This is a genomic window from Achromobacter sp. GD03932 (assembly GCF_029839485.1).
Classification (GTDB): domain Bacteria; phylum Pseudomonadota; class Gammaproteobacteria; order Burkholderiales; family Burkholderiaceae_B; genus Achromobacter; species Achromobacter bronchisepticus_A.
The window spans coordinates 1-54,729 of sequence record NZ_JAOCAT010000007.1 but is presented as its reverse complement, the minus strand read 5'-3'; the positions used below and the strand labels follow the sequence as shown (position 1 = coordinate 54,729).

General features: G+C 64.5%; 59 protein-coding genes, 1 tRNA gene and 2 pseudogenes (1 of these 62 only partly in view). 40 read left to right on the top strand and 22 right to left on the bottom strand.

Annotation, left to right across the window (positions count from 1 at the left end):
- A protein-coding gene (locus N5C88_RS08550; protein WP_118933216.1) for a cupin domain-containing protein crosses the window boundary here: on the top strand, positions 1 to 15 show its 3' end. The gene continues 474 nt to the left of window position 1, outside the view; the window shows 15 of its 489 coding nt (coding positions 475-489); its start codon lies beyond the left edge, outside the window; its stop codon occupies positions 13 to 15.
- Here the strand turns inward: N5C88_RS08550 and N5C88_RS08545 are convergent.
- Positions 12 to 896: a DMT family transporter gene (locus N5C88_RS08545; RefSeq protein WP_280015221.1), complete on the bottom strand. Its 885-nt coding sequence runs from the start codon at positions 894 to 896 to the stop codon at positions 12 to 14. The two genes, N5C88_RS08550 and N5C88_RS08545, sit on opposite strands and share 4 nt — an antisense overlap.
- Before the next feature lie 271 nt (positions 897 to 1,167).
- Between N5C88_RS08545 and N5C88_RS08540 the strand changes: the two genes are divergently transcribed.
- Positions 1,168 to 2,430, top strand: a complete 1,263-nt coding sequence (locus tag N5C88_RS08540; RefSeq protein ID WP_280015150.1) for an MFS transporter — start codon at positions 1,168 to 1,170, stop codon at positions 2,428 to 2,430.
- A gap of 83 nt (positions 2,431 to 2,513) precedes the next feature.
- Here the strand turns inward: N5C88_RS08540 and N5C88_RS08535 are convergent, their stop codons facing one another.
- Positions 2,514 to 3,386, bottom strand: a complete 873-nt coding sequence (locus tag N5C88_RS08535; RefSeq protein ID WP_059371871.1) for an NAD(P)-dependent oxidoreductase — start codon at positions 3,384 to 3,386, stop codon at positions 2,514 to 2,516.
- Between the two features lie 159 nt (positions 3,387 to 3,545).
- Between N5C88_RS08535 and N5C88_RS08530 the strand changes: the two genes are divergently transcribed.
- Entirely contained in the window at positions 3,546 to 3,974 is a 429-nt protein-coding gene (locus N5C88_RS08530) for a PaaI family thioesterase (RefSeq protein ID WP_059371872.1), read from the top strand.
- Between the two features lie 13 nt (positions 3,975 to 3,987).
- Here N5C88_RS08530 and cls read toward each other — a convergent pair whose 3' ends face one another.
- Complete coding sequence (gene cls, locus N5C88_RS08525) at positions 3,988 to 5,445, bottom strand: cardiolipin synthase (protein ID WP_175161679.1); 1,458 nt, start codon at positions 5,443 to 5,445, stop codon at positions 3,988 to 3,990.
- A gap of 184 nt (positions 5,446 to 5,629) precedes the next feature.
- Between cls and N5C88_RS08520 the strand changes: the two genes are divergently transcribed.
- Both N5C88_RS08520 and N5C88_RS08515 read left to right on the top strand, forming a co-directional pair.
- Positions 5,630 to 5,705, top strand: a tRNA-His gene (locus N5C88_RS08520).
- A gap of 724 nt (positions 5,706 to 6,429) precedes the next feature.
- Entirely contained in the window at positions 6,430 to 7,116 is a 687-nt protein-coding gene (locus N5C88_RS08515; protein ID WP_280015149.1) for a hypothetical protein, read from the top strand.
- A 73-nt stretch (positions 7,117 to 7,189) separates the two neighbouring features.
- Here N5C88_RS08515 and N5C88_RS08510 read toward each other — a convergent pair.
- Positions 7,190 to 8,271, bottom strand: a pseudogene (locus N5C88_RS08510) (IS3 family transposase).
- Between the two features lie 435 nt (positions 8,272 to 8,706).
- Here N5C88_RS08510 and N5C88_RS08505 point away from each other — a divergent pair.
- Positions 8,707 to 9,735: a sensor domain-containing diguanylate cyclase gene (locus N5C88_RS08505; protein ID WP_280015148.1), complete on the top strand. Its 1,029-nt coding sequence runs from the start codon at positions 8,707 to 8,709 to the stop codon at positions 9,733 to 9,735.
- Positions 9,736 to 9,967: 232 nt separating this feature from the next.
- Positions 9,968 to 10,090: pseudogene (locus N5C88_RS08500) on the top strand (type II toxin-antitoxin system prevent-host-death family antitoxin); the annotation flags it as partial.
- A 44-nt stretch (positions 10,091 to 10,134) separates the two neighbouring features.
- Here the strand turns inward: N5C88_RS08500 and N5C88_RS08495 are convergent.
- Entirely contained in the window at positions 10,135 to 11,103 is a 969-nt protein-coding gene (locus N5C88_RS08495; RefSeq protein ID WP_280015147.1) for a LysR family transcriptional regulator, read from the bottom strand.
- 170 nt (positions 11,104 to 11,273) lie between these two features.
- Here N5C88_RS08495 and N5C88_RS08490 point away from each other — a divergent pair, with 170 nt between their 5' ends.
- Genes N5C88_RS08490 through N5C88_RS08480 form a run of 3 tightly spaced genes read left to right on the top strand, consistent with a single transcriptional unit; the run spans position 11,274 to position 14,283 of the window.
- Entirely contained in the window at positions 11,274 to 12,260 is a 987-nt protein-coding gene (locus tag N5C88_RS08490; RefSeq protein ID WP_280015146.1) for a tripartite tricarboxylate transporter substrate binding protein, read from the top strand.
- A gap of 14 nt (positions 12,261 to 12,274) precedes the next feature.
- On the top strand, positions 12,275 to 13,666 hold the full coding sequence (locus tag N5C88_RS08485; protein WP_059371879.1) for an arylsulfatase: 1,392 nt from the start codon (positions 12,275 to 12,277) through the stop codon (positions 13,664 to 13,666).
- Positions 13,666 to 14,283 (top strand): LamB/YcsF family protein, encoded by a 618-nt coding sequence (locus tag N5C88_RS08480; protein ID WP_280015220.1) that lies wholly within the window; start codon positions 13,666 to 13,668, stop codon positions 14,281 to 14,283. Before N5C88_RS08485 ends, N5C88_RS08480 begins: the two co-directional genes overlap by 1 nt.
- A gap of 51 nt (positions 14,284 to 14,334) precedes the next feature.
- Here N5C88_RS08480 and N5C88_RS08475 read toward each other — a convergent pair whose 3' ends face one another.
- Positions 14,335 to 15,426 (bottom strand): S24 family peptidase, encoded by a 1,092-nt coding sequence (locus N5C88_RS08475; RefSeq protein WP_280015145.1) that lies wholly within the window; start codon positions 15,424 to 15,426, stop codon positions 14,335 to 14,337.
- Positions 15,427 to 15,535: 109 nt separating this feature from the next.
- Here N5C88_RS08475 and N5C88_RS08470 point away from each other — a divergent pair, with 109 nt between their 5' ends.
- The 21 genes from N5C88_RS08470 to N5C88_RS08370 all read left to right on the top strand — a co-directional run bounded on the left by N5C88_RS08470 (position 15,536) and on the right by N5C88_RS08370 (position 30,116).
- Complete coding sequence (locus tag N5C88_RS08470) at positions 15,536 to 16,366, top strand: YdaU family protein (protein WP_280015144.1); 831 nt, start codon at positions 15,536 to 15,538, stop codon at positions 16,364 to 16,366.
- The gene (locus N5C88_RS08465) at positions 16,353 to 17,096 is read left to right on the top strand and encodes a hypothetical protein (RefSeq protein WP_280015143.1); all 744 of its coding nucleotides are present in this window, start codon (positions 16,353 to 16,355) and stop codon (positions 17,094 to 17,096) included. Before N5C88_RS08470 ends, N5C88_RS08465 begins: the two co-directional genes overlap by 14 nt.
- A complete protein-coding gene (locus N5C88_RS08460) occupies positions 17,089 to 17,445 on the top strand; it encodes a hypothetical protein (RefSeq protein ID WP_059371882.1) in 357 nt (118 codons plus the stop codon). Before N5C88_RS08465 ends, N5C88_RS08460 begins: the two co-directional genes overlap by 8 nt.
- Positions 17,442 to 17,702, top strand: a complete 261-nt coding sequence (locus tag N5C88_RS08455; protein WP_059371883.1) for a hypothetical protein — start codon at positions 17,442 to 17,444, stop codon at positions 17,700 to 17,702. Before N5C88_RS08460 ends, N5C88_RS08455 begins: the two co-directional genes overlap by 4 nt.
- 317 nt (positions 17,703 to 18,019) lie before the next feature.
- Positions 18,020 to 18,553, top strand: coding sequence for a hypothetical protein (locus N5C88_RS08450; protein ID WP_118933199.1), 534 nt, complete (start codon positions 18,020 to 18,022; stop codon positions 18,551 to 18,553).
- A 4-nt stretch (positions 18,554 to 18,557) separates the two neighbouring features.
- The gene (locus N5C88_RS08445; RefSeq protein ID WP_280015142.1) at positions 18,558 to 20,036 is read left to right on the top strand and encodes a DUF3383 domain-containing protein; all 1,479 of its coding nucleotides are present in this window, start codon (positions 18,558 to 18,560) and stop codon (positions 20,034 to 20,036) included.
- A 9-nt stretch (positions 20,037 to 20,045) separates the two neighbouring features.
- The gene (locus N5C88_RS08440; protein ID WP_280015141.1) at positions 20,046 to 20,477 is read left to right on the top strand and encodes a hypothetical protein; all 432 of its coding nucleotides are present in this window, start codon (positions 20,046 to 20,048) and stop codon (positions 20,475 to 20,477) included.
- A 1-nt stretch (position 20,478) separates the two neighbouring features.
- Entirely contained in the window at positions 20,479 to 20,913 is a 435-nt protein-coding gene (locus N5C88_RS08435) for a hypothetical protein (protein WP_280015140.1), read from the top strand.
- Positions 20,914 to 21,081: 168 nt separating this feature from the next.
- Positions 21,082 to 22,749, top strand: a complete 1,668-nt coding sequence (locus tag N5C88_RS08430; protein ID WP_280015138.1) for a phage tail tip lysozyme — start codon at positions 21,082 to 21,084, stop codon at positions 22,747 to 22,749.
- Positions 22,749 to 23,393 carry a phage baseplate protein gene (locus tag N5C88_RS08425; protein WP_118933195.1) on the top strand — a complete coding sequence of 215 codons (645 nt, stop codon included), beginning with the start codon at positions 22,749 to 22,751 and terminating at the stop codon, positions 23,391 to 23,393. Before N5C88_RS08430 ends, N5C88_RS08425 begins: the two co-directional genes overlap by 1 nt.
- A complete protein-coding gene (locus tag N5C88_RS08420) occupies positions 23,390 to 23,689 on the top strand; it encodes a hypothetical protein (protein ID WP_118933194.1) in 300 nt (99 codons plus the stop codon). Before N5C88_RS08425 ends, N5C88_RS08420 begins: the two co-directional genes overlap by 4 nt.
- Entirely contained in the window at positions 23,686 to 24,567 is an 882-nt protein-coding gene (locus N5C88_RS08415; RefSeq protein WP_280015137.1) for a hypothetical protein, read from the top strand. Before N5C88_RS08420 ends, N5C88_RS08415 begins: the two co-directional genes overlap by 4 nt.
- Positions 24,560 to 25,291, top strand: coding sequence for a hypothetical protein (locus N5C88_RS08410; protein WP_059371893.1), 732 nt, complete (start codon positions 24,560 to 24,562; stop codon positions 25,289 to 25,291). The genes N5C88_RS08415 and N5C88_RS08410 overlap by 8 nt, the downstream gene beginning before the upstream one ends.
- Positions 25,288 to 25,638 carry a hypothetical protein gene (locus tag N5C88_RS08405; protein WP_280015136.1) on the top strand — a complete coding sequence of 117 codons (351 nt, stop codon included), beginning with the start codon at positions 25,288 to 25,290 and terminating at the stop codon, positions 25,636 to 25,638. The genes N5C88_RS08410 and N5C88_RS08405 overlap by 4 nt, the downstream gene beginning before the upstream one ends.
- A 7-nt stretch (positions 25,639 to 25,645) precedes the next feature.
- A complete protein-coding gene (locus N5C88_RS08400; RefSeq protein ID WP_280015135.1) occupies positions 25,646 to 26,857 on the top strand; it encodes a baseplate J/gp47 family protein in 1,212 nt (403 codons plus the stop codon).
- Positions 26,854 to 27,528 (top strand): DUF2612 domain-containing protein, encoded by a 675-nt coding sequence (locus tag N5C88_RS08395; protein WP_251882113.1) that lies wholly within the window; start codon positions 26,854 to 26,856, stop codon positions 27,526 to 27,528. Before N5C88_RS08400 ends, N5C88_RS08395 begins: the two co-directional genes overlap by 4 nt.
- Complete coding sequence (locus tag N5C88_RS08390; protein WP_280015134.1) at positions 27,518 to 28,438, top strand: hypothetical protein; 921 nt, start codon at positions 27,518 to 27,520, stop codon at positions 28,436 to 28,438. The genes N5C88_RS08395 and N5C88_RS08390 overlap by 11 nt, the downstream gene beginning before the upstream one ends.
- 52 nt (positions 28,439 to 28,490) lie before the next feature.
- The gene (locus N5C88_RS08385) at positions 28,491 to 28,799 is read left to right on the top strand and encodes a hypothetical protein (protein ID WP_059371904.1); all 309 of its coding nucleotides are present in this window, start codon (positions 28,491 to 28,493) and stop codon (positions 28,797 to 28,799) included.
- 34 nt (positions 28,800 to 28,833) lie between these two features.
- Positions 28,834 to 29,244 (top strand): M15 family metallopeptidase, encoded by a 411-nt coding sequence (locus N5C88_RS08380; protein ID WP_118933187.1) that lies wholly within the window; start codon positions 28,834 to 28,836, stop codon positions 29,242 to 29,244.
- Complete coding sequence (locus N5C88_RS08375) at positions 29,241 to 29,642, top strand: hypothetical protein (protein WP_280015133.1); 402 nt, start codon at positions 29,241 to 29,243, stop codon at positions 29,640 to 29,642. Before N5C88_RS08380 ends, N5C88_RS08375 begins: the two co-directional genes overlap by 4 nt.
- Before the next feature lie 189 nt (positions 29,643 to 29,831).
- Complete coding sequence (locus N5C88_RS08370; protein ID WP_280015132.1) at positions 29,832 to 30,116, top strand: hypothetical protein; 285 nt, start codon at positions 29,832 to 29,834, stop codon at positions 30,114 to 30,116.
- Positions 30,117 to 30,661: 545 nt separating this feature from the next.
- Here the strand turns inward: N5C88_RS08370 and N5C88_RS08365 are convergent.
- The 7 genes from N5C88_RS08365 to N5C88_RS08335 all read right to left on the bottom strand — a co-directional run bounded on the left by N5C88_RS08365 (position 30,662) and on the right by N5C88_RS08335 (position 37,901).
- Positions 30,662 to 31,624, bottom strand: a complete 963-nt coding sequence (locus N5C88_RS08365) for a tripartite tricarboxylate transporter substrate binding protein (protein WP_280015131.1) — start codon at positions 31,622 to 31,624, stop codon at positions 30,662 to 30,664.
- A gap of 123 nt (positions 31,625 to 31,747) precedes the next feature.
- Positions 31,748 to 32,926, bottom strand: coding sequence for a CoA transferase (locus tag N5C88_RS08360; protein ID WP_251882104.1), 1,179 nt, complete (start codon positions 32,924 to 32,926; stop codon positions 31,748 to 31,750).
- A gap of 53 nt (positions 32,927 to 32,979) precedes the next feature.
- A complete protein-coding gene (locus tag N5C88_RS08355; RefSeq protein WP_118933182.1) occupies positions 32,980 to 33,918 on the bottom strand; it encodes a hydroxymethylglutaryl-CoA lyase in 939 nt (312 codons plus the stop codon).
- A gap of 189 nt (positions 33,919 to 34,107) precedes the next feature.
- Positions 34,108 to 35,010: a LysR family transcriptional regulator gene (locus N5C88_RS08350; protein WP_059371919.1), complete on the bottom strand. Its 903-nt coding sequence runs from the start codon at positions 35,008 to 35,010 to the stop codon at positions 34,108 to 34,110.
- A gap of 69 nt (positions 35,011 to 35,079) precedes the next feature.
- The gene (locus N5C88_RS08345) at positions 35,080 to 36,723 is read right to left on the bottom strand and encodes a hypothetical protein (RefSeq protein ID WP_280015130.1); all 1,644 of its coding nucleotides are present in this window, start codon (positions 36,721 to 36,723) and stop codon (positions 35,080 to 35,082) included.
- A gap of 105 nt (positions 36,724 to 36,828) precedes the next feature.
- Positions 36,829 to 36,996 carry a hypothetical protein gene (locus tag N5C88_RS08340; RefSeq protein ID WP_165867876.1) on the bottom strand — a complete coding sequence of 56 codons (168 nt, stop codon included), beginning with the start codon at positions 36,994 to 36,996 and terminating at the stop codon, positions 36,829 to 36,831.
- A 209-nt stretch (positions 36,997 to 37,205) separates the two neighbouring features.
- Positions 37,206 to 37,901 (bottom strand): DUF3313 domain-containing protein, encoded by a 696-nt coding sequence (locus N5C88_RS08335; protein ID WP_059371924.1) that lies wholly within the window; start codon positions 37,899 to 37,901, stop codon positions 37,206 to 37,208.
- 271 nt (positions 37,902 to 38,172) lie between these two features.
- Between N5C88_RS08335 and N5C88_RS08330 the strand changes: the two genes are divergently transcribed.
- The 3 genes from N5C88_RS08330 (at position 38,173) to N5C88_RS08320 (ending at position 39,637) form a co-directional block, all read left to right on the top strand.
- A complete protein-coding gene (locus tag N5C88_RS08330) occupies positions 38,173 to 38,367 on the top strand; it encodes a hypothetical protein (protein WP_054453278.1) in 195 nt (64 codons plus the stop codon).
- A 52-nt stretch (positions 38,368 to 38,419) separates the two neighbouring features.
- A complete protein-coding gene (locus tag N5C88_RS08325) occupies positions 38,420 to 38,908 on the top strand; it encodes a GNAT family N-acetyltransferase (RefSeq protein WP_280015129.1) in 489 nt (162 codons plus the stop codon).
- Between the two features lie 96 nt (positions 38,909 to 39,004).
- Positions 39,005 to 39,637, top strand: coding sequence for an FMN-binding negative transcriptional regulator (locus tag N5C88_RS08320; RefSeq protein ID WP_280015219.1), 633 nt, complete (start codon positions 39,005 to 39,007; stop codon positions 39,635 to 39,637).
- On the opposite strand, the gene N5C88_RS08315 is transcribed toward N5C88_RS08320, so the two are convergent.
- Entirely contained in the window at positions 39,597 to 40,865 is a 1,269-nt protein-coding gene (locus tag N5C88_RS08315; RefSeq protein WP_280015128.1) for an MFS transporter, read from the bottom strand. The two genes, N5C88_RS08320 and N5C88_RS08315, sit on opposite strands and share 41 nt — an antisense overlap.
- Before the next feature lie 88 nt (positions 40,866 to 40,953).
- Between N5C88_RS08315 and N5C88_RS08310 the strand changes: the two genes are divergently transcribed.
- Together N5C88_RS08310 and N5C88_RS08305 are read left to right on the top strand one after the other, a co-directional pair.
- Complete coding sequence (locus N5C88_RS08310) at positions 40,954 to 41,691, top strand: helix-turn-helix transcriptional regulator (protein WP_280015127.1); 738 nt, start codon at positions 40,954 to 40,956, stop codon at positions 41,689 to 41,691.
- Between the two features lie 271 nt (positions 41,692 to 41,962).
- Positions 41,963 to 42,235 (top strand): hypothetical protein, encoded by a 273-nt coding sequence (locus N5C88_RS08305; protein ID WP_054453716.1) that lies wholly within the window; start codon positions 41,963 to 41,965, stop codon positions 42,233 to 42,235.
- 7 nt (positions 42,236 to 42,242) lie between these two features.
- Here N5C88_RS08305 and N5C88_RS08300 read toward each other — a convergent pair whose 3' ends face one another.
- The 3 genes from N5C88_RS08300 to N5C88_RS08290 form a co-directional block, all read right to left on the bottom strand.
- Positions 42,243 to 43,007 (bottom strand): DUF1828 domain-containing protein, encoded by a 765-nt coding sequence (locus tag N5C88_RS08300; RefSeq protein WP_059371932.1) that lies wholly within the window; start codon positions 43,005 to 43,007, stop codon positions 42,243 to 42,245.
- Positions 43,004 to 43,540 (bottom strand): hypothetical protein, encoded by a 537-nt coding sequence (locus N5C88_RS08295; protein ID WP_054453268.1) that lies wholly within the window; start codon positions 43,538 to 43,540, stop codon positions 43,004 to 43,006. Before N5C88_RS08295 ends, N5C88_RS08300 begins: the two co-directional genes overlap by 4 nt.
- Positions 43,541 to 43,723: 183 nt before the next feature.
- A complete protein-coding gene (locus tag N5C88_RS08290) occupies positions 43,724 to 44,578 on the bottom strand; it encodes a neutral zinc metallopeptidase (protein WP_059371933.1) in 855 nt (284 codons plus the stop codon).
- An 86-nt stretch (positions 44,579 to 44,664) separates the two neighbouring features.
- Between N5C88_RS08290 and N5C88_RS08285 the strand changes: the two genes are divergently transcribed.
- From N5C88_RS08285 to bamC, 4 genes are all read left to right on the top strand, one after another.
- Complete coding sequence (locus N5C88_RS08285) at positions 44,665 to 45,291, top strand: L-threonylcarbamoyladenylate synthase (protein ID WP_059371935.1); 627 nt, start codon at positions 44,665 to 44,667, stop codon at positions 45,289 to 45,291.
- Positions 45,292 to 45,360: 69 nt separating this feature from the next.
- Positions 45,361 to 46,008, top strand: coding sequence for a site-2 protease family protein (locus N5C88_RS08280; protein WP_059371937.1), 648 nt, complete (start codon positions 45,361 to 45,363; stop codon positions 46,006 to 46,008).
- A gap of 87 nt (positions 46,009 to 46,095) precedes the next feature.
- Positions 46,096 to 47,001, top strand: a complete 906-nt coding sequence (gene dapA / locus N5C88_RS08275) for a 4-hydroxy-tetrahydrodipicolinate synthase (RefSeq protein ID WP_059371940.1) — start codon at positions 46,096 to 46,098, stop codon at positions 46,999 to 47,001.
- Positions 47,002 to 47,018: 17 nt separating this feature from the next.
- Positions 47,019 to 48,143 carry an outer membrane protein assembly factor BamC gene (gene bamC, locus N5C88_RS08270; RefSeq protein WP_280015126.1) on the top strand — a complete coding sequence of 375 codons (1,125 nt, stop codon included), beginning with the start codon at positions 47,019 to 47,021 and terminating at the stop codon, positions 48,141 to 48,143.
- Between the two features lie 239 nt (positions 48,144 to 48,382).
- Here bamC and N5C88_RS08265 read toward each other — a convergent pair whose 3' ends face one another.
- The 5 genes from N5C88_RS08265 to fahA all read right to left on the bottom strand — a co-directional run.
- Positions 48,383 to 48,610, bottom strand: a complete 228-nt coding sequence (locus N5C88_RS08265) for an endopeptidase (RefSeq protein WP_118933176.1) — start codon at positions 48,608 to 48,610, stop codon at positions 48,383 to 48,385.
- A 217-nt stretch (positions 48,611 to 48,827) separates the two neighbouring features.
- Positions 48,828 to 50,021, bottom strand: coding sequence for a cupin domain-containing protein (locus tag N5C88_RS08260; RefSeq protein WP_280015125.1), 1,194 nt, complete (start codon positions 50,019 to 50,021; stop codon positions 48,828 to 48,830).
- Positions 50,018 to 52,687 carry a DNA mismatch repair protein MutS gene (gene mutS / locus N5C88_RS08255; protein WP_347881386.1) on the bottom strand — a complete coding sequence of 890 codons (2,670 nt, stop codon included), beginning with the start codon at positions 52,685 to 52,687 and terminating at the stop codon, positions 50,018 to 50,020. Before mutS ends, N5C88_RS08260 begins: the two co-directional genes overlap by 4 nt.
- 65 nt (positions 52,688 to 52,752) lie before the next feature.
- Positions 52,753 to 53,712, bottom strand: a complete 960-nt coding sequence (locus N5C88_RS08250; RefSeq protein ID WP_280015124.1) for a tripartite tricarboxylate transporter substrate binding protein — start codon at positions 53,710 to 53,712, stop codon at positions 52,753 to 52,755.
- A 71-nt stretch (positions 53,713 to 53,783) separates the two neighbouring features.
- A partial coding sequence (gene fahA / locus N5C88_RS08245; RefSeq protein WP_280015123.1) for a fumarylacetoacetase occupies positions 53,784 to 54,729 on the bottom strand: 946 nt, incomplete at its 5' end.

The window sequence follows — 54,729 nt, the reverse complement described above, 5'->3', positions numbered from 1 at the left end:
CGCCTGGCCCGCTAATCGGCGCCCTGCGCTTGCGGCTTTTTCCTGCGGGTGAACTTGGCCTCGCTCGCCAGCACGCCCGCCACGATCAGGCCGGCGCCCACCAGCGCCAGCGCCGGCAGCCGGTCGCCGGCCAGGCGTCCGACTATGCCGCCCCATACGGGCTCGCCCGCATAGATCACGGTGGCGCGGGTGGGCGATACGGATTTTTGCGCCCAGTTCATGGTCAGCTGGATGATGGCGCTGGCCAGTCCCAGGCCGATCGCCGCGCCGGCCCACAGCCACGAGAATTCCGGCACAGCTTCGCCCATCGCCGGCATCAGTGCGAACGACACCAGGCCGGCCGCCAAGAGCTGCACGAAGGTGACGCGGCGGCTGTCGACCTTCTTGGCATAGTGGCCGATCAGGATGATCTCCGCGGCAATCGCCGCGGCCCCGGCCAGCGTCGCCGCTTCGCCCACGCTGAAATTCAGCGCGCCCGCTTGCGGACCCGCCAGCAGGATCAGGCCCGCGAAGGCCAGCGCCACGCCCACCCAGCTCATCAGGCCCGGCGGCTTCTTCAGCACGGCCCATTGCAGCAGCGGCACGATGGGTACGTACATCGCCGTGATGAAGGCGGACTGGCTACTGGTAATGGTCTGCAAGCCGTAGGTCTGCAGGAAATAGCCCAGGAACAGGGCGCAGCCGATGGCGATGCCGGCGCCTACCTCCTGGCGGGTGATCGCCGCCATGTGCTTGCGGAACATCAGCAGCGCCATCAGGCCGGCGATCGTGAAACGCACGCCCACGAAGAACAGCGGTCCGCTGTGCTGCATGGCAATGTGGATGATGAGGAAGGTGCTGCCCCACAGCATGGTGACCAGCACCAGCGCGATTTCCTGGCGGGACAGGGCGAACATCGAGGTCTTGGACTTCACGGTCTGCTTCGGGCGCTACGAAATGGCGAGCACTATACAGCGCTTCGGTGACCGCTCACCGAACAGATTCCGGGATTCCGGGCGGAGCAGGCATATAGCCAGGAGTAATATGACGCGTCCGGCGTCGTCAGGCCGCTGGTAACGACAAGCCGGTACACGCCTCGTTCTTCTCGCTCCCGCCGCGCCTTTTGGGCGGCGACGGCGAACCTGGGCGCGCATAGCGGCCACAAGAAGATATCGAGGAGAAGCGCAAGTGGAGAAGCAAGAGTCGGGCGGCTGGTATTTTGGCTGGAACATCGTAGGCGCCGCCACGGTACTCACCCTGTTGACGGTCGGCCTGCGCATGGGGGTTGGGCCGTTCTTCCTGCCCATCGCGGACACCCTGGGCTTTACGCGCAGCACGCTCTCCAGCATCGTCGCGCTCGGCATGCTCTGCTACGGGCTGGCCATGCCGCTGGCGGGGTATCTGGTCGGAACGCGCGGCACCCGCTTCGTGCTGCTTACCGGCACCGCCATCGTCGTGTTGTCGATCATCTGGACGGTCTACGCGCGCGGGCCCATCGAGTTCCTGCTGTCCTTCGGCGTGGCGCTGTCCATCGGCCTGGGCTTCACCAGCCCGGTGGCGTTGACGCCGGTGATCAGCCGCTGGTTCACGCGCCAGCGCGGCATGGCGCTGTTCTTCCTGTCCACTGGCTCCATGGCCGGCATCGCGCTGATGACGCCGACACTGACCTTTGCGATCTCCGCCGTGGGCTGGCGGGAAACCCTGCTGGGCTTCGCCGCGCTGTTCGCGCTGCTGACCGTGCCGATGGCGCTCTTCGTCATGCGCGATGAAGCGCCCGAGCACACCGATCTGCTACCGCACCAGATCATCGACAAGGCCGGGCCGGCCAAAACCGCGGCGAAGCAGCCGGCGCCCAATGTGCGCGCGGCGCTGAACTCGCTGCCGTTCTGGCAGGTGGCGCTGGGCCTGTTCGCCTGTGGTTTCAGCATGAACCTTCTGGGCACGCATGGCGTGCCCATGCTGATGGACCATGGCTTTGACGCCACCACCAGTTCGCTGGGCATAGGCCTGATCGGCCTGGTCGCCATCTTCAGCACCCTGGTCCTGGGGCGTATGTCCGACCTGGTCGAACGGCGCGCCATCCTGGCCGCGATCTACCTGGTGCGCGGGCTGGGTTTCTTCGCGCTGGTCATGGTGGGGGCGCATTGGGAGCTGTACGCCGCGGCTACCCTGGGCGGCATCGCGTGGGCCGGCAGCATCGCCTTGTCGTCGGCCATTCTTGCGGACGTCTACGGCGTGCGGCTGGTGGGCGTGCTCTACGGACTGGTCTACCTGGGCCATCAGGTCGGCGGCATGATCAGCTCATGGCTGGGCGGCTGGGCCTACGAAACCTTCGGCACGCATTGGGTGGCCTTTGGCTCGTCGGGGACGCTGCTGCTGGCGGCCGCCTTGATTTCCCTGCGCCTGCCGGCGCGGGGCTTGCCGCGCGGGGTGGCGGTGGCGGGGCGTTGAGCCCCGCGGACTGCAGGCCGATGCTGCCCGCAGCGTCTGCCATCGCGTCCGTGACGCCGGACGCGATGGCCTCTGAGGCCGTCCTAGCGGTCCTTCAGCAAGGACACCAGTTCCGGCACGTAGCGGTCGCCGCCGCCTTGCGTGACGGCCTGATCGAACGTGTGCTGCACGGCCGCGCCGATTTCCCGCACCGCGCCCGTTTCCGCGGCCATGGTGTTGTAGTAGGAAAGATCCTTCTGCGCATTCGACATGAAGAACCGCAGCGAGGACGGGTCCTGCTCCAGCAGGTAGGGCTTGATGCGTTCCAGCGCCACGCCGCCGCCGCCGCCCTTGGCCAACACTTCGGCAAACACCGCCGGGTCAATATCCGCGCGCAGCGCGCAGGCCGCGGCCTCCGACAGCAGCGCGACCACGCCCAGCGACACGTAGTTGTGCAGCAGCTTCATGCGATGGCCGGCGCCGATGGGGCCGGCGTGCGTGATGTTTTCGGCGAAGCAGGCCAGCAGCGGCTTGCATTCCTCGAACAGCGCGGCGTCGCCGCCCACCAGCAGGTTGAGCCGGCCTTCGGCGGCTTCCTTGGGGGTGCGCGTCATCGGCGCATCGAGGAAGCGGCCGCCGGATTCCGTCACGGCCTGCGCCACCTTGACGGTGGAAGAGGGGATCGCCGTCGAGCAATCGATGATGACCGTGCCCGGACGCAGGCCCGCCAGCACGCCGCCCTCGGACAGCAACACGGCTTCGACCTGCGGGCTGCCGGTAACGCAGAGGATGATCACGTCAGACTGGGCCGCCAGCGTGGCGCCATCGGTCACGCTGGTCGCGCCCGCTGCCTTCAACGCGTCCAGGGGCTGGTTGCCCGGATGTTCCAGCACGGTCAGCGCATGACCATGCTTGACCAGATTGCTTGCAATGCCATGGCCCATGAGGCCGATACCAACCATGCCGACTTTCGCCATCTTCCACTGCTCCTGCCATGTAGGGGTTTGTTATGGCGTAAATCTTACTCTGACTTGCGGATCGTCCGCGCCGCGATCACAGGTTTTCGGGTAGCGGTGCCGGCCGCGGTCTTCTTTGCGATACTTGAGGTATTCCGCGTGAAAAAACCAGGCTTGAGCATGACAGACTCCATTCCTTCCGGTTTCGCGCCATGGCGCCCCAGCAGCCCCTTCATGGAGCACTTGGCGGAGCTCGGCGCGCTCTACAAGCGCGACGCCGATTGCGTCCTGGCGCTGCGCGTAGGGCAGGCGCACACCAACATGCACGCCATCGCCCATGGCGGCCTGCTGGCCACGCTGGCCGACAGCGCGCTGGGCCACACCATCGCCGAGCAGGCGCAGGCCTCGGTAGTCACGGTGCAGATGTCGGTGGAATATTTGAACCCGGTCAAGCCCGGGGATTGGCTCGAAGCCCATGTCCGCATCGACAAGCAAGGCCGCCGGCTGATCTACGCCACCTGCCTGCTGCAGGTTGAAGGCCGCGTCATGCTCAAGGCCAACGCGGTCTTCGCGGTGCGCGCCGCGCCCGCGCCGGCTTCCGACGGTTGAGCTTCTTGGGGGGCTACAAGTAAGGCGTAGCCAGCCAGATCACCTTGTTGCGCAGGCGCTTGGCGAACGGCGCGCGCAGCAGGTTCTCCAGCGTCTCGCGCTGGCCCTGCGCGATCAGGCCGTCGACCCGCGCGCCGATCCAGCGCGCCACGCCGGGATCGTAGATCTCGGTGTCCAGTTCGAAGTTCAGCCGCAGGCTGCGCGGATCCAGGTTGGACGAACCCACATAGGCCCAGGCGTCGTCCACCGTCATCAGCTTGGAGTGGTCGAACGCGCCATGCGAGCGCCAGACCCGGCAGCCCGTGCGCACCACCTGATCCAGCTGGGCCGTCATCGCGTAGTCCACCAGCCGCAGGTTGTTCTTGCCCGGAATCACGATGTCCACCACCACGCCGCGCCGCGCGGCCGTGGCCAGCGCGCCGATCAGCGTCTGGTCGGGCAGGAAGTAGGGCGACTGGATGCGCACATGGCGTTGCGCCACCGCCAGCGCGCCCAGCAGCATATTGTGCGTGCTGCCCAGCGCGCGGTCCGGACCGGACGGCACGCAACGCATCGGCACGTCGCCCGTCGGCGGCAAGGCCTCGGGATCGAACCAGGGTCTGGCCGGCAAAGACTCGTGCGTCGTGAAGTTCCAGTCGTGCGCAAACACCGACATCAGCTGCGTCACGATCGGTCCTTCCACCCGGAAGTGCGTATCGCGGTTGGTGCCATCGCCCGCCAGCGCGCTGACGAAGGCCGCGCGCACGTTCATGCCGCCGGTAAAGCCCAGACGTCCGTCCACCACCAGCACCTTGCGGTGGCTGCGCAGATTGGCATAGGGCATGCGCAGCACGCCCAGCGGATTGGTCATGAAGCGCGCCACCGGCACCCCGCCGCGCGACAGCATGCGCACGATGGGCGGGCGCGAATACTTGGATCCGATGGCGTCGATCAGCACCCGCACCTCGACCCCGCGCTCGCGCGCCTCGATCAGCGCCTGCGCCATCTCCCGCCCGATCGCGTCGTTGTCGAAGATATAACTCTGCATCGCCACCGCGTGGCGCGCTTCGCGGATCGCCTGCAGCATCGCCGGATAGGCCTCGTCGCCACCCGCCAGCGGCCGCACCGCGTTGCCGCCCAGCAGGCGGAAACGGCTGACGCGGTCGCCCAGCACCTTCAGCGACGCGAACTGCTGGCCCGAGATCGGCGCCACATCCACCGGCGCGGTCTCGACCTGCTCCGCATCCACCACCATCGCCTCGTCGCGTTGTTGCGACAGCCGCGTCTTGCGGATCCGGTTGATGCCCGCCACGAAATAGAACAGCGCGCCGAACAGCGGCGAAAACAGCGCCACCCCCACCCAGCCTATGGCCGCCCGCACGTCCTGTTTGGTCATCGCGGCATGCACCGCCGCGCCCGTCCCGGCCACGATGCTGATGGCAAATACCAGATGGGGCCAATAATCGATCAAGATTGCGTGTATGCGGTCCATGGCGATGGCGTAAGCGCGGCCTCCGTAGATGATCAATGGCGAAGGATAGCAAGGTGGCCCGCGCTGGCAAGAGGGGCGGCGGGGCTGGTTTCACACGGATTAAAAAAACGTGCTAGAATTCGGCCTCTTCGTTGTTGAGCAGCTTTCGAAAGCAGCGCGGCAAGGAAGAAAAGCAGTATCAGAGGTGGCTGTAGCTCAGTTGGTAGAGTCCCGGATTGTGATTCCGGTTGTCGTGGGTTCGAGCCCCATCAGCCACCCCAAAATTTCCTTGGAAAATAGCCGCTTAAAGCGGCTATTTTCTTTTGTGCCGCCTACTCTTTGGGGGCAAGAACTCGGGGTGGCGGCAGGGCGCGGCGTAGGACTGTCCGTCCCGGTTGATGAAGACGATCATTGATTCCGGGATTGCCGACTTTCCGTCTCGCGCTTTGCGGTCCAGATTCGCTATGGCATAGCCGTGTTCAATGCCGAATTGGAACGCGATTGCCAGTAGGGCGATTTCCCCGTGCGCGCGTACCGGCGCCTTGGCACATCTCCTGTCGGGTCTCCTCACATCCTACTCGCTGCGCACTAGCGGCCACGTTTTTCCCGCCTGTACCTAGGAATTCCGGACACGGCATAGTGCATCTGCTTTCGATGTTGATGCCGCTGCGTTTCGTGCAGCGGACGGCCGAACTGTTTCACGGCGCGAGGGCGATTCAGTCGCCGTAGGCGATTGAGCGAAGCTTGCCGTCTCCGAACTGTTCGAAGCGAGCGCCAAAGGCGCGTCCACTAAGGCGCATAAGAAGCGTCCCAATGGCACGAACAGTTCTCGAAATCCTGAACCCGATAACGTCTGCCGCTGAGGCGTCCTAGCGGTTCGGCTCCATGTGACCGGCTATTGCCAAAAAAAGCCCGCTCGAGGCGGGCAACTGACCTGCAGCGATTCGGATACAGATCGTTGGAGATTGTTAAAGTGAGAAGGCTTGCCCCCAATTGCACGCACAAGTGGGCGTCGACATCGCATATGGAGAAAAAATGTCGAGAGTAAAAAATGCCGCCTTGTTAGCCTTTGCCACGGCTTTGATCGCTGGCTGCAAAACAACGGTTGAGACTGAGGTCAGCCTATCCGACCTGCTTACCTCTCCGACCAAGCAACTCGCAGGCAATCTACTGGTGGAGGTTCCAGCCTGCGAAAGTCTTGAGGATTCGCGCCAGCCCTCGGAGGTCTTGCTGGACGTGCAGCAAGCCGTTCCAGGCATTTTTTCCGATGCCAAGTACGCGGAGTGTTACCGGAAGGGGTTCAATTCATTCGCACGATTCTCATTGCCGATTTTTCTCGACAAAGACAGGGACGGAAAGCTCGCGTCGGATTCGCACATCAACTTGGGATCCAATGAGGAGGGGCTACTGTCGGTCGGCGTTCCTCAGAAAATCAAGGCCAAGATTGTTGCCGCTCAAAAAAATTCTCCGATCGGCGCCCAGGACTTGAAGTTCACCATCAAGGTCAGGAATGACACGGATAAAGACTTCACGTTTTCCGCCCTTGCGGTCTTCATTGATCAAGCGCCGCATGTGTTCAGTACGTTGACCTCCAAGGCGGGAGGGGCGTTCGTCGTGACGCTATCAGACGTTTCGGCGAAAGCCGCCGTTGACAATGGGGGCGCATTGGTTTTGCTGCACAAGTCGGAATAGTGCTCCTCTCTGTTTTTGCGCAAGCGGTGTTGGTAATCCCCCCCATTTTTAGCGATTGCCAGAAGTAGGAACGCTACGCGGCCATGGCCGACCGCTGTTTTGGGGTAAATCCACCCAGAGCCATATTTGGGCGCTCGTGATTGTAGGACCACATCCACTGCGTGGCGACGCGCTGTACGTGGTCCAGATTGTCCCAGTGATATTGGGACAGCCATTCGTAGCGCACGGTCCTGTTGAACCGTTCGACGTAGGCGTTCTGTTGTGGCTTGCCCGGCTGGATATATTCGAGCTTTATGCCCTATGCCCCGGCCCACTCGACAATTGCCGCGCTCAAGTATTCGGGTCCGTTATCGCACCGAATGGTTAAGGGCCCTCCAGCCGATGATCTGCTTTAGCGTGCGGATCACGCGCTCGGACGGCAGCGAGAAGTCAACCTCAATGCCCAGTGCCTCGCGATTGAAATCGTCGATCACGTTGAACACCCGGATGCTGCGCCCATCGGCAAGCTGGTCATGCATGAAGTCCATCGACCATACCTGGTTCACGTTGGTCGGCACGGTCAGTGGCTCAGGCGTTTGCCGAATCAGCCGTTTGCACGGCTTGATCCGCAGGTTCAGTTCGAGTTCGCGATAGATCCGGTACACACGCTTATGGTTCCAGCCAAAGCCTCGTACATTGCGCAGATACAGGAAGCACAGACCAAAGCCCCAGTTGCGGTGGTTGTCGGTCAGACGCAGCAGCCAGTTGGAGATCTCCTCGTTCTCAGCGTCCGCCTTGGCGACGTACCGATACAAGTCTGGCTGACCCTGAACGCCTCGCAGGCCATCCGGATAGATGCGCCGCGATTCTGCACGGCGCGTAGGGCCATCTCGCGGCGGCGAGACGGCCTCAGCACTTTTTTTCTAGCGCCTCCGTCACGACCTCGGCCTTGAGCTTCTCCTCGACGTACATTTTGCGCAGCCGGGCGTTCTCGGCCTCCAGCTCCGTCATGCGCGCCATCAGCGATACATCCATGCCGCCATGCTTGGAACGCCACTTGTAGACCGTAGCCGAGCTGATGCCCTGCTCTCGGCACAGCTCAGGAACGGCAAGACCAGCCTCCACGCGCTTGATGGCTTCAATGATCCGGCTATCCGTAAATCCCGATTTCTTCATGCGGTAGAACTCCTCAACGAGAAAATTCTGCTTCTGACCTCATCGCTTTTGCGGGGGGATTACCAGGTGACGAGTGATAGCTGGGACGAGCTTGCGCGCAGCTATACGGCACTGACCCTGCAATATGCCGGGTGTGCCGCCAGGCATCGCGCTACGGTTGATGCATGGTCAAGATAGCTTCAGATGTAGTGGGCTTGAGACACGCACAGGGAAGAGTCGGCATGCTAGCGGACACACGATGTGTTACATGAGGAGGGAAGCATTGCGTTAGTTTCGCCACACTGAGTAGATTTTTCTTTGTGCATAGATCGTGCAAGGGTAATCTTGACTCGGAAAAAAGGGGGGTGACCAATGAGGCGAGTCTTCCCCCGCGCATTGAACTTCGGAGTTCCAAGAAATGGAAGCGACTGGGAACATGAAGTGGCGGGAAATTTGATGGCACCTAAGAAAAAGCACTTGTCACTTCAATTGCCAGTCGAGTTTATTGATGATCTAGGCAAAACAGAATCTCTTCAAGAGATCCTTGTTGTCGTGGCAAAGTGGTTCAAAGAGATGTTCGAGGCGGATCGTGCATCTATCACTTTGCCGAAAGACAATTCTCAACTTCGCGTGGTGGCGCTCGATGGCAATCGAGCTATCGACTTAGATATGACTGTTCCGATTGGCGGAACTATGGTCGGCCGCGTCTTCAGTCGAGCACAAGCGGAAATTTGCGATGACCTTGCTGCGTCAGCCGATTTGGATTGTCTAATCCTTGCGTCTAAGGGCCTAGGCTCTTGCCTTGACGCTCCATTGCGTTGTGGTCCGCACTGCTATGGAACGATCAACGTCGGCCGTATAGGTCGGAATGCGTTTACTCATGCCGATCGTCGCAAGCTCGAAGCCTTGGCGATTTGGATTGCGGCGTTAGTCCGAGTGCATCTGCAAGTGGAAGAGCTGACCTATCTTTCCCAAACCGACCCTCTCACGCAGATCATGAATCGGAGGGCATTCACTGAGCACTTCCAAGCCAGCCGGGCAAAAGGGCGCCGTCGTGCTGTTGGGCCTGGATTCGGATTTGGATTCGCCGTGGTCGATATCGATCATTTTAAGCAGATCAACGATTCACACGGCCATGATGCGGGAGATGTCGTTCTGGCATTCGTCGGAAAAATGATGAAAGACTTTTTCCGTGGAGACGACTTTGTCGCCAGGTTCGGGGGCGAGGAATTTTGTATTTTGATGCAGGATGTTGACGAGGCGGGAATGCGAGGTGCGCTTGAACGATTTCGTATTGCCTTAGGCAAATCTGTTGTCAACCATCTCAGTGGGCAGGTATCTGTCACGGCTAGCATTGGCGCAGTGTTAGTACTGGCCCCGGATGCCGGGATGGATCGAGCTTACAAAAGTGCAGCTGTAGCCTTGTACGAGGCGAAGGCCAATGGGCGGAATCGTGTTCAGCTGGCCTCCGCAATCAATGGCTAGCATGCGTCGAGAGCGTGCGACGAGGTAGTGCTTCTTGCTGCAATTGCATGCTCTGTTACCCATATCGCGCTCTGTGTTCAGTCCGTCCGCCTTGGTCAGAACGTGACCCTAACCCAGTTTTTTAGTACCGATCTAAATTAGAGAAAAACGGTGTCTGACTACAATTTAGCGAGCGAGTTGTAGTCTGACACCTTTATTTTCAAGGCACCTGGTGCAGGCGCAGCAGGGCGTTATGCACCGCCAGCAAGTGTCGAAATCCGAGTTCAAAGCGCGGGCGCTTGAACTGTTTCGGCAGGTCGAAGCCAGGTGCGAGCCTATCGTCGTGACCGACCACGGTAAGCCCGCGCTGCGGGTACCTGATATCGGCCGGTGCGATTGCCGTCATGGCAAAAGTCCTGTTCATGCCCGATCCACCGCCTCCCTTGTCGTTCGCGTGGCCGCCTCTTCGAAGGCCGCGCGGAAGCGCACGATCTGGGGGTGCTGTTCCGCGCTCTTGCGCACGATTAGGCAGACCTGCATCGGCGCAACGCGCAGCGCCAGATCCAGCACCCGCGCGCGGCCCGTGTCCGCATACGCCATAGCGGTTCGCCTGGGCGCGGCCGTCAGCAGCTTCGCCGATGCCACGATGTCCAGGGCCTGGATATAGGTGGGCGTCTCCACCACGGGATGCGGCAATACCAGGCCCTGGCGCAGGAACGCCTCGGTAAGCGCGCGCCGAACGCTTGAACTGGGGCGCTGCAATACCCAGTCGCACTGCGCCAGGCTGGCATACCCGGGTTTCTTCAAGCGGGTCGCCGGATGATCCGGCCCGCAGACTACGCACACGTCGTCCTCGTAGAGGTTGATGAAGGATAGCGACGCCGCGTCGCGCCCCTGCGCGGCCATGTCCGGCGGCAGACGGCCCAACACGCAGTCCAGATCCCCCGCGAGCAGGCGCTCCAGCAGGTCCTGCGCGCTGCCCTCGCTGGTACGCAGATAGCAGCCGCCCGCCTGGCGGAAACGCTCGACGGCAGGGGGCAGAAGCACCGTGAACGCCTGCGGCACGACTCCCACCCGCAGCACCTCGTTCTCGCCGGTGTCGAGCCGGTCCAGCATCGCGCCCAGCTCGTCAAAGTCGTTCAGCAGGACGCGCAAACGCGGGGCCAGCGCCAGGGTCTGCGGCGTCGGCGCCACGCCCTGGCGGTCACGCGTGAACAACTTCACTCCCAACAAGGTCTCGACGTCGTTAAGCATGGCGGTGGCAGCCGGCTGGCTGATGCTCAGGCGCCGCGCCGCCTTGCGCAGGGTACCGTCCTGCAGCAGATACTCGATCAGGGCGAGGTGGCGGAATTTCAAGTGCGAGAGGGCTGCGCGCGAGCGTTGGGTCATCAGGAGTGCGCCATGGAAGCGTGGAGGAGGCCGAAGCAAGGGCCCCAAGTCGTCCCATGTGAAAACCAATACCTATCACATAAGAGGAATTATTGAATTTTAACTTTTAACGCAGCTCACTACACTTTTCCCCACAGGTTCAAGAAACCGACCAACACACGGGGAACGTCATGAATTCACGCTCGCGCGCCGCCAGGCGCACTTTGCTCGCCGCCATCCTGCTCGGCACGGGATTGGATGGCGCCGGCGCCGTCCACGCGGCGTGGCCCGAGGACCAGGCCATCAAGGTCATCGTGCCTCAGGCCGCCGGCGGCACCAACGACACCGTCGCCCGGCTGATCGGCGTCGAACTCGGCAAGGCCCTGGGTCAAAGCGTGGTGGTGGAAAACCAGCCCGGCGCGTCCGGCGCCATCGGCATGCAAGCCGCGGCGCGCTCGCCGGCCAATGGCTACACCCTGGCGATTGCTTCCGACACGGCGGCCGTCCTCAGTGCCACGCGCAAGATGGGTTGGCGGCTGGACCGCGACATGATGGGCGTGGCCCTGGTCGGTGAACAGCCCATGGCCGTGGCCGTCTCCGCCCGGTCCGAATACCGCAGCCTGGCGCAGTTGATCTCGGCAGCCAAGGACAAGCCCGACACCGTCGCCTTCGGTACATCTGGCCTGGGTACCTCGCAGCACATCATTGGCGAATGGCTGGCGCACCTGGCCGGCGTGCAGATGATCCACGTGCCCTACAAGGGGGGCGGCCAGGCCGTCACTGACCTGGTGGCGGGCAACACGCCCGCCGCCGTGCTGGGATTCGCGCCGCTGCTGGCGCAGGCGCGCAACCACGCCGTGCGCATCGTCGCGATCACCACCGCAGAGCGCAATCCCGCCACGCCCGAGGTGCCGACGCTCAAGGAGCTTGGCTACTCCGATATCACCCGTTCCCAGTGGGTGGGCGTAGTGACGCCGCGCGGCACGCCGCCCGCCATCGTGAAGCGCCTCTCTGACGCAATCGGCGACATCGTTCGCCAGCCGGCCATCCAGGCCAAGCTGATGGAGATTGGCGTCACTCCCAACCCCATGGACGGCGCCACGTTCGATGGCTTCATCCACAAAGAAGTGGCCGACTATGGAAGTCTGGTCACCCAACTGCATATCAAGCTCGACTGATCCGGAGACAGTACATGCCGCAAGCGAAACAACAGCCCAATGTGGTCCTGATTCTGGCCGACAATCTCGGCTGGGGAGAGTTGGGCTGCTACGGCGGCGGCGCCATCCGCGGCGCGCCGACGCCGCGCATAGACGCCCTGGCCGCGCAAGGCACCCAACTGCTCAACTTCAACGTTGAAAGCGACTGCGTGCCCACGCGCTCGGCTTTGATGACCGGTCGCCATCCGGTGCGCACGGGCGCCATGCAGTCGGTGCCCGCGGGGCTTCCCCAAGGCCTCATTCCCTGGGAACGCACGCTGGCGGAGGCCTTCTCGGCGCAAGGATACGCCACTGCCATGTATGGCAAGTGGCATCTTGGCGACAAGGAGGGACGCTATCCCAAGGACAAGGGCTTCGACGAGTGGTACGGCATTCCCCGCACGACCAACGAAAGCATGTTTCTAGACGCCGTGGGCTTTGATCCTGAAGAGGTCGAAGTGCCGTACGTCATGGAAGGGCGCAAGGGCCAGCGCGCCGAAAAGCGCGAACTATACGACTTGGAAATGCGCCGCCGCATCGACGAGGAACTGACTCGACGCAGCTGCGAGTTCATCGGCCGCCACGCCGGCAATACCCCCTTCTTCCTTTACGTGCCGCTGACCCAGCTGCACTTCCCGACCATTCCTCACCGCGGCTTCGAAGGCCGTACCGGGAAGGGCGATTTCGCCGATTCGCTGGTGGAGATGGACGCCCGCGTCGGGCAGATTCTCGACGCCGTGCGGGATGGCGGCATAGAGGATGACACCGTGTTCATCTTCGCTAGCGACAACGGCCCGGAGTACCGGCGCCCTTGGCGCGGAAGCGCCGGCATGTGGACAGGAACGTACCATACCTCGATGGAGGGCTCGCTGCGCGTGCCACTGATCGTGCGCTGGCCCGGCCAGGTGCCAGCCGGCCGCCAGACCAATGAGATTGTGCACGTCGTGGACCTGTTTCCCACCCTGGCCCGCATCGCCGGCCTGGAAGTCCCCTCGGACCGACCCATCGACGGCGTTGACCAATCCGGCTTTCTGCTGGGCAAGCAGGAAAAATCGGCGCGCGAGGGCTTCGTCTACTACATCAAGACCGAGCTGCGCGCCGCCAAATGGCGCGACTGGAAGATGCACTTTGTTTGGGAGGTCGAACCCAACGCCGGCCCCAATCACCTGGAGACGCCCTACGTGTTCAACCTGGTGCAGGATCCGAAGGAAGAGACCGACGTCAACAGCACGCAAGGCTGGGTGCGCGGACCCATCCGCCGCATGATCAATGCCTTCCAGGACTCGCTCAAGACGCACGCGCCCATACCGCCGGGCGCGCCGGATGACTACGTGCCTTCGTATGGCATGACGCCCGCGAATCAGGAAAATGCCGGCGGTGCGTCTTGATGACACGCGAGGCGCAAGCCGCCTGCCATATCGACCCGGCCATTCTCGCTGCCGGGGATACGGCCGGTGACGCGACCGCCGGGTTGGCGAAGGTATTTCCGAGTTTCGATGTCATCTATCTCGTCGACACCGACCCCGCGGTCCTCGAAGCCTGCATGCGAGCGATGCGTGGCGTGCAGGCCATGCTGGGCATTAGCCTGGATTATCCGGACGGCTTGGATCCGCGCCGGTCAGGCGCGGCGCCGGCGGATGTGCTGCTGCGGGAAGCGTTGCTGTTCCGGCTGACTGCCTTCGCCACCATAGCTGCGCGCCAGGGCCTGAAGCTGTCCACGGTAGGCTGCCATGGCGCGCTCGCGCTGGATGTGGCTGACGACGAGCGCACGACGCAGGTGGTGGCGCGCTCGGTGCAGCATTTCGACGCCGCGCTTTCCCTGGCAGTCGCCGCGGGAAGTCGCGGCATTGCGGTTGCGCATCACTGCGGCGTGCGTGCGGTTCGCGAAGCCTGGCATGACGAGGTCGTCGCTCCTTCGTACCGCTGCGAGGGCGTTGCGATAGCGTCTCGCGTCGACCGCTACCGCGTGCGGTATTGCGCGCCGCTTGCCCTCACCCCGGCGTGATGGTTTGGGCGGGCTACATCGCGATGTGCTGAGCGAGGCTCCGAGGGGCCATCACTCAACCCGCCACCGCCCCGCCTCATCATCCCGCAACCTTGCACCGGCCCACACAACCCGCCCCAACACCCGCACCGATGCCCCGTTCTCCAGCGGTATGTCATCGTGCAAGGAATTGAACGACCGGGCCACCCATTGTCCGGTAAGCCGTTCCCTGGCCACCGTCTTCACGATCATCTTGCCGTCGTAGTTGATGGCATAGACGCCGCCGGCGGCGATGTCCTGCAGCGTCAGGCTTTCGTTGGGGACCACCAGCAAGGCAGCGCCGTCCCGAATGATGGGCTCCATGCTGTCGCCCTTCGCATACACCACGCGGCCCCGGCCGTTGTCCGCGCCTACCGATCTGAGGAAAGACTTGCGGAACTGGATCATGCCGGTCTGCTCTTCAGCATGGTTTTCGATGGGGTCGCCCGCCGCCAGGCGCACGTCGGCCAGTTCCGGGACCTTCTCGAATCTGTCGTTGGCAGCGGGCGGTTCGCCCACGCCTACATTGGCGACCACGCCTGTCTGGGTGCTGATCCGGACCCGGCCTTCACGTTCTGTCTGGCGCGTGGTCTTGCCGCCTTCCCAGGGCGCTGCGGGCAGGCCATCGACGCGCATGGGGAACTCGTCGCGGGACAAATAGGTGTCCACCAGCGAGTCGCTGCGCAGGACCGTCGGCATTTGCGGTGCGGCGGCGGCAGGGGCGACGTCGATCCCCAGCTTCAACTGCGCGATCGCCAACGCAATCGCTCCCTGCAATTTGTTCAGCTGATCCGGGGGCAATGCCCGCACCTGTTCTTCCGGGATGCCCGGGAAGGGCCACGGAGGGGGCGCCAGCACCGCTGCGGCCAGGGCTCCATCGCGCGCAGGCAGTTTCGGGGCGGTGCCGTCATACAGCCATTGCGCGTTCACGCGCAGCAGCGGGGCGACCTTGATGCAGGTCGCCATGTCCATGCCGTTGGACCCATTGAACCAATGCGTCGCCGCGCCGGAAGAGGCGCCGGCTGCCTTCCATAGGTCTGTCTTGGTAAGGCGTGGTTCGGCCGCGTCCGCTCGGCGGGCCGCTTCCTCGTTGAACGCCTGTGTGATTCGCTTCTGAAAGGTCATCTTAGGATGCTAAACAAAAACAATCTTAGTTGGCTTGCATTTAGAATCTTAGCATTCTAAGATTTAAAAATGATAGCGAGGTAAGACTGTCGGGGATGCAAAAACACGCATGAACTACTACAGCCACAACATCGGTGACTACGCGCAGGCCACGGCGCATCTGAGCCTGCTTGAGGATGCCATCTACAGCCGCCTGCTGCGCCGGTACTACGCCGAAGAGCAGCCCATCGTGGACAACCTGCAGCAGGTATTCCGGTGGGTGGGGGCCCGTAGCGAAGAAGAAAGAGAGGCGGCCGCGCAGGTGCTGGCCGAGTTCTTTGTCTTGCGCGACGGCCACTGGCACAACAAGCGGGCCGACGTGGAGATTGCCGCGTATCACGTCAAGGCCGAGACCGCCAAGGCCAACGGCAGGCGAGGCGGCCGGCCCAGGCTGGGAGAGCGCAATCCGGAACAACCCAGCGGGTTTTCCATGGGTTTCGACGAGCAACCCGGCGCTGGCCCGCCAGTAGCCGGATCGGAAGCTAACCAAGAACCAGGAACCAAGAACCAGGAATCAAAAGAACACGCCTCCCGCAAGCGGGGAAGCGGATTCGATGCTTCCGTGATCGAACTGCCGGACTGGCTGGACCGCGAGGACTGGGTCAGCTGGATTGCCGACCGCAAGGCCCGCAAAAAGCCGGTGACGCAGGAGGGCGCCAGGCGCCAGCTGCAACAGCTTGCCGCCTATCTGGCCGCAGGGCATCAGCCAGGCGCCGTGATCGCGAACAGCATCGCGGGCGGGTATCAGGGCCTCTTCCCTCCGCGCACACCTGCTACGGCCGGCCAGCCAACAGGCAGAGCGCAACGCCTGGCCGACTGGACCGAGGAGCTGCGGGAAGTGCTGGCCGCCGACCGCCGGCCGCGCGAGCGGTTCATGGGGACGATCGATGCCACCCGCTGACATCCCTTCCGCCGCCATGGGTGCGCTGGTGGTGAACGAAATGCTGCTGATGTATGGCGCCAAGTTCGCGCAGCAATGGCAGGGCCTGACCGCCCGCGAGTTGAAGGATTCATGGAACCAGAAGCTGGCGGGCCTGGACGAGGTGCAGGTGCGCCGCGGCCTGGTCGCCTGCCTGACTCAGGAATGGCCGCCGACGCTGCCGCAGTTCATCAAACTATGTTGCCCGTGGATGGTCCCTGAAGTGGCGTATCACGAGGCCGTGCGCGGCCTGTCCGCGCGCAGGCGCGGCGAGCGCGGCGCCTGGTCGCATCCGGCGGTGTACTGGGCTGCGGTGGGCGTGAGCACGGTGGATCTGCTGGGCTGCACCTACGGGGCCATCAAGGCGCGCTGGGAGAAGACGCTGAACGAGGAACTGGCGAAGGGCGTGTGGGCGGATATCCCGCTGCCTCGCCCAGCGCTGCCCGCGCCCGGCCAGACGCTGGCCACGCGCGCCGAGGCCGAGGCGGCGCTCAAGAAAATGGGCGCGCAGAAGGTTCTGAGGGACCGTGGATGTCCGCCCCGGAGCTGGATCGAAAAGTGGGAGGCGCGCATCGCGCGCGGCGACCACCCGAGCAAGGGCATCGCCGACATGCTCAAGCGCGCCAAGGGCGAAAGCCAGGATACGGAGGGCCGTCTGAAGAACGGTTCCAACGGCAAGACAGGTAAACAATGCGAGGTGGCTGATGAGTAAATTGACGGGTGACGATCTGATCTGGAACTGGGCCCGATGGACCTGGTCCGGCGCTACGGTGGGAAACATGGAGGTGTATCTCTCCGAAGAGGAGGACTACCGGCCCATCAACCATCACCACGCCATGGAGGTCGAGGCGATGCACGCCGCGCTGCCTTGGCATGAGCGCATGATCATCATTGCCGAATATCCGCAGAAGAACGTGATGTTCGGCCAGCTGGACGGCAGGGCGCGCCGCGCGAAGGCGCTGGACTGGATTGCCGATACGACCGGCGTGGCCCTGACCGAAACCGAATACAAGTTGTACCTGGGCCTTTTTCGCGGCCTGGTGGAAAGGAGGCTGGCGTGAAGTACGCGCACGAGGTGATGGATCTGATGGCCTGCTATCCCGGCCGCTCATTCCGTTTGATGGAGCTGGTCCGTCATGTGTCACGCGGCCGGTGTCTGTCTGCTCCTGAAAAGACACGCCTGCAAAGAGGCATCCAGCGCGCCATGGATGCGCTGCAGGATACCGGCAGCGTGCTGATTCAAGAGCCCCAGCAAGGCGGGCACGGACGTACCTATGCATGGCGTGTGACGGTTCCGTCACAAGACCCCGCCCCATAGGTCACGCAATCGGTCACAATTTGTCCGGGGCATTGCGCCCCAAGCAAATGCAGCCCTGGCCACGTGCCGGGGCTTTTTGTTTTCGGCGCATGGCTTCGGTTTTTATGGGCGGGGCAGGGGGCGAACTTCTTTGCACAGCGTGTGACGATTCCGTCACAAGACCTCGCCCCATCGGTCACGCAATCGATCACAATTGGTCCGGGGCATTGCGCCCCTGACAAATGCAACCCCGAAATACAGCCCCGGCCACGTGCCGGGGCTTTTGCATTTGGGCGCGATGTTTCGGCGCCTGTCTTCTTCAGCAGGAATCCAACTCCATGAGCGTTCAGATCAGCATCACTGAAAACCAGCTGGTAGAGGACCTCGCCGCATTCTTCAAGACCTTGGTCGACTGCGACGTTGTCCGCGGTTTGCCTGGCTGGGTTCCCGCGCCACCGCGCGAGTGCGTCGCCATTACTCCGCTGGCGGCGCAGGGCCTTTCCGTGCCGGTGATGACCTATGCCGATCCGTCGCCTGCGGCGGGGAAACGAATCATGACCCAGGCCACGCACTGGTCTGCCCGGGTGGATGGCTACGGGGCGCGGGCCCTGGACCTGGCGCTCACGTTGTCGATTGCCTTGCGCAGCCAGTACGGGTGCGAGTTCCTGGGAAAGCTGGGAAGAACTCAACCGCTATACGCGGGCGAGCTCAAGCAATTGCCCTTCGAGAGCGGAGAAAGCCAGACCTTCGAGCGGTGGTCGTTCGACGCCGTCCTGCAGTTCAACCCTTCCATCAGCGTGCCGCAGCAGTTTGCGGACCACCTTCACGTGGGCCTCATCGAGGCCGACACCACCTACCCTACGGGAGCTTAATCCTATGTCCATTCCCGCCAGTGAAATCGTCCAGGTCGTGCCTGGCGTGATCGCCGCCGGCGGATCGGCGCTCGATTTGAACGGCCTGATCCTGACCCACGATACTGCCGTCCCCATCGGCACCGTCCAGAGCTTCGCGACTGCGCGCGACGTCCAGCGCTTCTTCGGTCCCACCTCGACCGAAGCCGCCCTGGCCGACGTCTACTTCAACGGCTTCGACAACTCGACCCGCAAGCCGGGCAATCTGCTGTATGCCCAATATCCGGCGGCAGCGGTTTCCGCCTATTTGCGTGGCGGCTCGATGGCCGCCGTGACGCTGGCCCAGCTGCAGGCGCTGTCCGGCATCCTGACGGTCAGCGTGGATGGCGTGGCCAAGACGTCCTCCAGCATCGACCTGTCGACGGCAACGAGCTTCTCGAACGCCGCCTCGATCATCGAAGCGGCGTTCACCGCCATGGGCGCGACCTGCGCTTATGACGCGCAGCGCGCCGCTTTCGTGATCACCTCGGCCACCGACGGCGCCGCCAGCACGGTCTCCTATGGCAGCGGCACCCTCGCATCGGGCTTGAAGCTGACGCAGGCCGCAGGCGCCCTGGTGTCGCATGGGGCCGCGGCCGGCGTCCCGGCGGTGGACATGGGCCGGATTACCGACCTGACCCAGAACTGGGCGGCGTTCATGACGACCTTCGAGCCCGATACGGCCGGCAAGGTGGCGTTTTCGGCGTGGACCAATGCCCAGGGCGACCGCTACGCCTACGTCGGCTGGGACACCGATGTCACCGCCACGCAGCAGGGCAATACGTCCAACTGGGCTGCTGTCGTAAGCGCCAACGAGTACTCGGGTTCCGTGCCTGTCTACAAGGACAGCCTGCATGCAGCCTTTGTCCTGGGCGCGGTGGCGTCGCTGGACTTCGAACGCACCAACGGCCGCGCCACGCTGGCGTTCAAAGGCCAGTCGGGCCTGGCGTTCTCGGTGACCGACGCCACGACCGCTCAGACGCTGATCGACAACGGCTACAACTTCTATGGCGACTACGCCACCAGCAACGACCGCTTCCGCTTCCTCTACCCGGGCCAGATCAGCGGCAACTGGAAATGGGTCGACACCTACGTCAACCAGATCTGGCTGAACGCGGCGTTCCAGCAGGCGCTGATGAGCTTGCTGACCCAGGTGAACGCCATTCCCTACAACATCGACGGCTACACGCTGATCGATGCTGCCTGCCTGGACCCGATCAACGCCGCGGTCAACTTCGGCGCCATCCGCGCCGGCGTGACGCTGTCGAGCCAGCAGAAGGCGCAGATCAACAGCCAGGCCGGCGTGGATATCTCCGACACGCTCCAGACCCGCGGCTGGTATCTGCAGATCAAGGACGCGACGCCGCAGGTGCGAGAGGCCCGCGGCACCCCGCCCATGACGTTCTGGTACCTGGACGGCGGTTCCGTCCAGCAGATCACCCTGGCCTCGCTGGCCATTCTTTAAGGATTCAACATGGCGACTTTGACCAGTGCCAACTCGGTTCTGATGCTTACGGTGGGCGGCGTTTTTCCGGTGCCGCAGAAAATCGAGGGCTACGCTTCCGACAGCGCCTTCACCTTCGACGCTGCCAAGCCTGCGCAGGTAACCATGGGCGTGGACGGCCGCATGTCGGCCGGCTACGTGCCGGTCCCCTGCGTGCAGACAATCATGATCCAGCCCGACTCCCCGTCCATGCGCATCTTCGAGATCTGGATGGCGGCCAGCGAAACGGCCCGGGAAGTGTTCTATGCAAACGGCACCCTCAACATCCCGTCGATCGACCGCAAGTACACGCTGACCCGCGGCGTGCTGACGCAGATTCCGCCGGCGCCGGATGCCAAGGCGATGCTCCAACCCATGGCGTTCCAGATCACCTGGCAGAACGTCTCTCCGGCGCTGGTGTGACATGGCCAGAAAGCAGATAACCCTGACCATCGACGCGGAAGGGCGCGACAAGGGCAAGGTGTTCATCCTGACGGAGCTTTCTGCCTACGACGCCGAGGAATGGGCCGGCCGGGCGCTGTTTTCGTTGATGAACGCCGGGGTGGAAATTCCGGAAAACATCGCCGAGGCAGGGCTGGCCGGCGTGGCCGCCATGGGCATGAAGGCTCTCGCCAAGCTGCCTTTCGACAGCGCCAAGCCCTTGCTGGACAAGATGATGGATTGCGTGCAGATCCAGCCCAGCCCAAGTGTGACGCGCGAGCTCATGTCCGGCGATGTCGAGGAGGTGGCGACCCTGTTCGCGCTGCGCAAGAAAGTCCTGGGCTTGCACCTGGATTTTTTTACGGCCGCCGTCCCATCAACTTCGGGCTCCAAGTCCACAACGGCGGCACGCGCCTGATTCGCTACGCCAATATTCCCCGGATTATTGGCGTGGTGATTTCCCGGCACCCGGGCCTGCTGCACGACCTGCAGACGGTCTACGGCGCCGAAGACCTGTACAACCTGCTTGAGGTGATTGCGGTGGACGCACACAACAGGCGCGTCCTAGCTGAACCGAGGTAATTGCATGGCCACCATCACCGATGCCTTGCTCGTCACTGCGGGTTTCGATCCGAAGCGTTTCGCGGCGGATACCATCACCGGCGCGGCCGGCCTGGGGCAAATGGCCGAGAACCTGGGCATGAGCACGGAGCGGCTGTCTGCCTGGCAGATGGCGGCCGAGCGGGCTGGCGGAACCGCGGAAGCCATTTCCGCCCAATTGAGGGAATCCTCGGGCGAGGTAGCCAGATTCAACCGCGGATCCGCCGCGGACTCGCTACCCGCGTTCTTCCGCAACGGCGGCAATGTCGGCGACCTCAAGGATGGGAACACCTACCTGCTGGCCAGGTCGAGGATCATTGCCGATCTTTACCAGAAGGACAGGGCTCAGGCCGCGCTGGCCGCCCAGGACATGGGCATCGGCGAGGGCCTGTTCAATCTGTTCAAGCGCGGGCCCGACGAGCTCGAACGGATGCTTCAGGTCCAGGAGAAACGTGCAGCCATCTCCGGCAACGATGCGCAAGCGGCCGCGCAGCTGCGTGACCGCTACCTGGACCTGCGCGATACCTTTGAATCGGTGAGCGTCAAGGTGCTGCTGGCGCTCATGCCGGCGTTCGAGCGGCTTATCTCGCTAGCCCAGGGCTGGGGCGATTATCTGCTTGAGAACCGCGACGAGATCGTCGAGTGGGTCGACGCAGCGGCGCAGGCCATCGTGAAGTTCGTCGATGCAGTCGATTCGGCGGCGCAGGCGGTGGGAGGATGGCAAAACGTCCTGCTGGCGTTGGGGACGCTCAAGATTCTGTCCTGGGCGAATTCGCTGCTGAGCCTGGCATCTGCCTTGGGGGCCGTGGCTACGGCTCTCGGAACACTTGGTGGCGCCGGTGCGGCGCGTGGACTGGGTGCGTTGAGAGGCTTGGGTCCTGCGGCGTTGAAGTTGGCTGGGCGTGCGGCGGCTGGCGCTGCGCTGTTCTTGTTTAGCAAAGATCTGAATGGGGGCGAGCAAGAAGACCTGGCCGCGATGAGAAACCCCGCGCTGAAGCGCAAGGAGGTTCTCGATGCGGTCAGGTACTTCGAGTCCAAGAGGGGCTACACCCGGGAGGCGGCCGTGGGGCTGGTGGCCAACCTGCAGGCCCAAAGCAACCTGGACCCCAGGGCCGTGGGCGCTGATGGCGCTTCCGCCGGCATCGGACTATGGAATCCGCGACGCCAGGCCGAGTTCAAGCGCATATATGGCATGGACCTGCGCGAGTCCACGGTTGAACAACAGCTGGATTTCGTCGCCAGCGAGTTGGAGAGCACCAGGCGTAGGGCGGGAGTACATCTGGCCGCCGCCACCACCCCGGCCCAGGCCAGCGTGGCCGTGTACCGCCACTTTGGATTGAACAAGTCCGAAGGGGCCAGCTCAAGCGAAGAGCGCAAGCTCGCCGCCGCTGCCGGGGCAATCTATGGGACGCTTTTCCTCGAAGATCAGGAACGAGGCGCCGCGGCTGCGGCTACGACGGTCGCGGCAGCCCAAGCCAGCGCTGCCGCCATCCCGAGCAGCACGGCAACCACCAGCAATACGTCCGAAACTCATATCCACGGCCCCATTACGGTTATGACGCAAGCGACGGATGGCGAGGGAGTCGCCCGCGATTTGGGACGTGTGGGGCGCTCCCAGAATCTCGTCCAACAAGGCAATACGGGGATGTTCTGATGCCGTTTATTCCTTTTCCCGATGTCCCGAGCGGTCCGGGCGTCCCCGCGGTCTTCCGCGCGGCGACGCTTCCTTCGGTCTTCGAACCGGCAAGCTTCGAACTTGCGGCGCTGACCGATAGGATCTTCGGTCCTCCTCGCTGGGGGCTGTATGGCGTCGATGGGCGGCAGATGCTGGTCTTCGAGACGTTCCTCAGCATTGCTTTCAATCAGGGCAGCCAGATATCCAGCTATCCCTCGGAGCAGGGCGGATTCTCGTCCTTCAACAAGGTCGATGCGCCATTCGAGGCGACCATCAAGCTGGCGCATGGCGGTGATCCGGCGTCGCGCAACATCATGTTGTCCGTGCTGGAGCGCATTGTCGGCAGCACGGAACTGTACTCAGTGGTGACGCCCGAGATCGTCTATCCGTCGGCCAACCTGGTGAAGTACTCGTACACCCGCGCAGACAAGAACGGCTCCAGCCTCCTGATCGTCGATCTGACACTGCAGGAAGTCCGGCAGACGGCCGTCCAGCTATCGCCGGCCACGCAGGACCCCAGCGGCGCGTATGAAGTGAGCAATGGCCAGGTGCAGGCGTTCGAGATTGATGCCTATCCCCGGCGCGACCAGAACAAGGTGGCGGATCTGGAGCCCATCCAATGAAGAGAATTCCCCTAAGACCCGTGCCGGCGCAAACGCTCAGCGTCGTGCTGTCCGGGCAGAACTGCCAGATCGCCGTCTACCAGAAGTCGACCGGGCTTTATCTGGATCTTGAACTCGACAATGCGCCCATCGTGACCACGGTGCTTTGCCATGACCGGGTACGGCTGGTGCGGTCAGCTTACCTGGGCTTCGTCGGCGATCTGGCTTTTGTGGACACTCAGGGCCACGTCGACCCGCAGCATCAGCATCTCGGTTCGCGTTTCGTCCTGGCATACCTGGAGCCTTTGGAACCATGAGCTTCATCAAACGCCGGCTGAACGTGACCATCAGCCTGGGCAAGGGGGAGTTCGGCGATGAGCAGGGGCCGGATGTGACGCTCAGCGGCTACAGGATGACGGTGGATATTCCTCTCCATACCGTATTCGAAAACAGTCCAATGACCCTGCAGATCCACGGACTGAATCAAGACCTGATGAACAAACTGACGACGATAGGACCCGTCATGACGGAGCGCCGGGGAAAGAATCTTGTCCGGATCGACGCAGCGGGAGACTCGGGTGTTCCCTGCGTGGTCTACGAAGGAGACATCGTCGAGGCCTGGGGTGGTTACGGAATGGGGGCAGAGGGCAAAGCGGCCGCGGGGGGCGTATTCACAGTCAAGACCGAGGTGGCTGGGGCCAAGCAGGTAAAGCCCGCATCCGCCAGGTCGTTTCCCGGCGCGAAAAAGGCGCAGGAAATCATGTGCGATATCGCCAAATCAATGGGATACAAGGGCGAAAAAAGTGGGGAGGACTATGTGTTGGCCGACCCCTATTTTTCCGGAACCGACATGGACCAACTACGCAGTTGCGCGAAGGCCGCCCGGGTCAATTTCACGATAGACCGCGGCATCCTGTCAGTCTGGCCGGAGGGCGGATACCGAAAGGGCGATCCGATTCTCGTGGCGCCGGAAACGGGGTTGATCGGATATCCGGCGTTTACGAGCAAGGGACTGCAACTGACGACGCTCTACAACCCGCACCTCGGCTTGGGAAAAAGAGTGCAGGTCATCAGCACCGTCGAACCCGCGCATGGCGAGTGGATCATTGTGAGTCTGTCCCACAAGCTGGAGGCAGAGGTGCCTGGCGGCGTCTGGCAGTCGATGGCCGTATGCAAAAGGAATCTCAATGGCTAAGCAATACGGATACGCAGGGCTGGCGCAAGCCGGCCAGGGCGACAGCGAGTTCGGGGCCTTGCAGTTCCTGATCAGCCAGGCCCTGAATCGAGTCAGTACGGCGACGCTGGTCAAGGTGGTGTCGGTGACGAATGCAGGCGGACTGTCTCCGGTGGGTTTCGTCGATGTGCAGCCGCTCGTCAACCAGCTCGATGGCGCCGGCAATGCCGTGCCGCATGGGGTCCTGCATCGTCTTCCCTACTTTCGCCTTCAGGGCGGAGCGGACGCCGTCATCCTGGACCCGAAGGTCGGGGATATCGGGATGGCGGCTTTCGCGAATCGGGACATCTCTCTGGTGAAGACCTCGAAGGCGCAGAACAACCCCGGTTCCTGGCGTTCCCACGACATGGCGGACGGGCTGTATTTCGGCGGTCTGTTGAATGGAACCCCGGTGCAGTACGTGCAGTTCACGGCGGACGGCATCAACGTCGTGTCGCCCTCCAAGGTGACGGTGGCCGCGCCCAATATCGAACTGAACGCCAGCGCGCAGTGCGCATTGAATTCGCCCCGGATCGTGCTGAACGGGACGGTGCAGCAAGGCGGCGGATCCTTCGGCGGCACGTCTACCTGGCAGGGCGACATGCACACGCTGGGTACGCTGCGCAACAACGGCAAGGACGTGGGCAGCACCCACACGCATTCCGGCGTGCAAAGCGGGCCGGCAAACACAGGAGCGCCCAATTGAACACGTTGCTGCTAGACCGGACGGCTTGGGACCTGGTGCTTGATGCCGCGGGAAACATCGCGCTGGCGACCAAGCCCTACGCCGTGGCGCAAGACGTCGCCAGCGCCATCAAGCTGTTCAAGGGGGAGCTGTTCTACAACACCGCCCCAGGCGTTCCGTACTGGGAAGAATTCCTGGGCCATCAACCGCCGCTGGCGCTGGTGCGGGAGCACGTCCGGCGAGCCGCGCTGACAGTCCCGGACGTGGCCGACGCGGTCTGCATGCTGACCTCCTATACCGACCGCGCCCTGGCGGGCTACGTCGCAATCACCCTGCAAGATGGAACGACGCAAACCGTCAGCTTCTGAGGAAACCATGCCGAACAACTCGAAAGTGCCGCGCGTGCAGTTCACGCCGGAAGGGCTGGTGCTGCCCAACGAATCCGCCATCCTCGCCGGCGTCCTGTCCGATATGGACGCGGCCTTCGGTGGCGGGCTGAATCCCGCGCTGGAAACGCCCCAGGGCCAGCTGGCCTCCAGTACCACCGCCATCATCGGCGACAAGAACAACGAGTTCGCGACCTACGTGAACCAGGTCGACCCGGCCTATGCGCAAGGGCGGATGCAGGACGCCATCGGGCGGATCTACTTCCTGGACCGCAAGCCGGGTACGCCTACCGCTGTCATCGCAACCTGCACGGGCCTGGCGGGCGTGACGATACCCGTGGGCGCGCGCGCCCAGGCGGTGGATGGCAATCTGTATCTGTGCACCCAGGCGGGAACGATACCGGCCAGCGGAAGCGTCGACCTGCCATTCGCTTGCTCGGTCGATGGGCCGGTGGATTGCGCGCCAGGCGCACTGAACCAGATATATCAGGCCATTCCCGGTTGGGACTCGGTATCGAACGCCGATGCCGCAACGGTGGGCAGCCATGTGGAAAGCCGGGCCGAGTTCGAGGAGCGCCGGCGGCAGTCGGTGGCGCTGAACGCCCGCGGCTCGATCCCGGCGATCTACGCCAACGTGGCGAACGTGGAGGGCGTCATCGACGCCTACGTGACGGAGAACGATCTCTCCGTACCGAAGACGGTCGGCGGCGTCGTCCTGCGTCCGCACTCCATCTGGGTCGCGGTGACGGGCGGCGAGGCGGCGGACATCGCAGATGCCATCTGGCGCAAGAAGAGCAATGGCTCCGACTACAACGGCAACACCTCCTATGCCGTGGAGGACAAGGAGGGATATGCCTATCCCTACCCGTCGTATGTCGTGACCTGGGAAACCCCGGCAGCGCTGCCCGTGCGCTTCGCGGTGCAGCTCGCGGACAACCCCGCGCTGCCGTCGGACATTGTGGCTTTGACCAAGCAGGCGATCATGGACGCCTTCAACGGCGGAGATGGCGGGCAGCGCGCGCGGATCGGATCGACCATTTATGCCAGCCGCTTCTACGCACCCATTTCGGTGCTGAGCCCGGTGGTCTCCATCCTGTCCTTGCTGCTGGGCTCCGACACGCCGTCGGGCGCCAGCCTGGCCGTACCGATCAACCGCCGGCCCACGATCACGGCCAGCGATATTGCGGTGACATTGATATGAGCGTCGTGCCTAAGCCGGGGCTGGCGGCCCGGACCCTCATCAGCCAGTACGCCAACAGCCCCACGCTCGTCCAGTTGATCAACAACATGGATGACTACATCAACCCCGACGCCGATTTCGACGCTTTCCATGACTTCGTCTGGAACGTCGAGACCGCGCAGGGTTTCGGGCTGGACATCTGGGGCAGGATCGTCGACGTCGGCCGGATGCTGACGGTGCCGGGAGACGTCACCTATCTGGGATTTGACGAGGCGCTGGACTGGCAGCCTTTCAACCAGGCGCCGTTCTATACAGGCGAGCAGGCCACGCAGACGTATCGGCTCGCCGACGACGCGTATCGCACGCTCATCCTGGTCAAGGCGCTGGCCAACATCTCGGATTGCACTTCGCCCAGTTTGAACCGGCTGCTGTCGAACCTGTTCGCGGGGCGCGGGCGTTGCTACGTGTCGGACACAGGGAGGATGGAATTCCGCTACGTGTTCGAGTTCGCGCTGGCGCCGCATGAAATCGCCATCCTGACTCAATCAGGCGCGATACCCAAGCCGGCCGCGGTTCTGGCGAACATCCTGCAGGTCGATCTTTCTACTACGTTCGGATTCAACGAAGCGCTGATGCAGCCGTTCGGCTCGGGCGTACTTTTCACTTCTTCGGGGCTTATCAATGCAAGCTAGCAATGCACCTATCAAATCGGCCGTCCCGTTTGCGGAAAGCGGGACGAAGAACACTATTCCGGTTGCGTCGCAGATCGGCGTGACGCCGGGGGCGGCGTCGTTTACTGATGGATTTCCGCCGTTGACGATGACGCCGTTGGCCGCGGGAGGCGTTCCACCTTATGGCGCCGACTTCAATGGCATCCTCAACTTTCTCAGTGCTGCCGCGCGCTGGCAACAGGCTGGGGGCGCCTATCCCTACGACGCCGCGTTCAGCACAGCCATTGGCGGGTATCCACAGGGCGCAATGCTGAAGCAATCATCTGGTGGCGGTTACTGGTTGAATCTTGCCGAAAACAACACCTCGAATCCGGATGGCGGCGGTGCGAATTGGATTGCTCTACCCGCGGGGATTGCGTCCACGGCGGAGGCGGAGACCGGCACGGATGACAAAAAAGCGATGACGCCGTTGAAGGTATTCCAGGCTATTGCGAGAAAGGTGATGCAGGCCACAGAAGGCGTGCTCGGCGTCGCCAAGGTTGCCACGCAGTCGCAGACGAACGCCGGCGCCGACGATGCCACCATCGTGACGCCGAAAAAGCTCAGGTTTGGCGTGGCGATGTCGCTCGGTATCAATGGATACCTGGCGCTGCCTTCCTGGCTTGGCGGTGTCATTCTTCAGTGGGGGCGCGGCACTGTGAATATGAACACTGCGGCCGGAAACTATCACTACGGATCTGCCGCTGTTTCGTTTCCGCTGACGTTTCCGACGGCCGCCTGGGTGGCGATACCGCAAATCCAAAACAGTCCGAATGTGATGGACAGCATCAGCGTCGCCTCGTTCAACAATTCGACGCTTCAGGTACTGGGCTGCACCAGCTACGAAGCGGGCCAGGCGCCGGAATTCTATTTCATCGCCATAGGAAACTAGCATGACTGAAACCCCGAACAAGGCGGCTTTTCTTTGTCTATGAGGGGCGAAATTGAACATCCAAGATTTCGACGCCCTTGCCGCAAAGCTCGCCGGCGTTCTGGGCGCAGCGGTTTCCATGCGCTATCTGCAAGGATCATGGCCAGCCCGGCTGAGCATGGCTGCCAGCGGCTCGTTGGTGGCGTACTACGCGGCTCCCTATCTGTCGCTGCTGCTGGAGATTCCAGAAGGCCTGGCCGGTTTTCTGACCGGCATGTTCGGCATGGCCATTGTCTCCCGAGGATGGGAGGTTGTGCAGACCGTTCCCATCGGCGCGTTGTGGCAGGCCGTGATCGACCGAGTGCGCGGCAGAGGGGCATGAGGCGCATCGTTTCATTCATGCGGAGACTTCATCCGTGAGTACTTTCCAACTATCCCAACGCAGCCTGGACCGCCTGGTCGGGGTGCATCCCGACCTGGCCGAGATCGTCCAACTGGCGATTCAACGCACGACGGTCGACTTCACTGTGGTGGAAGGCGTTCGTACCCTTGAGCGGCAACGCGAGTACGTCGCCCGTGGCGCCAGCCAGACGATGGCCAGCTACCACTTGGCGCAGGAGGACGGGCTGAGCCATGCCGTTGACCTGGCGCCGCTGATTGATGGAGTGATTCCCTGGAGCAACTGGCAGGCCTTCGCCGGCCTGGCGCAGGTGGTCAAGGCCTGCGCGGCCGAGCTCGGCGTTCCGGTGGAATGGGGCGGCGACTGGAAGACGCTCAAGGATGGCCCGCACTTCCAGATCCCGCGCGGCTGGAAGGGACGCGCATGAACGCATCGCTGCGCGCGTTGGCGCCGTATCTGATCGGCGCCGTCCTGGTGGCCGCCGCCTTCCTGTGCGTGCGCTGGTATGGCGCCGTTCAGTACCGCGCCGGAGTCGACCGGGCAAATGCCGACTACACGCTGGCCGAGCTCACCGAGTTCCAGCGCCAGACGACGCGGTTGGGTGAAATATCCGAATCCCTGGAAGGCGCGCTTACCGCGTTGCGCGGCGCCAGCCCCAAGATCATCGAGAGGTACACCCGTGTCGAAGTCCAGAGCCCTTTGCCTGCTGGCTGCCGCATTGACGCTGAGCGGCTGCGGCACATCAACGAAGCCGGTCGCCTGGCCAATTCTGCCGGCCAACCTGGCGCAGCAGTGTCCGCAAGTGCCCGAGGTGACGAGCGATAGCTGGGACGATCTTGCGCGCAGCTATATCTTCCTGGCGGCGCTATATGGGGAGTGCGCGGCAAGGCAGCGCGCTGTGGTGCAGGCATGGGAGAAAACCTAGCGCGCCTCGACCATGTTTCAGGGCCCGTTCATTCTAAAAGGGCAGACCATTTTTTTACTTGACCCAGGTAGAAATGTGTTGATGACCAAGTGGATTTCGGCGCTGTCGGCGCGGCGGCACCCTTGCCGGCTTCAGTCATGCAGAGCGTGCGGCTCGTAAACCCTCTCGGCAACTGGCGTTCTTGGGAGATGCTCATCGGTGAAGTCGATATCCAGCATCGATTGAGCTTGCGCGCAGCCATAGACGAGGAAATCAGAAAATCGCCGGAATGCGAGCAGGAAATCCGGATAGGCTATGAAAGAAGCAAGGCCGCGTGGGACGATTTTTGGACCAACATCTTCGAAGCTGAAACGGAAGCCGCATTGGCGGCGTAGCCCAAACAAAAGCCCGCAGGCGCAAGCCGCGGGCTTTTCTTCGCTACCCTTCAAATGGACTCTTCTTCTTCCGCCGATTTACTGGCCTGAGGATTTCGCCTGACTTCAGCCTGTACACGTCTTTCCCCTCCCAGATCACGGCGCCGCCGGTGGACAGGCGGCATTGCAGCACTATGTGCGGATCGGGACTGTCGTCCGTCGCGGGTTCTTGAATGATATGTCGCTCGATCCGGTACTGGTCTCCTGCTGCCGAGACCGCAATCACATCCTCCAGTCGTCTGCATGAGATTGACATGATGAGCCTCCTTCACTTGCGCCATGGTGAAACCTGTGGCGCTGAGGTCATCGTCTCGACTGGCTCTTTCCCTGTCAATGCTGCTGCGGTCCATCATCCAAGCGTATGCGCGACGCTTCCGAGGGGAGTGTCGTGCATACGTATGAGACGATGCATGCGTTTGGTCTAGGCTGTATTCAAAGCCGCGCGTGCGTTGAAATTCAGCGGCGGTCAGAGGTACTTATGGCAGCCGCAAGGCCTGGATCGGATGCTATTCGAGCTTCACGTTGGCGGACTGGATGACCGACCGCCACTTCTTGTAGTCCGCTGCGATGGTCTGCGAGAACTGGGTAGGGGTGGTCGGCATGGCGGTCGCGCCTTGCGCGGCCAGCGCATCCTGGACGTCTTTCAGCGCGAGGATCTTGTTCAGTTCCGTGTTCAGCGTCTGGATGATGGGCTTGGGCGTGTTGGCGGGAGCAAGGAGCCCATACCAGACGCGCACGTCGAAGTCGGGATAGCCGGATTCCGCGATGGTGGGCACGTCAGGCATGGCCGGGCTGCGCTTGAGCGAGGTCACGGCCAGCGGCACGGCGCTGCCGGCCTTGATCTGCGGCGCGGCCGAGGGGATGGACGTGAAGATGACCGGGACCTGCCCGCCCAGCAGGTCGGCCATGGCCGGACCCGATCCCTTGTAGGGCACGTGCACGAGTTTGATGCCCGCCTGCAGCTGCAGCAGTTCGGCGGCCAGGTGCGTGATGGTGCCGGCTCCAGGCGATCCGTAGTTGATCGTGCCGGGCGCCTTCTTGGCGGCGGCGATCAGGTCCTTGAGGGACTTGTACGGGCCGTTCTTGTTGGCGACGACCACCAGCGGCGCTTCGCCGACGATGCCGATGGGTTCGAAGTCCTTGACCGGGTCATAGGCCAGCTTCGTGTAGAGCGAAGGCGCCACGGCCAGGTTGTCGACCTGGCCCATGACGATCTCGTAGCCATCGGGCTTGGCGCGCGCGGCGGTGGTGATGCCTATGGTGCCGCCGGCGCCCGGCCGGTTCTCGGCGACGACGTTCCACTTGACCGAATCGGACAGCTTGGCGGCGACGGTGCGCGACAGGAAGTCGGTGCCGCCGCCGGGGGTGAACGGCACGATGACCCGGATGGGCTGGTTCGGGTATTGCTGCGCGGCGGCGGGGGCGCAGGCGGCGAGCGCGCAGGCCGAGAACATTAGGGCACGTAGCATGATTGTGGTCTCCATTCCTTGGTGGGCGCGTCCGGTCGTGATCGCCAGACGTCGGTTGCTGCGGATGCTGCTGACGCGTACTGCGGGTTCGGTTGCGGCGGGCGGGTTCAGGCCCCTGGTTGGCTAGACGGTTCCTTTCGCGCGGAGTTCCCGGATCCGGTCGCGCGACAGGCCCAGTTCCTCCAGGACCGATTCGGTGTCCGCGCCCAGCTCGGGCGCGGGGCTGCGGACCTGGCAGGGCGCTTCGGCGAACTTGATCGGAAAGCCCAGCATGCGCACCTGCTGGCCATCGGGATGCGCAACGTCCATGGCCATCTGCTGGTCCGCGACCTGGGGGTCGTCGAACACGTCCTGCAGGTTCAGCACCTGTCCGCAGGGCACACCGTACCGGTTCAGGCGTTCGATCCAGTAGTGGCTGTCCTTCTGGCGGGTGCGGGCTTCGATGGCGGACTTGATGGATGCGCGGTTCAGCATGCGGTCGGCGTTGGCCTGGAATTCCGGATGCGCGCGCAGTTCGGGCAGCTCCAGCGCGTCCAGGAGCTTTTCGTACATGGCATCGTTGGACGGCGCGATCGCGACCTGGCCGTCGGCGGTCTCGAACAGCCCATAGGGCGCGACGATGCCGTGGTCGTTGCCGGTGCGGGGAGGTAGCTCGCCGCTGGCGAAGTAGTTCGACGCCTGGAAGCTCAGCAGCCCGATCATGCTGGACAGCAGGCTGACGCTGATGGAGTCGCCGCGGCCGGTGCGTTCGCGGCGCAGCAGCGCAGCCACCACGCCGAGCGCGCCGTTCAGGCCTGCGGCCAGGTCGCTGATGGGGGGCCCCGCGCGCATGGGCGGATCGTCTTCGCCGCCGTTCAGGCTCATGAAGCCGCTCATGGCCTGGGCGATGAAGTCGAACGCGGGGCGGTCGCGATAGGGGCCGGACGCGCCGAAGCCGTTGATGCTGCAATGGATGATGTCCGGCCGCAACGCTTTCAGCGCCTCGTCGCCGAAGCCCATCTTGTCCATGATGCCGGGCCGGTAGTTCTCGATCACGACGTCGCAGTGGGGTATCAGCTGGCGCAGGATGTCCTTGCCTTCGGCGCTGTACAGGTCCAGCGTCACCGACCGCTTGTTGCGGTTGTAGTTGGCGAAATACCAGCTCAGGCCGTCCCGGATCACGCCTTGGCGGCGGATCGGGTCGCCCTCGCCGGGCGCCTCGATCTTGATCACTTCGGCGCCCATGTCGGCCAGTATGGATGTGCAGTACGGCCCGGAGATGATGCGTGTCAGGTCCAGGATGCGGATTCCGGTAAGTGGCATGGCGTATTGGTGCGTGGTTATCGTTCTGGCTATCCCGAAGATCCCGTTTTGGCTCAGCCGATCGCGCCGGCGGCCACGGCGTAGTCATGCAGGCGCAGGCGCGGCCCCGCCTTCATCAACTGGCCGGGCAGGCCGCGGCCGACGATGCCTTCCAGCCGTTGGGCCACCTTGATCAGCGCGCCCAGGTCGATGCCGCTGTCCACGCCCATCTCGTCCAGCAGGTAGACCAGGTCTTCGGTGCAGATGTTGCCGGTGGCGCCCGGCGCGAACGGGCAGCCGCCCAACCCCGCCAGCGAGGATTCGTAGGACGTCACGCCGGCGCGCAGGCCTTCCACCACATTCACCAGGCCGATGCCGCGCGTGTTGTGGAAGTGCAGCGAGATCTTGATGCCGGGATGATCGGCCCGCAGCGTCTCGACCGTGTGACGCACCAGCCGGGGCGTGGCCATGCCGGTGGTGTCGCCCAAGGTCACGGCATCGAAGCCCTGGCGCGCGAAGTGGTCGAAGATGGTCCGGATGCGGCCCAGGTCCACGTCGCCTTCGAAGGGGCAGCCGAAAGCGACGGCAATGGCGCCCTTGCGCTTGATGGGGTGTTCTTTCAGCAGCTGCGCGATGTCCTCGATGTCGCGCAGCGACTGTTCGACAGGGCGGTTCAGGTTCTTGGTGTTGTGGCTTTCCGTGGCGGACAGGAACACGACGATCTCGTCGGCCTGCGACTGCAGCGCGCGTTCGACGCCCTTGCGGTTGGGCGCCAGTGCGCCCAGCACTACGCCCGGACGTTTGCGCACGCCCTGCAGGACTTCCTGCGCGTCGCGCATCTGCGGCACGGCGCGGGGCGAAACGAAGGAGGTGGCTTCGAAGTGCCGCACGCCTGCGTCGATCAGCGCGTTCAGGATCTGGATTTTGGTGTCGGTGGGCACGAACTCGGATTCGATCTGCAATCCGTCGCGCATGCCCACTTCCACGATTTCGACTCGGTCTGGAAGGCTCATGGCTGGTCGTCTCCTGGCATCCGGATCCTGCGCCCGCGAGGGCTTTGCGCGGCGATGTCCGGGATATGGGTGGTCGGCCTCCATCTTCTGCGATGGACCCAGGCAGGACAAATCGTGAATCTTCGGCGGGGGATCGCGAAACGCGATGGCTCGGGATCCAGGCGTCGCGCCCGGGTCGGCCCGCGCGTCCTATTGCTGCTTTGCGGCTTCGGCGATCAGATGATCCAGCAGCAGCCTGGCGGCACCCGATAGCGATTCATTGCTGCGCACGCACAACTTCAGTTGGCGCTGCGCCCAGGCGTCGGTAAGCGGAATGATGCAGAGCTCGTCGCACACATAGGCGGACAGGGCCTCGGTGGGCACGATGCCGACTCCCAGGTCCGCGCGCACCATGGACACCAGCGCGTCGTAGGAGGTGACCTGGAAGCGCAGCCGCAGGGAACGGTTCATGGAAGCGGCTTCGCGCGTGAACAGATAGTTCGCGGCGCTGCCCCGGTGCATTCCGACGTGGTCGTAATCCAGCGTATCGGCGAAAGAGACCCGCCGGCGTCGCGACAAGGGGTGCCCCGATGGCGCCACCAGCGCCATGACGTCGCGGTGGTAGGGAAATATGTCCAGTCCGTTTTCGTCGTCGGATTGGGTATAGACGCCGATGTCGGCGGCGTTGTCGATCACCGCGCGGGTGACGCCGGCGCTGACGGATTCTTCCAGGTCGATCTGCACGTTGGGGTGCTGGGTCAGGAAGCGGCGCAGTTCCATCGGCAGGAACTGCGCGATCGAAGACAGGTTGGCCGCGACGCGCACCCGGCCGCGCAGGCCGGCGGAGTAATCGCGGATTTCGGCGGCCAGGTCCTGGGTTTGATGCAGTAGCGCGCGTGCGCGCCGCGCCAATGCGCGTGCGGCGCTGGTCGGTTCCACGCCGCGCGCATGGCGCTGGAACAGCGGCACGTCCAGCACGCGTTCGAGTTCGGACAGGCGCTTCGATAGCGCCGATGGCGCGATATGTTCGCGCGCGGCGGCGGCGGCGATGCTGCCTTCTTCCAGCACGGCCAGGAACACCTGCAGGGTATACAGATCCAGACGAGGGGTCATGGGGAGTCGCGGAGATACACGTCCGCGAGGATAGCGGCAGTCTAGCGCCGCCGGCCTAGGGGATTACGCTTAGCCGATTTCCACCCATTCCTGCGCCGCGCCGCGCGCCAGCAGTTCGCCGACCGTGATGATGGCGATCCGGCCATCGGCCGTTCCCAGAGCCAGCTTTTCCTCGTGGGCATCGAGGGCGAAGACCAGCGTAGGCAGGCCTTCCAGCCGCATCCGGGCGCGCAATTGGATTTCACCCGAAGCGGCATCCAGCAATAGCAGCCCGCCGTCCAGGAACGCGGCGGCGACCAGCCCGGGGCCGGGCATGAAGACGACCGCGCTGGCCGAGGCGGTGGTGGGATGCCGCCAGCGTTCGCGGTCACGGTCCAGCGGCTTGCGATAGATGAAGCCGGCGCAGGCGGCGCTGACGGCGGGAGAGTAGTGCCGCCCGCTGATGACCAGGCCCGCGCCTTGCGCGTCTTCGACATAGCAGCCGCTGAGCTCCATGGCGTGGCTGTCGGGCTTGCCATTGGCCTTGAGCACCGGCCAGAGCGGTTTGATCTGGCCGTCGGGCATGACCATGCACAGGCGTTTGGCCTCATGGGAGCTTGCAGGCGTGCCCTGCACACAGAACGGCGACGGCGCGCCGCTGATGCGGATGTAGTGATTGAAGCAGTCGTAATGGCCCAGGTCCACGCGCAGTTCGGCGCCCGAGCCCAGGTCGCGCAGCAGGTCGCGTGCGCCTCTGGTAGCGGGGATGCGGTTTCTGCGGCCCAGCATTACGCCTTGTGACGAGGCCGAGAACGTGTATTCGCCGTCGTATTCGCCGACGAGGTCCAGTCCTTTGTCCGTCAGCGTATACAGCCGGGAATCCTGGCGCCACTTCATGTCGGGCCGCGTCGAGGGCTCCACGACGTGTACATGGATGCCTGCCGCCCGGATGATCTCGGCGCCATGGCCGGCGCCGGAGTATGCGGCGATCAAGCCGTCTTCGACGCCGTGGATTTCCAGCAGGCAGCCGCCATGCGCCACCGCGATGCGCTTGGCGTCCAGCCACGCAAGATCGTGGATGGCGTTGTGGCTCGCCAGTTGCGGCAGCCCAAGCCATTGCGCGAGGCGGGATTCAGGTGCAGGCGCGGGGGAATCTGCTGCCGGCGCGATGGCGTCGCTCGACAGTTCCAGTTCGCGCGGTCCGGCATCGGACCAGGTTGCTTCGCCGTAGGGCGCGCGCACGATATACAGCGTACTGAACGCGGCGTCGGGCGGATCCTCGGGCAGGCCTTCCCATTCCTCGTCCCAGGGCCGCACCCACGCCTCGATCCCGTCGCCCGCGGGGTCGAAGGCGCAATGCGCAACTTCGGGGATGTCGTGGAAGAACCGGCGGGAGAGTCCGCTGCGCCAGTCCCAGACCTGCAGGTCGCCTTCGAACAGATAGCCGCCGTCATAACGGCCGGTGCCGATCGCGACCACCGATTGGTCGGGATGGAACGCGACGTGGTTGACGGGATGGCGCAGCTCGTCGAACGCCGCGAACGGGATGTGGCTGCCGCGGCGGTACAGCGCCACGCGATAGCGCAGCGTTTGGCCGCCATAGGCCGCGCGGGCGCGAGGGTGCGCGAGCAGGGGAAACTCGGAGGCCACGGCCGCGATTTCCCCTGCTGGGTCGAAGAACACTCCGGTAATCTTGCCGCTGCCTCGCAGCGACGGATCGGCGATCATGGCCATACTGGATTCCGCGATACGAGCGCCGTCGATCGCGAATGCGGGCGCAGGGCCATGGGCAGGCGGGATAAGCTTATTCGAGGAGCGGGTCGGGGCGCCCGGCCGGGCTCATGTGCGAGCCCGGCTGGCGGCCGGCGTCTCCTTCTTCGCGCGTGGCTTGGGCGCGGGTTTCGGGTCTTGGGCAGGAGCGTCGAACTCCTGTTTGTTGCGTTCGCCCCGCGGGGTGTTTTCCGGATGCGGCTTGGGAAAAGCCCAGGGCTTGGTTTTCTGATCCATTGCATGTACTCCTTGCACAGGCGGAACAGTAGCATTAGCCGTGGCACTGGGTAAGTGAGGGTTGACGTCAATATTCATCACATCGTGATTTTCAGGTGAAAAATGCGATGGATTCGACCCGCTTTAGCCCGTTCTGTTCCGCCCTGATGGATCAGGGCCCATCAACACTGATAGCTGATAGGACACTCCTTCCTGTGCTGATGCGCGGTCTAGCCAGCTTCGGGCCTGTCCTCAAGCCAGATGCGGTCGAACTGTTCGCGCGCGTGGTGCGCCCAATCGTCGATGGCGCTGCGCACGTCGTCCACGGTGGGCTTGCGGTCGGCGGGCAGATTGCCGCCCGTGACGGTGCCCAGCGAGGTGATCAGAAGTTCGTTGGTGTTGGCGTCGCGCAGCGCGGCTTCGAGCAGCAGGCGCGCGGACTGATCGCGGTAACCGGCCGCCTTGACGGTCTGGCCGATCACGAAACCGATGGGGATGTACTCGGTAATCCTGGGGTCGCGCTCGTTGCGGAAGGTGCCGGTGATGGCCGCGCTCAGGCGCAGCGCGTGCGGCGCAGGCCGGGTCAGCAATTGATAGCCGGCTTGCTCGAACTCGCGCCGTATCGCTTCATTCAGGTAGGCAAGCACACGCTCGCGCATGGCGCTGTCGGCCTTCAGGTCCAGCTCGTCCGGCCGGTCGCCCTGGATGTATTGCACCGGCTCCAGGATGATTTTTTTCGGGTACTGGCTGCCGATGGGCGGGCCGGGGCGAACCCAGACCATGCCGGCGCTCCAGTCGGGATCCTGTTTCAGCCGGCTTTGGTTTTCACCCAGGGACGTGGAATAGTTCTGCGGCTTGGGCAGGTTGGTGCAGCCGGCAAGGCCGATCACTGCACAGCAGGCGGCCAGAGCGAGACGGATCTTCATATTCTTCTCTTCCTGAAAATGGCGCCCGGGCTGCAGATGGAAAGACCGTGCGCGCGCCGCGGGCGGCCCAATTATTGCCCCGTTTCGCGCCGGATTTCCCGCTTTGGCTCGGATGGACACCCCGTTTCGTTGCAAAGCAGAATTCCATTTTGGGAAAACTGAAACAAAGGATCGAGGGGGCGTCGAAGGCTCCATAGCGGGTAAGCCGTAATAGCTGCCGCGGAAAGCCGCCGCGGGACTACGATGGACGAGTGAACATAGGGAGACAACTATGGACACTGCCAAGCAATGGTATGCCGCCGTCAAGGACTGGCAACGGGCCCGCGACGAGCTCACCGCCGCGATCGCCGCGATCAAGTGGCCGAATCCCACCCAGGATTGCCTGGACAACTATGATCGCGCCTACGCCAACGAAACCGGGGCGCGGGATCGCATGAACCAGGCATACGAGCGCGTGCGACGATAAGCGCGCGCATCTTTGCCCGGCGGCCGCGGCGGGCATTGCTACACTGCCGCGCATGACGGACCAACAACAGAAATTCATGATCAGGCGGGCCCGCCCTGAGGACGCAGTCATGCTCGAAGACCTGCTGATGCGCACCTACGAAAGCACATGGATGCCGGAAATGACGGCGGAAAGGGACCAGCAGTTCCGCGCCAGCGGCAAGACGGCCCAGTATGTGAGCGCCAGGGGCAGTCTTTTCATGGTGTGCGAAATCGACGGCGTGCTGGCAGGCATGGCGGATTGGGAGAACGACTTCATCTGGGCCTTGCACGTGCATCCCGCAAGGCAAGGGCAGGGCGTTGGCGGCGCCTTGCTGGCATGGATGGAAGCGGCGATCCAGGGCGCGGGATTCGCACGCGCGCGGCTGGAGACGGATTCTTTCAACATGCGCAGCCGCCAGTTCTATGGCAAGCACGGCTACGCCGAGATCGATACCTATCCTGACGAGGAATGGGACAGCGGCTTCACTACCGTCCTGCTGGAAAAGCCCTTGCCGGTCTGATGCTTCTGGCTCCATGAAAATAGCCTTGGCTGGTCCTGGAAATGGAGCCACGATGGCGGTATGTTGTGGTTTTCAGCCGCTACCGCCGAACCCGCCATGTATCTGCCGTCCGCCTTTCGCGAAGACTCGCCCGAAGTCCAGCACGAATTCATCCGCGCCCACCCCCTGGGCGTGCTCACGACCAGCGGGGATGGGGGGCTGATGGCGAACCACATTCCCTGTTTGCTCTATCCCGAGGGGCCGCATGGCGTATTGCGCCTGCACGTGGCTCGCGCCAATCCGCAGCTTGCCGACCTGGCTGCAGGCCGCGAATGCCTGGTCGTCTTCCATGGGCCGCAGGCTTACGTCACGCCGTCCTGGTATCCGACCAAGGCCGAGACGCACAAGGTCGTGCCCACCTGGAACTTCGTTGCCGTGCACGCCTGGGGCGTGCCGGTGATCCAGGATGATCCGGCCTGGCTGCGGGTCCAGTTGGATGCGCTGACCGACAGCCAGGAAAGGGCGCGCGCGCAGCCTTGGCGCGTGGCCGACGCGCCTGCGGATTTCATCACCGCCCAGATGCGTGCCATCGTCGGCGTGGAGATCCCCATCGCGCGCATCGAAGGCAAATGGAAGGTCAGTCAAAACCGCACGCTTGCCGACAGGCGCGGCGTGGCCGAAGGCCTGGCGGCGGAAAACGGCGATGCGGTCATGGCCGGGCTGGTTGCCCGCCGCGGCGGGCTGGAGTAATCCGCCCCCACGCGAAACTGGCGATGGCGGCAGCCTGCAGGCAGGCCGCCGCCGCCAGGAACCAGAGCAGCGGCTGTCCGGCCTGTTCGGACCATGCCCGCAGCATGCCGAACGACGCGGGCGCGAAGGCGTAGGCGCCTTGCGACATGGCGACGATCAGCGGGACCACACGTTGTGCGTCTTCGCGGGCGAACTCTGTCTGCGCGATCAACGGCGGCAGCGAGGTCGCGTTCCCTATGCCTGAGCCGAACAGCAGAACGCCCAGCCAGATGGCCCAGGCGTGCTCGGCGGCCAACATCAGAATCAACGAACCGGCGATCTGGATGGCGTAGGCCAGGCAGGCGACTTTGCGCCGGTCCGTGCCGGCAGGCATCAGCCAACCGACGAGCGTGCGCCCGCCTAAGGCCGCGGCCGTGGCCAGGCCCATTGCCAGGCCGGCAGTCTGCGCACCCAGCAGCGGCGCCAGCAGGGACAGCAGATGCGCGATCAGACCGATCTGGGCGAACAGGCCCAGCGCCATGCCGGCAGCCAAGGTGAGAAAGGCGCGGTTGCGCCACAGGTCCGCCACCGGCGCGGGCGGGGCGATGCCTGCCGCAGCCGCCGGCGCCTGCGTCGCAGTGCAAGCGCCATCCGGCTCTTGGCCGAGCTGTTGCGGTGTCAGGGCAAACACCTGGCGCGACAGCACGGCGATCACCGCCACCATCGCCGCGCCCACCCACAAGGCCGCCTGGTCAAATCCCGCCTGGCCGATCAGGTAAACCCACAAGGGCGAAAAGACGATGCCGCCGACGCTGGCGCCGTTGTAGGCCATGCCCAGCGCGGCGGGGCGGCGGCGCACGAACCAGGGTGAGATCAACGCATTGACGGCGGCGGCTCCCAACGTCACCCAGCCCATGCCCGAGAACAGCGCAGCTGCGTAGAGCTGCCAGGGCTGCGCGGCCGTGGCCCAGCCGCCCACGCCGAACGCCAGCAGCACGGCGCCGCCCAGCGTGACTGCCGGCACGCCGCAGCGCTGGTACAGACGCGGCAGGTTGGCGACCACCACGGTGCCGCAAAGAAAGTGCAGCGTGACGGCGCCGGATACCAGGGCCACGCCCCAGCCGGTACGCTGCGCCACGGCATGCAGGAAGACGGGCGGGCCGTAGAAGCCGACGCCCCAGCCGAAGATCGCCAGCACGAAGGTGGCGTAAAGCACTGTCCAGCCGAAGAATTTCCGGGATGCGGGCATGGGTGTCCGGGCAGGCCGGCTGCTGTCTTGTTGTGTTGAGTCGCAGTATGCTTGACTCTGCACACAACACTTTGGTCTGTGACGAATCATGGAATCCGAGTTTGCCGACATCAATCTTTCCGCCGTGGCTGGCGCCATCGCCGATCCGGCCCGCGCCCGCATGCTGTGCGTGCTGCTGGACGGCCGCGCGCGCACCGCGACCGAACTGGCGGCTGCCGCCGACATCGGCGCCTCCACCGCCAGCAGCCATTTCCTGCGCCTGCGGGAACAAGGGCTGGTGGAAATGGCCGTGCAGGGCAAGCACCGTTACTACCGCCTGGCCAACAGCGAGGTCGGACACGCGCTGGAGGCCTTGCTGGTGGTGGCTGGCGCGGAACGCGTGCCGTTCAAACCCAGCACGCCGTCGGCGCTGCGGGAGGCGCGCACCTGTTATGACCACATGGCGGGCACGCTGGCCGTGCGCATCCATGACGCCATGCTGTCGCGCCAATGGCTTACGGCGGACGGGCGCGATTACCTGCTGACGCCGTTGGGCGAGGCGGCGCTGGCGCAGATAGGCGTGGACGTGTCGCAGGCGCGCCAACGCCGGCGGCGCTTCGCCTGTTCCTGCCTGGACTGGAGCGAGCGCCGCTCGCATCTGGGCGGCGCCTTGGGGGCGGCGCTGTTGGAGGCGCTGACGTGCCGGGGGTGGATCAGCAAGGATCTGGATTCACGTGCGCTGAGCGTCACGAAAAAGGGCGAAAAGCAGTTTCCCGCTTTCTTTGGACCGGCCGGTGAGCAGCCGGCCGCGGCGACTGCGCAGCAGGACCGCCATGTTGCGGCTTGAAGCCGCAACAAGGTGTGCATATGCAACAGATCTAGGGAAATCCCCGTGAACCTGTGCGGCGGCGGGTTGCGACAGCATCCCGCGTCGCGCCGCAAGCCGCGCCAACCCTGGCCATGCGGTGCGCAGGTGCTTCGCGCGCAGTGTCCTCAAAAAACGGGGACACAATTCTTGCGCTGCAACAGTGTTTCTATTTTCTGCCCACGTTACAAAACATATCCGAACTGTCATGGACAAGCGGGGTATGCTGGGTCGCAGAAAGAGGGCATCCGAAGTGCATCAGAACAACTTGATCTACAAGGGATACCGGCTGACGGCCAAAGTGTCCCGGGGCGCCGACGCCGAGGTTCAGGCGCAATCCAGCGGCCCCGTATTCATAGCGTCGGTGATGGTGGTCCAGGCAGGCGCCGTGCTCGAAGGCGGCGACGAATATCCGGTTCCGCGTTTTGCCGAGGGCGGCTTTGTCTACAGTCCGCGCGAAGCGGTGCATGCAGCGATCCTGCACGGCCGCGAAATCGTCGACGGCCTGACCAACCTGCCAGCCTGACGCCGTCCTAGCCGGAAAAGACTTCCCGCCAATCGCGCGTCTTGGCCAGCGTCTGCACGGTCGCGGACTGTTCCAGGATGGTCACGGCTTTCTTGAATTCCTCGGCCGAGGCGCCGTCCTCCAGGATGACCATGCGCGAGTTGCGCGCGTCCGCCATCTTCACGTCCGACATCTTGCCGTGGGTCTGGTAGACCTGCGTCCAGTCCATTTTCTTGCCGGCCTTCAGGGCGATCGGTTCGATGTACGTCAGCGCGGTGCTGCTGGCGGCGCGCACGGCGAAGGCGAAATCGGCCGTGTGGCCGCTGCTGCCCTTGGCGCGCGCGCCCTTGACCATGCGGTTCACGCCCACGCCCGCCGTCAATGCCCGTCCGACCTGCGCGCGGAAGCGCAGCTGGCTGAACTTCGGCATCCACTTGGCGCACTGGAACGACAGGGCCATCGCCAGCTTGACCGCGTCCCACAGCGCTTCCTGCAGCTGTTCGTTGGGGCCGCTGGCGACGATGGCGCCGTCGCGGTCGAAGTGCGCAAGGCTGACGCCCGGCGTTTCATTCAGGATGTCGATGCGCTTGGCCGCCAGGTCGATGCCATAGCTGGACGCGTGCATCGCGGTCTCACAGGCGTCGGTGAGGTAGAACGTGGACTCGTCGGGATGCGCGATGAAGAAGGCCGCATGCTGCCCGTCCAGGCCCAGGGTCATGGGCGATATGGCGCGGATGGCGTGCTCGCCCGCCGGCAGGACGGTCCAGCCGGAGGCTTCCAGGAAAGTGCTCATAGGATCAGTTCGATTTGGCGGCCTTTGAGGGGATGCGCGAATCCGCCGGTGAGCGTCAGGTTCGCCCGCGGCAGGAAGTATTGCATCAGCGCGCCGATATTCTGCAGGGCAGGCACGATGGGCTCGGCGTAGCCTTCGCCATCGTCCACCCAGATGTGTTCATGGCTGCGGTCCGCAAGCGGCTTGCGGTACTGTGGCCGGCCTTCGCCCACCAGGCTGGTATGGAAGGAGTCGTCGGTGTCCACGCCGAACACGCGGTGCGGACCCACGAAGAGGCTGGCGCAGAACGCCTCGGCCAGGAAAATGGTGGCCTGGCCATGCACTGCCGTGCGCGCGCCGCGATAGGTGGCGCGGAAGATCACGTCTTCGCGCACTTCACCCTTGACCCGGCAGGCACAGGCGAATTCCATCCATTGGAGATTGCTGGCGGCGGGCTTGGGGACCCAGGCGATCGGTTTTACGGTTTCCTTGGGTTCGGCAAGAATCTCTTGCACCTCATCAACGGTGATTAACGGTTCGAACTTGTTGGCCATGGAACTGATCTAGGGTCTTGGAAATGCGCGCGCCGGGCAGCGCGCCTGGCAAACGCCGCGCGGCGGCGGGCGCACGCGCAACACTGCGAGGGGGCGTAATCTTACAAGATGAAGACTGCGCCGCCCGTTGTGCTGTATGGATGTACAGCGCAACCAGCGGCGCATCGGGGCTTGTTCACGCGGCTATAGCGAGCTGGCGCCGAACGTGTCGCACTGCTTGATGCTGCCGCTCTCCAGCCCGCGCTTGAACCAGCGTACGCGCTGGGCCGACGAGCCGTGGGTGAAGGAGTCGGGCACCACATAGCCCTGGCTCTGCTTTTGCAGGCGGTCGTCGCCGATCGCGGTGGCGGCGGTCAGGGCTTCTTCCACGTCGCCGCTTTCCAGGATGTTGCGCGCCGCGTTGGCGCGCTGCGCCCACAGGCCGGCGAAGCAGTCGGCCTGCAGTTCCATGCGCACCGACAGGGCATTGGCCTGCGCAGGATTGCGGCGGCGCAGATTGTCCACCTGGTCCGAGATGCCCAGCAGATGCTGGACGTGATGGCCGACCTCATGCGCGATGACATAGGCCTGGGCGAAATCGCCCGGCGCCTTGAAGCGGTTCTGCAATTCGTCGAAGAACGCCAGGTCGATGTACACCTTGCTGTCGCCCGGGCAGTAGAACGGCCCCATGGCCGACTGTCCGGTGCCGCAGGCCGTGGGCGTGGCGCCGCGGAACAGCACCAGCTTGGGCGCCACATATTGGCGGTTCAGGTCCTTCTGGAAAATGGCGCTCCAGGTGTCTTCGGTTTCGCCCAGCACCTTCGAGACGAACACTGCCTGTTTGTCGTTGGCGGGCGGACGGGTGGCGGGGCCCTGCTGTTGCTGCACGGGCGGGCCTTCGGCCATTTGCAGGACCACGCTGGGATCCACGCCGAAATACATGGCGACCAGGGCCAGCACGATCGTGCCTATGCCGATGGTGCCGCGGCCGCCGATGCGTGGGCCGCCTGCGCGGCGGTCTTCCACATTGTCGCTTTCGCGCGAGTCATCAAGGCGCATACTGTTTCTCCGGGCGGGTCGGCGTTCCCGCCATTTTGCATCGCCGCTCTGTACTGAGCGGCCTTCAAGAGTGTTAGGATAAACCCATGGCCTTGTATTTCGATATTCATCCCGCGAATCCGCAACCGCGCCTGCTGAAGCAGGCGGCCCAATGGCTGGCCGATGGCGGGCTGGTCGCGGTGCCTACCGATTCGAGCTATGCCGTGGTCGCGCGGCTGGACGACAAGAACGCCGCCGACGGACTGCGGCGGTTGCGTGGCCTGGACGAACGCCATCATCTCACGCTGCTGTGCCGCGACCTGGCCGAAATCGGCCACTTCGCGCGCGTCGACAACCGCCAGTACCGCCTGCTGAAAGCCGCGACGCCGGGACCCTGGACCTTCATCCTGGAAGCCACCAAGGAAGTGCCGCGCCGCGTTTCGCATCCGTCGCGCAAGACCATCGGCATCCGGGTGCCGGACCATCCCGTCATGCTGGGCCTGCTGGAGCAGGTGGGGGCGCCCTTGCTGTCCACCACGCTCATCCCCAAGGACGAGACCGAAGCGTTGAACGACGCGGAAGAAATCCGCGAACGCTATGAGCACTCCCTGGCGGCCATCATCGACGCGGGCGCTTGCCCGCAATCGCCCACCACCGTGATCGACCTCACCGGCGACGACCCGGTGGTTGTGCGCGTCGGACGCGGCGATCCTGCCACCCTCGGTCTTGCCTGAGCGCGCCCGCCGCGCCGACCTGCACGCCGGCATGCGCCGGCGCGCGGCTCATCTACAATCCGGTTCGCCATGAATGACATCATCCAAACCATTGCGGTCTACGCGATACCGGTCATCTTCGCCATCACCTTGCACGAAGCCGCGCACGGCTACGTCGCGCGGATGTTCGGCGACCCCACGGCCTATCAGGCTGGACGCGTCAGCCTGAATCCCGCGCGGCACATCGATCCGGTCGGCACGCTGCTGGTGCCGGTGGCGATCCTGCTGGCCTCCAAGCTTTTGGGCAGTCCGGGCATGCTGTTCGGCTGGGCCAAGCCCGTGCCGGTGGATTTCGGCCGCTTGCGCCGGCCCAAGCAGGACATGCTGTGGGTGGCGCTGGCGGGACCCGCCGCCAACCTGTTCATGGCCGTCCTGTGGGCGTTTTCGCTGCGCATCTTCCTGGAGTCCGGCCTGCAGGAGTCGTTCTGGTTCGAAATGGCCGTGGCCGGCGTGAACGTCAACCTGGTGCTGATGGCCTTGAACCTGCTGCCCATCCTGCCGTTGGACGGGGGACGCATCCTCTTCAGCCTGCTGCCCAACCGCCTGGCCTGGCAATACTCGAAAATAGAGCCGTATGGCCTGGTGATCGTCGTCATCTTGCTGGTGACGGATGTGCTCTGGCTATTGATGCGGCCGGTACTCTCCCTGGGGACGACCATCGTCCAGTGGTTTCTGTAGGATTTCAGCCAATATCCGTTAAACTTAACGGTTTCTTTGATTCTGGCCCTGGGGCATCCCGCCACGGGGTTTTGGAGCCCTACATTTATGGCATCCCCTGCAACCGCCGCAGGCGTTAATTTCCAAGGCAGCATGGTGGCTCTGGTCACTCCCATGCAGCCCGACGGCAGTCTGGACTACGCGGCCTACCGGTCGCTGATTGACTGGCATATCCAGGAAGGAACCGACGCACTGGTGGTGGTCGGCACCACCGGGGAGTCGCCCACGGTCTCCATGGAAGAACATGCGGAGCTGATCCGCGTTGCGGTCGAACACGCTGCGGGCCGCATTCCGGTCATCGCCGGCGTGGGCGCCAACTCCACCGACGAAGCCATCCACCTGACGCGCCACGCCAAGGCCGTGGGCGCGCAGGCTGGCCTGTCGGTCGTTCCCTATTACAACAAGCCCTCGCAAGAAGGTTTGTACCGTCACTTCCGCACCATCGCGGAAGCCGTCGATCTGCCCACCATCCTGTACAACGTGCCGGGCCGTACCGTTGCCGACATGAGCAACGAAACGGTCCTGCGCCTGGCGCAGGTGCCGGGCATCATCGGCATCAAGGACGCCACGGGCGATATCGCCCGCGGCGGCCTGCTGCTGCGCGAAGCGCCGGCCAGCTTCCAGGTCTTCAGCGGCGATGACCCCACCGCCGCCGCCCTGATCCTGCTGGGCGCGCGCGGCAATATTTCCGTTACGGCCAACGTGGCGCCCAAGCTCATGCGTGAGCTCTGTGCCGCCGCCCTGGCCGGCAATGTGCCGAAGGTGCGTGAACTTAACGCGTACCTGGCGCGTCTGAACAAGGCTTTGTTCGTGGAAGCCAACCCCATCCCCGTCAAGTGGGCGTTGGCCGAAATGGGCCGCAGCGCACTGGGCTACCGGCTGCCGCTGGTTGAACTGGGGGCGCAGCACCACGCGACCGTGCGCGCCGCGCTCCAGGAAACGGGCCTGCTCTAAATATCGTGAGGATACGTATGAACAAGCGTCATGCCGGTTTGTCGGCATTGATGTCTCTGGTGTTGTTGGCCGGTTGCAGTGAGGTCAATCAATTCCTGGGCAATGAAGAGTCCGTCAACTACAAGAGCGCCGTCACCCAGCGTGGGGAGCCGCTCAGCATTCCCCCCGACCTGACCCAGGCCAACAGCGATCCGCGCTATCGCGCGCCGGCTTCGGGCTCCACCACTTATTCGCAGTTCCAGCAACAGGGCCAGGCGCAAGCTTCCCAGCCCAAGACCAGCAACGTGCTCCCCGGCCGCCAGGACATGCGTGTCGAGCGTGACGGCGACCTGCGCTGGCTGGTCGTGGACCGTGCTCCCGAAGACGTGTTCCCGCGTCTGGTGGACTTCTGGACCGAAAGCGGTTTCACCGTGGCAAGCAACAACCCGAGCGCAGGCCTGATCGAAACCGACTGGGCGGAAAACCGCGCCAAGATCCCGGAAAGCTGGCTGCGCCAAGCGTTGGGCGCGGTGCTGGAGTCGGCCTGGGACAGCGGCGAGCGCGAGAAATTCCGTACGCGCGTCGAACGCGTGAACGGCCACACCGAGGTCTACGTCAGCCATCGCCAGATGCTTGAGAAGCGCGTCGGCGCCGACGGCATGCAGGTGCAATGGCAGAACGGCAAGGAAGACCCGGGCCTGAACGCCGCCATGCTGGCGCGCATGATGGTCTATCTGGGCTCCGACGTCGACAACGCCCGCAAGCTGGTGCAGCAGGCCGAGGCCGCGCCGCAGAAACCCGCCGTGCAGCAGGACGTCCGCGCCCAGGGCGCCTCGCTGCTCGTTGCCGAATCGTACGACCGCGCCTGGCGCCGTGTCGGCGTGGCGCTGGATGGCGGCGGCTTCGCCGTGGACGACCGCGACCGCTCCGCTGGCGACTACTTCGTCCGCTATGTCGACACCGACACGGGCGAAAAGATCGAGCAGCCGGGCTTCTTCAGCCGCATGTTCTCGGGCGACAAGAAGGCCGAGGCGCCTCAGTACCGTATCCACCTGGCCGCCAGCGGCGACCAGACCGTGGTGACCGTGCTGGATGCCAATGGCGCGCGCGACAATAGCGCCACCGCCCAGCGTCTGCTGAGCGTGCTGAAGGACAAGATGTAAGACCAGACGGTTCTGCGCTCACGCGCAGGCCCGCACAAGAGAGGCCCCTGCGGGGGCCTCTTTTTTTGTCGGACACGCTTTGAGGTTCTTGCGTGCCGCAGGGAGGGCGAGCTTCGCGCCGCGAGGGCGTGCGTTTGCCGCACCTTGCGCATATGCCCTCCGGGCGCAAAAAAGCCCCGGCTGCAAAGCCGGGGCTTTTTCTTGCGTCCTCAGAGCGGGGGTTCGTCGCTGAGTTTTTATTAGGACGCGGGCGTGGTCGAGCCGCCCGGGGTGGTCGAACCGCCACCCGGCGTGGTGTTGGGCGTGGGCGCCGGAGCCGGCGAGGTGGCCGGGGGCGTCGTGGAGGGGGCGGGCGTGCTTGCGCCCGGAGCGGGGTTGGTCGCGGGCGCCGGGGCATCTTCCTTCTTGTTGCAGGCGCTCAGCGCGACGGCCAGCACCGAGGCAATAATCAAGGTTTTGCTCATCATTTTTAGACTCCTGTAGATGACGACTCTTGAAACCCCATTAGGGGAAACCAGAGGTCAGGCTACAGGAACACGCGGGCGCAACGCGTATGAAATTTAAAAAGGTCGCATCCCAACGGCAACAAACCTTTCAGCTTCGTGTTATCTCTTTCTTGATGTGTCCCGCGTATCAGACCTGATTTCCTTCTGTACAGGACTGATACGGGGCCGTGTCGGGATGCTACGCCGCGACGTAGCGGATCCAGCCGGAATCCAGCCAATCCGCCAGGCAGGAGCGTGCTTCGTCGGTCAGGCGGGCGCAGGACGGATCCGAACAATCCAGGCTGCGCGCGTCCGCCAGCGTGCGCAGGGCGGCGTCCGCGGGCACCATGGCAGTCTCGCCATTGATGAAGAGCTGCTTGCCGCGATAGAGCATGCGGCTGCGCCGGTCCAGCACCAGCCGGCCCGCGGCAGGCCAGTCTTCTTCCAGGTCCACGTCCATGCCTTCGGGAGCGTCGAACACGCTGAGATTGCTGGGCTCGGTCAGCCAGCAGCCCAGGAAGCGCGAGGCGAGCGCGTCGTCGAAGCGCAGCTTTTCCACGGTTTCCAGCGTGGCGGCCACCAGCGCGTCCGGCAGCGCGGCGGGCGTCTCGACCGCGGGCTGGCCGGGGTCGCGATAGACCGCCGACAGCTTCGGACCGGGCAGGGCGGGCTCGCCATAGGGGCCGCCCAGGAGGCCGACGCGCGCCATGACCTGGTCCGCGGCCGCTTCGAGCAGCCCGCGCGCCAGCGTTGCCTGCGTGGGCGCGCGAAAACCGATGGAGATGGTCATGCAGCCGTCGCCCACCGCGACGCCGTCGTGGGCCGCCTGCGGCGGCAGGTAGAGCATGTCGCCGGGCGCCAGCACGGCCGTCTCTTCGGGTTCGAAACGGCTCAGGATCTTCAGCGGCAGGCCCGGTTCCAGCGACAGGTCCTTCTGCCGGCCATAGCGCCATTCGCGCTCGCCGGCGGCCTGCAGCAGGAACACGTCGTAGCTGTCGAAGTGCGGACCCACGCCGCCGCCATGGCTGGCGATGCTGATCATCACGTCGTCCAGACGCGCGTCGGGGATGAAGCGGAACAGCTGCATCAGTTCGGATGCGGCATCGCTGTGCAGGTCCACGCTTTGCACCAGCAGGGTCCAGTCGCCTTCGTTGTCCTTGGGCAGGCGCGCGAAGGGGCCGTTCTCCATCTGCCATTCGCCGTTCTCGCGCCAGATCAGGCGCGACTCCACGTCGTCGCGGCGCGCCAGTTTCTTGATGGCGGCGATCGTGACCGGCGGCTTGAAGCCGGGGATGGCCTGGCGGATCAAGAGGGGCTTGCGCTGCCAGTAGCGGCGCATGAAGTCGTTGGGGCTCTGGTTGCCCAGCAGGGCCAAGGGATGGTCGAGGTTCATTGCAGGTGCTTCTTCAGGCGATAGAGGGCGTCCAGCGCTTCGCGCGGGGTCAGGCTGTCGGGGTCGATGGCGGCGAGTTCCTCGCGCAGGGCGTCCAGGGCGTCGAGGTCGTCGGAACGGTCGGCTTCGGCATAGGCCTGGGCGTCGGCGTCAGCCGCGGCCGCGAACAGGCCAAGCTGCGGCGTGGGCGCGCCTTGGGCCTCCAGGCGCTCCAGCTCGCGCGAGGCCTGGCGGATCACGGCGGCGGGCACGCCCGCGCGCTGCGCCACCTGGATCCCGTAGCTGCGGCTGGCCGGGCCTTCGCGCACTTCGTGCAGGAACACGATGCCGCCGGCCGATTCGGCCGCGGCCAGGTGCACGTTGGCCGAGGCCGGCTGTTCCGCCGGCAGGCGGGTCAGCTCGAAATAGTGGGTGGCGAACAGCGTCAGCGCGCGGTTGTGGGCCAGCAGGCGGCAGGCGATGGCCCAGGCCAGCGCCAGGCCGTCATAGGTGGACGTGCCGCGGCCGATCTCGTCCATCAGCACCAGGCTGTTGGGCGTGCTGGCCGACAGAATGGCGGCCGCCTCGGTCATTTCCATCATGAAGGTCGAGCGGCCGCCCGCCAGGTCGTCGGCCGCGCCGATGCGGGTGAAGATGCGGTCGATCTTGCCGATGCGGGCACGCGACGCGGGCACGAAGCTGCCGATGCGCGCCAGCAGCACGATCAGCGCCACCTGCCGCATGTAGGTCGATTTACCGCCCATGTTCGGGCCGGTGATCAGCAGCATGCGGCGCGCCGGCTCCAGACGGCAGCCGTTGGGGGTGAAGCGCTCGATGGCGTGTTCCACCACCGGGTGGCGGCCGGCATCGATGTCGATGTCGGCCTGTTCGGACAGTTCGGGCGCGATCCAGTCGTGGCGGCGCGCGTGATCGGCCAGGGCGGCCAGCGCGTCCAGTTCGGCCAAGGCGGCCGCGCAATCCGACAGTGGCCGCACGTGCTCGGCCAGCACGTCCAGCAATTGCTCGAACAGCCATTTCTCGCGGGCCAGCGAACGGTCCTGGGCGGACAGCACTTTGTCTTCCCAGGTCTTGAGTTCAGGGGTGATGTAGCGTTCGGCGTTCTTCAGCGTCTGGCGGCGGCGGTAGTCCTCCGGCACCTTGGCGGTCTGGCCCTTGGTGACTTCGATGTAGAAGCCATGCACGCGGTTGAACTCCACGCGCAGGTTGCTGATGCCGGTGCGTTCGCGCTCGCGGGCTTCCAGCTGCACCAGGAAGTCGCCGCCGTCGGCCGCGAGGCCGCGCAGCTCGTCCAGTTCGGCGTCGAAGCCCGCCGCCAGCACGCCGCCGTCGCGGATGGCGACAGCAGGTTCGGCGGCAATGGCGCGCACCAGCAGGGCGGCCAGGGCCGGGTCCACCGACAGGTGCGAGACCAGTTCGCCCAGCCGCGGCGAATCCGCCATCGGCTCGACCTGGTCGCGCAGCGCCGGCAGGGCTTGCAGCGCGTCGCGCAGGCTGGCCAGCTCGCGCGGGCGCACCGAACGCAGCGCCAGGCGGGCGGCGATGCGTTCGATGTCCGGGAAGGCGTTCAATGCGCTGCGCAAGGACTCCAGCAGGCCGGCCGAACCAAAGCCGGCCGCGCCAAAGGTTTGCTCCATGTCCATGCGGCCCGCCAGCAGCGCCGAGATGGCTTGCTGGCGCGCCAGCGCCTGTTCGTTCTCGCGCAGCGGATGGTGCAGCCAGCGGCGCAGCAGCCGGCTGCCCATGGGCGTGCGGCAGCCGTCCAGCAACGAGAACAGCGTCGGCGAATCTTCGCCCGACAGCGTCTGCGTCAGCTCCAGGTTGCGGCGCGTGACCGGGTCCAGCAGCACGTACTGGCCGGGGCGTTCCGCCGACAGGCTCTGCACGTGGGCCAGGGCCTGCGACTGGGTGCGGGCGGCGTAGCGCAGCAGCGCGCCCGCGGCGCAGATGCCGGCCGGCATGTCTTCGATGTCGAAGCCCGCCAGCGTATCGGTCTTGAAATGCGCCAGCAGGTGCGCGCGCGCGCTGTCCGCTTCGAAGTGCCAATCGGGCACGCGGGCCCGCGCGCCTTCGAACGGGAAATCGAATTCGGCGCTGTCGGCGCAGACGATCTCGGCCGGCGCGATGCGGTGCAGCTCGGATTCCAGCTGCGCCGGCGCACATTCGGTCACGCGGAATTCGCCGCTGGCCAGGTTCAGCCAGGCCAGCCCCGCGCGCGGCGCGCGCGCGGTGCCGCCCACGAACACGGCGGCCAGTGCGCGGTCCGCCTTGGCCGGCAGCAGTGCATCGTCCGTCAGCGTGCCGGGCGTGACGATGCGCACGATGCGGCGCTCGACCGGACCCTTGGACGTCGCCGGGTCGCCGATCTGCTCGCAGATGGCGATGGACTCGCCCATGGCGACCAGCCGCGCCAGGTATTGCTCCATGGCATGCACCGGCAGCCCGGCCATCGGGATCGGCGTGCCGTTGGACGAGCCGCGCTTGGTCAGCGTCAGGTTCAGCAGACGCGCGCCGCGCTCCGCGTCTTCGTAGAACATTTCATAGAAGTCCCCCATGCGGTAGAACAGCAGCAAGGGACCGGCCTCCGCTTTCAGGCGGAGGTATTGCTGCATCATGGGGGTGTGGCCCGGGTGGGCGTCGGCGGCGGTGTTTTGCGTTGCGGAATTCATGCCCGTGATTGTATCGGGCGCGTGAACCGCTGCGGGGAGGGACGGACGCTGGTTTTGTCCGGACCTCACTTGTTCATGATATTCCCCAACTTCTTGATCACCTCACGCTCGGTTTCCGCGCTGGCGTGGGCGGCCTTGGTGTAGTTCGCTGTATCCATGTACTGCGGCGATACGCCGGACTGGCGCAGCAGGGCCAGGAAGGCTTCGTCCTTGAGCGTGTCGCGGAAGGCGCCGTCGAGCTTGGCGATCACGGCCGGGTCCATGCCCTTGGGACCGGCGATGCCGAAGGGCGAGGTGTGCACCACGGGATAGCCGGCTTCCTTCAGGGTGGGGACGTCCGGCAGGTCGGGGGAACGTTTGTCGCCCAGCGACGCGAGGATGCGGACCTTGCCCGAGGCAACGTAGGGCAGGATGGTGCTGGCGCCGACCAGCACCTGGATGTGGCCGCCCAGCATGGCGGTCAGCGCGTCGGCGTCGCCCTTGTAGGGCACGTGGGTCCATTTGGCCTGGGCGGCTTCGCCCAGCTGCACCATGGCGATGTGCTGGCTGCTGTAGGCGCCCGGCGTGCCGTAGGAAATCGTGTCGGGCTTGGACTTGGCGTAGGCGACCAGGTCGTCCAGCGTCTTCCAGGGCGAGTCCGAGGCGACGGCGACGTAGTAGTTGTAGCCGGCGATCATCGAGATGTAGGTCAGGTCCTTGACCGGGTCGTAGCGCGTGCCGGTGATGTGCGGCATGCGGAAGATGCCGATGGGCACCATGGTGACGGTATAGCCGTCGGGCGCGGTGTTGAGCATCTGGGTCGCGCCCAGCGTGCCGTTGGCGCCAGTCTTGTTCTCGATCACCACGGTCTGGCCGAGGCGCTTGCCGGACTGCTCGGCCAGGGCGCGGCCGACCACGTCGGTGACGCCGCCGGCGGAGTACGGGATGATCAGGCGGATCGGATGGTTGGGAAAGTCCTGCGCCAGCGCGGGGGCGCTGCCTGCGCTTGCCAGGACCATCATGCTTGCTGCCAGGATCTTCTTCATGTCATTCCTCCTTTGTGTGCCGCCGGCTTGCCGGCCGTCTCCAGGTCTAGCGGGATGCCTGGTATTGAACGTCAATCGATGATGCGCGCGCGGCTTGCGCCGAAGCCGATGCGCTGGAAACCCTCGCGGCTGCAATGGGCCGTCAGGGTGACTTCGTCTCCGGCCTCCAGGAACAGCCGGGTTTCGCCCGAGGGCAGGGTAATGGGTTGCGTGCCGCCGTGCGTCAGTTCGAGCAGGCTGCCGTGGCCGCTGTCGTCGGGCGTGGAGATGGTGCCCGAGCCCAGCAGGTCGCCGGGGCGCAGGTTGCAGCCGCCCAGCGTGTGCTGCGCCACCATCTGCGCGGGCGTCCAGTACAGGTGGCGGGCGTCGGATGCCGACAGCTGGCGCGGCGCCTGCGCGCGTTCGCGCATGAGCGGCGTGGATAGCCACGCCTGCAGCGCGATCTCCAGTCCGCCGCTGGCGGCATCCCTGGCGTCGCGCAGGTAGGGCAGCAGTTCGGGATCGGCGTCGCCGCGCGCCATCGCGGCGCGGCGGAACGGGGCCAGCGCCTCGCTGGTCACGATCCAGGGCGAAACCGTGGACGCGAAGTTCTTGCCCTGGAAGGGCCCCAGCGGCTGGTATTCCCAGGCCTGGATGTCGCGCGCGGACCAGTCGTTCAGCAGGCCGTAGCCGGCGATGTGGCCGGCGGCGAGCTCCAGCGGCACCGGCTCCCCGAGGGCATTGCCGGGGCCGATCCAGATGGCCAGTTCCAGTTCGAAGTCCAATTGCGCCGAGGGTCGGAAGGCCGGCGTATCGACGCCGGCCGCGATCCTGACCTGGCCGCGGGGCCGCCGCACGGGCGTGTCGGACGCGCAGATGGAGGACGCGCGGCCATGGTAGGCAATGGGCACGTGCTTGTAGTTCGGCATCAACGGGTTGTTGGGGCGGAACAGCTTGCCCACGTGGCTTGCGTGATGGATGCCCGCATAGAAATCGGTGTAGTCGCCCACGTCCGCGGGCAGCAGCAGTTCGCACTGC

Bases quoted from the DNA above. Each gene is read 5' to 3' on its own strand.
- N5C88_RS08545 (WP_280015221.1), bottom strand. From the start codon at position 896: ATGTTCGCCCTGTCCCGCCAGGAAATCGCGCTGGTGCTGGTCACCATG.
- N5C88_RS08535 (WP_059371871.1), bottom strand. From the start codon at position 3,386: ATGGCGAAAGTCGGCATGGTTGGTATCGGCCTCATGGGCCATGGCATT.
- N5C88_RS08530 (WP_059371872.1), top strand. From the start codon at position 3,546: ATGACAGACTCCATTCCTTCCGGTTTCGCGCCATGGCGCCCCAGCAGC.
- cls (WP_175161679.1), bottom strand. From the start codon at position 5,445: ATGGACCGCATACACGCAATCTTGATCGATTATTGGCCCCATCTGGTA.
- N5C88_RS08505 (WP_280015148.1), top strand. From the start codon at position 8,707: ATGGCACCTAAGAAAAAGCACTTGTCACTTCAATTGCCAGTCGAGTTT.
- N5C88_RS08495 (WP_280015147.1), bottom strand. From the start codon at position 11,103: ATGACCCAACGCTCGCGCGCAGCCCTCTCGCACTTGAAATTCCGCCAC.
- N5C88_RS08490 (WP_280015146.1), top strand. From the start codon at position 11,274: ATGAATTCACGCTCGCGCGCCGCCAGGCGCACTTTGCTCGCCGCCATC.
- N5C88_RS08485 (WP_059371879.1), top strand. From the start codon at position 12,275: ATGCCGCAAGCGAAACAACAGCCCAATGTGGTCCTGATTCTGGCCGAC.
- N5C88_RS08480 (WP_280015220.1), top strand. From the start codon at position 13,666: ATGACACGCGAGGCGCAAGCCGCCTGCCATATCGACCCGGCCATTCTC.
- N5C88_RS08475 (WP_280015145.1), bottom strand. From the start codon at position 15,426: ATGACCTTTCAGAAGCGAATCACACAGGCGTTCAACGAGGAAGCGGCC.
- N5C88_RS08470 (WP_280015144.1), top strand. From the start codon at position 15,536: ATGAACTACTACAGCCACAACATCGGTGACTACGCGCAGGCCACGGCG.
- N5C88_RS08465 (WP_280015143.1), top strand. From the start codon at position 16,353: ATGCCACCCGCTGACATCCCTTCCGCCGCCATGGGTGCGCTGGTGGTG.
- N5C88_RS08460 (WP_059371882.1), top strand. From the start codon at position 17,089: ATGAGTAAATTGACGGGTGACGATCTGATCTGGAACTGGGCCCGATGG.
- N5C88_RS08450 (WP_118933199.1), top strand. From the start codon at position 18,020: ATGAGCGTTCAGATCAGCATCACTGAAAACCAGCTGGTAGAGGACCTC.
- N5C88_RS08445 (WP_280015142.1), top strand. From the start codon at position 18,558: ATGTCCATTCCCGCCAGTGAAATCGTCCAGGTCGTGCCTGGCGTGATC.
- N5C88_RS08440 (WP_280015141.1), top strand. From the start codon at position 20,046: ATGGCGACTTTGACCAGTGCCAACTCGGTTCTGATGCTTACGGTGGGC.
- N5C88_RS08435 (WP_280015140.1), top strand. From the start codon at position 20,479: ATGGCCAGAAAGCAGATAACCCTGACCATCGACGCGGAAGGGCGCGAC.
- N5C88_RS08430 (WP_280015138.1), top strand. From the start codon at position 21,082: ATGGCCACCATCACCGATGCCTTGCTCGTCACTGCGGGTTTCGATCCG.
- N5C88_RS08425 (WP_118933195.1), top strand. From the start codon at position 22,749: ATGCCGTTTATTCCTTTTCCCGATGTCCCGAGCGGTCCGGGCGTCCCC.
- N5C88_RS08420 (WP_118933194.1), top strand. From the start codon at position 23,390: ATGAAGAGAATTCCCCTAAGACCCGTGCCGGCGCAAACGCTCAGCGTC.
- N5C88_RS08415 (WP_280015137.1), top strand. From the start codon at position 23,686: ATGAGCTTCATCAAACGCCGGCTGAACGTGACCATCAGCCTGGGCAAG.
- N5C88_RS08410 (WP_059371893.1), top strand. From the start codon at position 24,560: ATGGCTAAGCAATACGGATACGCAGGGCTGGCGCAAGCCGGCCAGGGC.
- N5C88_RS08400 (WP_280015135.1), top strand. From the start codon at position 25,646: ATGCCGAACAACTCGAAAGTGCCGCGCGTGCAGTTCACGCCGGAAGGG.
- N5C88_RS08395 (WP_251882113.1), top strand. From the start codon at position 26,854: ATGAGCGTCGTGCCTAAGCCGGGGCTGGCGGCCCGGACCCTCATCAGC.
- N5C88_RS08390 (WP_280015134.1), top strand. From the start codon at position 27,518: ATGCAAGCTAGCAATGCACCTATCAAATCGGCCGTCCCGTTTGCGGAA.
- N5C88_RS08375 (WP_280015133.1), top strand. From the start codon at position 29,241: ATGAACGCATCGCTGCGCGCGTTGGCGCCGTATCTGATCGGCGCCGTC.
- N5C88_RS08365 (WP_280015131.1), bottom strand. From the start codon at position 31,624: ATGCTACGTGCCCTAATGTTCTCGGCCTGCGCGCTCGCCGCCTGCGCC.
- N5C88_RS08360 (WP_251882104.1), bottom strand. From the start codon at position 32,926: ATGCCACTTACCGGAATCCGCATCCTGGACCTGACACGCATCATCTCC.
- N5C88_RS08355 (WP_118933182.1), bottom strand. From the start codon at position 33,918: ATGAGCCTTCCAGACCGAGTCGAAATCGTGGAAGTGGGCATGCGCGAC.
- N5C88_RS08350 (WP_059371919.1), bottom strand. From the start codon at position 35,010: ATGACCCCTCGTCTGGATCTGTATACCCTGCAGGTGTTCCTGGCCGTG.
- N5C88_RS08345 (WP_280015130.1), bottom strand. From the start codon at position 36,723: ATGGCCATGATCGCCGATCCGTCGCTGCGAGGCAGCGGCAAGATTACC.
- N5C88_RS08340 (WP_165867876.1), bottom strand. From the start codon at position 36,996: ATGGATCAGAAAACCAAGCCCTGGGCTTTTCCCAAGCCGCATCCGGAA.
- N5C88_RS08335 (WP_059371924.1), bottom strand. From the start codon at position 37,901: ATGAAGATCCGTCTCGCTCTGGCCGCCTGCTGTGCAGTGATCGGCCTT.
- N5C88_RS08330 (WP_054453278.1), top strand. From the start codon at position 38,173: ATGGACACTGCCAAGCAATGGTATGCCGCCGTCAAGGACTGGCAACGG.
- N5C88_RS08325 (WP_280015129.1), top strand. From the start codon at position 38,420: ATGACGGACCAACAACAGAAATTCATGATCAGGCGGGCCCGCCCTGAG.
- N5C88_RS08320 (WP_280015219.1), top strand. From the start codon at position 39,005: ATGTATCTGCCGTCCGCCTTTCGCGAAGACTCGCCCGAAGTCCAGCAC.
- N5C88_RS08315 (WP_280015128.1), bottom strand. From the start codon at position 40,865: ATGCCCGCATCCCGGAAATTCTTCGGCTGGACAGTGCTTTACGCCACC.
- N5C88_RS08310 (WP_280015127.1), top strand. From the start codon at position 40,954: ATGGAATCCGAGTTTGCCGACATCAATCTTTCCGCCGTGGCTGGCGCC.
- N5C88_RS08300 (WP_059371932.1), bottom strand. From the start codon at position 43,007: ATGAGCACTTTCCTGGAAGCCTCCGGCTGGACCGTCCTGCCGGCGGGC.
- N5C88_RS08295 (WP_054453268.1), bottom strand. From the start codon at position 43,540: ATGGCCAACAAGTTCGAACCGTTAATCACCGTTGATGAGGTGCAAGAG.
- N5C88_RS08290 (WP_059371933.1), bottom strand. From the start codon at position 44,578: ATGCGCCTTGATGACTCGCGCGAAAGCGACAATGTGGAAGACCGCCGC.
- N5C88_RS08285 (WP_059371935.1), top strand. From the start codon at position 44,665: ATGGCCTTGTATTTCGATATTCATCCCGCGAATCCGCAACCGCGCCTG.
- N5C88_RS08280 (WP_059371937.1), top strand. From the start codon at position 45,361: ATGAATGACATCATCCAAACCATTGCGGTCTACGCGATACCGGTCATC.
- dapA (WP_059371940.1), top strand. From the start codon at position 46,096: ATGGCATCCCCTGCAACCGCCGCAGGCGTTAATTTCCAAGGCAGCATG.
- bamC (WP_280015126.1), top strand. From the start codon at position 47,019: ATGAACAAGCGTCATGCCGGTTTGTCGGCATTGATGTCTCTGGTGTTG.
- N5C88_RS08265 (WP_118933176.1), bottom strand. From the start codon at position 48,610: ATGATGAGCAAAACCTTGATTATTGCCTCGGTGCTGGCCGTCGCGCTG.
- N5C88_RS08260 (WP_280015125.1), bottom strand. From the start codon at position 50,021: ATGAACCTCGACCATCCCTTGGCCCTGCTGGGCAACCAGAGCCCCAAC.
- mutS (WP_347881386.1), bottom strand. From the start codon at position 52,687: ATGAATTCCGCAACGCAAAACACCGCCGCCGACGCCCACCCGGGCCAC.
- N5C88_RS08250 (WP_280015124.1), bottom strand. From the start codon at position 53,712: ATGAAGAAGATCCTGGCAGCAAGCATGATGGTCCTGGCAAGCGCAGGC.